Source organism: Psychrobacter sp. JCM 18903 (genome assembly GCF_000586475.1).
GTDB lineage: Bacteria > Pseudomonadota > Gammaproteobacteria > Pseudomonadales > Moraxellaceae > Psychrobacter.
This window is the reverse complement of record NZ_BAWJ01000008.1, coordinates 115,344-162,339: the sequence shown is the minus strand read 5'-3', so window position 1 is coordinate 162,339 and position 46,996 is coordinate 115,344. Positions and strand designations below refer to the sequence as shown.

At 42.3% G+C, this 46,996-nt stretch carries 39 protein-coding genes, 1 tRNA gene and 8 pseudogenes; 21 read left to right on the top strand and 27 right to left on the bottom strand.

Features of this window, described 5'->3' with window-relative positions; all coding sequences use genetic code 11:
- Positions 1-100 precede the first annotated feature (100 nt).
- Positions 101-460: a hypothetical protein gene (locus TT12_RS07620; protein WP_045444104.1), complete on the bottom strand. Its 360-nt coding sequence runs from the start codon at positions 458-460 to the stop codon at positions 101-103.
- Positions 461-890: 430 nt separating this feature from the next.
- On the opposite strand from TT12_RS07620, the gene TT12_RS07615 reads away from it, so the two are divergent.
- A complete protein-coding gene (locus TT12_RS07615) occupies positions 891-2,126 on the top strand; it encodes an amidohydrolase family protein (protein WP_045453554.1) in 1,236 nt (411 codons plus the stop codon).
- A 214-nt stretch (positions 2,127-2,340) separates the two neighbouring features.
- On the opposite strand, the gene TT12_RS07610 is transcribed toward TT12_RS07615, so the two are convergent.
- Together TT12_RS07610 and TT12_RS07605 are read right to left on the bottom strand one after the other, a co-directional pair.
- On the bottom strand, positions 2,341-3,132 hold the full coding sequence (locus tag TT12_RS07610) for a glucose 1-dehydrogenase (protein ID WP_045453552.1): 792 nt from the start codon (positions 3,130-3,132) through the stop codon (positions 2,341-2,343).
- A 288-nt stretch (positions 3,133-3,420) separates the two neighbouring features.
- Positions 3,421-3,495, bottom strand: a tRNA-Gly gene (locus TT12_RS07605).
- Between the two features lie 653 nt (positions 3,496-4,148).
- On the opposite strand from TT12_RS07605, the gene TT12_RS07600 reads away from it, so the two are divergent.
- From TT12_RS07600 to TT12_RS07585, 5 genes and pseudogenes are all read left to right on the top strand, one after another.
- Positions 4,149-4,961 carry a M48 family metallopeptidase gene (locus tag TT12_RS07600; RefSeq protein ID WP_045453551.1) on the top strand — a complete coding sequence of 271 codons (813 nt, stop codon included), beginning with the start codon at positions 4,149-4,151 and terminating at the stop codon, positions 4,959-4,961.
- Positions 4,962-5,312: 351 nt separating this feature from the next.
- Positions 5,313-5,635: pseudogene (locus TT12_RS07595) on the top strand (BolA family protein).
- Between the two features lie 92 nt (positions 5,636-5,727).
- On the top strand, positions 5,728-5,937 hold the full coding sequence (locus TT12_RS17040; RefSeq protein ID WP_243443490.1) for a SirB2 family protein: 210 nt from the start codon (positions 5,728-5,730) through the stop codon (positions 5,935-5,937).
- Positions 5,919-6,086, top strand: coding sequence for a hypothetical protein (locus TT12_RS17035; RefSeq protein ID WP_243443489.1), 168 nt, complete (start codon positions 5,919-5,921; stop codon positions 6,084-6,086). Before TT12_RS17040 ends, TT12_RS17035 begins: the two co-directional genes overlap by 19 nt.
- Before the next feature lie 147 nt (positions 6,087-6,233).
- A complete protein-coding gene (locus tag TT12_RS07585; protein WP_502685170.1) occupies positions 6,234-6,641 on the top strand; it encodes a hypothetical protein in 408 nt (135 codons plus the stop codon).
- A gap of 153 nt (positions 6,642-6,794) precedes the next feature.
- Here TT12_RS07585 and trxC read toward each other — a convergent pair whose 3' ends face one another.
- The 3 genes and pseudogenes from trxC to TT12_RS07570 all read right to left on the bottom strand — a co-directional run bounded on the left by trxC (position 6,795) and on the right by TT12_RS07570 (position 8,533).
- Positions 6,795-7,232, bottom strand: coding sequence for a thioredoxin TrxC (gene trxC / locus TT12_RS07580; protein ID WP_045453548.1), 438 nt, complete (start codon positions 7,230-7,232; stop codon positions 6,795-6,797).
- A 97-nt stretch (positions 7,233-7,329) separates the two neighbouring features.
- Positions 7,330-7,512: a YgaP family membrane protein gene (locus TT12_RS07575; protein WP_045444095.1), complete on the bottom strand. Its 183-nt coding sequence runs from the start codon at positions 7,510-7,512 to the stop codon at positions 7,330-7,332.
- A 149-nt stretch (positions 7,513-7,661) separates the two neighbouring features.
- Positions 7,662-8,533: pseudogene (locus TT12_RS07570) on the bottom strand (MBL fold metallo-hydrolase).
- A gap of 279 nt (positions 8,534-8,812) precedes the next feature.
- On the opposite strand from TT12_RS07570, the gene TT12_RS07565 reads away from it, so the two are divergent.
- The 7 genes and pseudogenes from TT12_RS07565 to TT12_RS17015 all read left to right on the top strand — a co-directional run bounded on the left by TT12_RS07565 (position 8,813) and on the right by TT12_RS17015 (position 13,028).
- Positions 8,813-9,193 (top strand): ArsR/SmtB family transcription factor, encoded by a 381-nt coding sequence (locus TT12_RS07565; RefSeq protein ID WP_243443488.1) that lies wholly within the window; start codon positions 8,813-8,815, stop codon positions 9,191-9,193.
- A 224-nt stretch (positions 9,194-9,417) separates the two neighbouring features.
- On the top strand, positions 9,418-11,127 hold the full coding sequence (locus TT12_RS07560) for a SulP family inorganic anion transporter (RefSeq protein WP_045453545.1): 1,710 nt from the start codon (positions 9,418-9,420) through the stop codon (positions 11,125-11,127).
- 217 nt (positions 11,128-11,344) lie between these two features.
- Positions 11,345-11,542: a hypothetical protein gene (locus tag TT12_RS17030; protein WP_243443487.1), complete on the top strand. Its 198-nt coding sequence runs from the start codon at positions 11,345-11,347 to the stop codon at positions 11,540-11,542.
- Positions 11,515-11,670, top strand: a pseudogene (locus TT12_RS17025) (beta-lactamase hydrolase domain-containing protein); the annotation flags it as partial. The gene TT12_RS17030 and the pseudogene TT12_RS17025, both read left to right, overlap by 28 nt.
- 128 nt (positions 11,671-11,798) lie before the next feature.
- Positions 11,799-12,130 (top strand): annotated as a pseudogene (locus TT12_RS07550) (protein tyrosine phosphatase family protein).
- A 150-nt stretch (positions 12,131-12,280) separates the two neighbouring features.
- Positions 12,281-12,661, top strand: coding sequence for a thioredoxin domain-containing protein (locus TT12_RS17020; protein ID WP_243443486.1), 381 nt, complete (start codon positions 12,281-12,283; stop codon positions 12,659-12,661).
- A gap of 10 nt (positions 12,662-12,671) precedes the next feature.
- Complete coding sequence (locus TT12_RS17015) at positions 12,672-13,028, top strand: glutathione S-transferase C-terminal domain-containing protein (RefSeq protein ID WP_243443485.1); 357 nt, start codon at positions 12,672-12,674, stop codon at positions 13,026-13,028.
- Positions 13,029-13,079: 51 nt separating this feature from the next.
- On the opposite strand, the gene TT12_RS07540 is transcribed toward TT12_RS17015, so the two are convergent.
- The 4 genes from TT12_RS07540 to ahpF all read right to left on the bottom strand — a co-directional run bounded on the left by TT12_RS07540 (position 13,080) and on the right by ahpF (position 16,504).
- Positions 13,080-13,553: a hypothetical protein gene (locus TT12_RS07540; protein WP_207804023.1), complete on the bottom strand. Its 474-nt coding sequence runs from the start codon at positions 13,551-13,553 to the stop codon at positions 13,080-13,082.
- Positions 13,499-13,864, bottom strand: coding sequence for a hypothetical protein (locus tag TT12_RS07535; RefSeq protein WP_045453540.1), 366 nt, complete (start codon positions 13,862-13,864; stop codon positions 13,499-13,501). Before TT12_RS07535 ends, TT12_RS07540 begins: the two co-directional genes overlap by 55 nt.
- A 135-nt stretch (positions 13,865-13,999) precedes the next feature.
- Positions 14,000-14,632, bottom strand: a complete 633-nt coding sequence (locus tag TT12_RS07530; RefSeq protein ID WP_207804022.1) for a hypothetical protein — start codon at positions 14,630-14,632, stop codon at positions 14,000-14,002.
- 294 nt (positions 14,633-14,926) lie between these two features.
- Positions 14,927-16,504: an alkyl hydroperoxide reductase subunit F gene (gene ahpF / locus TT12_RS07525; RefSeq protein WP_045453535.1), complete on the bottom strand. Its 1,578-nt coding sequence runs from the start codon at positions 16,502-16,504 to the stop codon at positions 14,927-14,929.
- Positions 16,505-17,006: 502 nt separating this feature from the next.
- Here ahpF and TT12_RS07520 point away from each other — a divergent pair.
- Positions 17,007-17,255, top strand: a complete 249-nt coding sequence (locus TT12_RS07520; RefSeq protein ID WP_045444089.1) for an HP1242/YdcH family protein — start codon at positions 17,007-17,009, stop codon at positions 17,253-17,255.
- 173 nt (positions 17,256-17,428) lie between these two features.
- Here the strand turns inward: TT12_RS07520 and ahpC are convergent, their stop codons facing one another.
- Positions 17,429-17,995, bottom strand: coding sequence for an alkyl hydroperoxide reductase subunit C (ahpC, locus tag TT12_RS07515; protein ID WP_045453533.1), 567 nt, complete (start codon positions 17,993-17,995; stop codon positions 17,429-17,431).
- A gap of 348 nt (positions 17,996-18,343) precedes the next feature.
- On the opposite strand from ahpC, the pseudogene TT12_RS07510 reads away from it, so the two are divergent.
- Both TT12_RS07510 and TT12_RS07505 read left to right on the top strand, forming a co-directional pair.
- Positions 18,344-19,251 (top strand): annotated as a pseudogene (locus TT12_RS07510) (hydrogen peroxide-inducible genes activator).
- A 197-nt stretch (positions 19,252-19,448) separates the two neighbouring features.
- Positions 19,449-19,979, top strand: a complete 531-nt coding sequence (locus TT12_RS07505; protein ID WP_243443484.1) for an HD domain-containing protein — start codon at positions 19,449-19,451, stop codon at positions 19,977-19,979.
- On the opposite strand, the gene TT12_RS07500 is transcribed toward TT12_RS07505, so the two are convergent.
- From TT12_RS07500 to TT12_RS18360, 7 genes and pseudogenes are all read right to left on the bottom strand, one after another.
- Positions 19,957-20,562, bottom strand: a complete 606-nt coding sequence (locus TT12_RS07500) for a methyltransferase domain-containing protein (RefSeq protein WP_045453530.1) — start codon at positions 20,560-20,562, stop codon at positions 19,957-19,959. The genes TT12_RS07505 and TT12_RS07500 overlap by 23 nt on opposite strands.
- Before the next feature lie 154 nt (positions 20,563-20,716).
- The gene (locus TT12_RS07495; protein ID WP_045453527.1) at positions 20,717-21,385 is read right to left on the bottom strand and encodes a M48 family metallopeptidase; all 669 of its coding nucleotides are present in this window, start codon (positions 21,383-21,385) and stop codon (positions 20,717-20,719) included.
- Between the two features lie 124 nt (positions 21,386-21,509).
- Positions 21,510-22,928, bottom strand: coding sequence for a DUF1513 domain-containing protein (locus TT12_RS07490; protein WP_243443483.1), 1,419 nt, complete (start codon positions 22,926-22,928; stop codon positions 21,510-21,512).
- Between the two features lie 3 nt (positions 22,929-22,931).
- Entirely contained in the window at positions 22,932-24,080 is a 1,149-nt protein-coding gene (locus TT12_RS07485; protein ID WP_045453525.1) for an imelysin family protein, read from the bottom strand.
- Positions 24,081-24,227: 147 nt separating this feature from the next.
- Positions 24,228-25,907 carry a di-heme oxidoreductase family protein gene (locus tag TT12_RS07480; protein WP_227678894.1) on the bottom strand — a complete coding sequence of 560 codons (1,680 nt, stop codon included), beginning with the start codon at positions 25,905-25,907 and terminating at the stop codon, positions 24,228-24,230.
- A gap of 301 nt (positions 25,908-26,208) precedes the next feature.
- Positions 26,209-27,668, bottom strand: a pseudogene (locus TT12_RS07475) (imelysin family protein).
- Positions 27,669-28,138: 470 nt separating this feature from the next.
- Positions 28,139-28,792, bottom strand: coding sequence for a YiaD family glycine zipper/OmpA-like lipoprotein (locus tag TT12_RS18360; RefSeq protein WP_045444070.1), 654 nt, complete (start codon positions 28,790-28,792; stop codon positions 28,139-28,141).
- 351 nt (positions 28,793-29,143) lie between these two features.
- On the opposite strand from TT12_RS18360, the gene yihG reads away from it, so the two are divergent.
- From yihG to minE, 5 genes and pseudogenes are all read left to right on the top strand, one after another.
- A complete protein-coding gene (yihG, locus tag TT12_RS07465) occupies positions 29,144-30,106 on the top strand; it encodes a 1-acylglycerol-3-phosphate O-acyltransferase, YihG family (protein WP_045453521.1) in 963 nt (320 codons plus the stop codon).
- A 340-nt stretch (positions 30,107-30,446) separates the two neighbouring features.
- Positions 30,447-31,493, top strand: coding sequence for a hypothetical protein (locus tag TT12_RS07460; protein WP_243443481.1), 1,047 nt, complete (start codon positions 30,447-30,449; stop codon positions 31,491-31,493).
- A gap of 190 nt (positions 31,494-31,683) precedes the next feature.
- Positions 31,684-32,472 (top strand): septum site-determining protein MinC, encoded by a 789-nt coding sequence (gene minC / locus TT12_RS07455; RefSeq protein ID WP_045453515.1) that lies wholly within the window; start codon positions 31,684-31,686, stop codon positions 32,470-32,472.
- A 450-nt stretch (positions 32,473-32,922) separates the two neighbouring features.
- Positions 32,923-33,738, top strand: a complete 816-nt coding sequence (minD, locus tag TT12_RS07450; RefSeq protein WP_045444058.1) for a septum site-determining protein MinD — start codon at positions 32,923-32,925, stop codon at positions 33,736-33,738.
- Positions 33,738-34,027, top strand: a pseudogene (gene minE / locus TT12_RS07445) (cell division topological specificity factor MinE). Before minD ends, minE begins: the two are co-directional and overlap by 1 nt.
- Positions 34,028-34,807: 780 nt before the next feature.
- Here the strand turns inward: minE and TT12_RS07435 are convergent.
- From TT12_RS07435 to TT12_RS07405, 9 genes and pseudogenes are all read right to left on the bottom strand, one after another.
- Complete coding sequence (locus TT12_RS07435) at positions 34,808-35,323, bottom strand: hypothetical protein (protein WP_045453512.1); 516 nt, start codon at positions 35,321-35,323, stop codon at positions 34,808-34,810.
- 17 nt (positions 35,324-35,340) lie between these two features.
- Complete coding sequence (locus TT12_RS07430) at positions 35,341-36,345, bottom strand: chemotaxis protein CheB (protein ID WP_045444048.1); 1,005 nt, start codon at positions 36,343-36,345, stop codon at positions 35,341-35,343.
- Positions 36,335-39,484, bottom strand: coding sequence for a response regulator (locus tag TT12_RS17000; protein ID WP_243443480.1), 3,150 nt, complete (start codon positions 39,482-39,484; stop codon positions 36,335-36,337). The genes TT12_RS07430 and TT12_RS17000 overlap by 11 nt, the downstream gene beginning before the upstream one ends.
- Positions 39,485-39,561: 77 nt before the next feature.
- Positions 39,562-40,758 carry an Hpt domain-containing protein gene (locus tag TT12_RS16995; RefSeq protein WP_243443479.1) on the bottom strand — a complete coding sequence of 399 codons (1,197 nt, stop codon included), beginning with the start codon at positions 40,756-40,758 and terminating at the stop codon, positions 39,562-39,564.
- Positions 40,689-43,241, bottom strand: coding sequence for an Hpt domain-containing protein (locus tag TT12_RS16990; protein WP_243443478.1), 2,553 nt, complete (start codon positions 43,239-43,241; stop codon positions 40,689-40,691). Before TT12_RS16990 ends, TT12_RS16995 begins: the two co-directional genes overlap by 70 nt.
- 30 nt (positions 43,242-43,271) lie before the next feature.
- The gene (locus TT12_RS07420) at positions 43,272-44,246 is read right to left on the bottom strand and encodes a CheR family methyltransferase (protein WP_201605189.1); all 975 of its coding nucleotides are present in this window, start codon (positions 44,244-44,246) and stop codon (positions 43,272-43,274) included.
- A gap of 112 nt (positions 44,247-44,358) precedes the next feature.
- Positions 44,359-45,432, bottom strand: a pseudogene (locus TT12_RS07415) (methyl-accepting chemotaxis protein); the annotation flags it as partial.
- Positions 45,433-45,948: 516 nt separating this feature from the next.
- Positions 45,949-46,479 (bottom strand): chemotaxis protein CheW, encoded by a 531-nt coding sequence (locus TT12_RS07410; protein ID WP_045453507.1) that lies wholly within the window; start codon positions 46,477-46,479, stop codon positions 45,949-45,951.
- A 3-nt stretch (positions 46,480-46,482) separates the two neighbouring features.
- The gene (locus tag TT12_RS07405; RefSeq protein ID WP_045444033.1) at positions 46,483-46,845 is read right to left on the bottom strand and encodes a response regulator; all 363 of its coding nucleotides are present in this window, start codon (positions 46,843-46,845) and stop codon (positions 46,483-46,485) included.
- Positions 46,846-46,996 lie beyond the last annotated feature (151 nt).

Sequence of the window (46,996 nt, the reverse complement as noted above, 5' to 3'; positions counted from 1 at the left end):
AGCGAATTTAACTTTGTTGCCACTCTTGTCTTATTTAAGGCGCGATAAGCAACAAGGAGAGTTTGATAAATCACTCATTTTTTGAACACGACCAACCGAATTATACCTCTAGTTTATTTTCTACGGCTTGTACCTTACGGCGGGCTAATGCAAGATTGGCTTTTGATTTATCAAGCACCAAATAAATAAACAAGTCTTCATGCTTGGCTGTAGGACGAATGATGTGCAGTTGAGACTCCAAGGTGATCAACATATCTTCGATTTCACCTTTGATATCTAATGACTTCATTGTTGCTACCTTCGCCTTTACCACTTGCGAGTTACCTGCTGCTGCAAGTTCTAAGTCAACGCCGCCGCCAGCCATACCAAGTACCATGCCTGACATATAGTCGACGATACAGCCACCCATTGCACCATCAAGATTCATTAATTCTTGTAACGACTCATCAATATTTGACATACTTTTTCCTATTTATCTGATTGTATTTAAATGAAGTCATTCCATCACAGAAATGCCTTCGTAGTTTCAAGGTATGAAGCTAAATCCAGCTTATTATTTACTCTTTTTATTATTAGTATATCTTAACTTACACTCAAAAATTATAAGATAATTATAACAATAAAATATCAATAACTAAGTATGTTTTTTGGTAAAAACCATATAGTCTATTTATAAACAAAGTCTACATACCGTAGCGGTAGTCATTATATTCCATATATTAGACTCGATGACGCTTACCCCTAACCACTCATGAACAAAAAACGACCGTTGAGTAGGAAAAAATAAAAACATCGAATAATCATGCGAGTTTAAAGTTTAAAACCCCACTCTTGACACTAAAATGCCATTGATCGTTGAATCACTCCAAGCAAACAACTAAGGAAAAACGATGCCCGATTTACTTATAAAAAATGCCCAATTACCCAATCATAAAAACTTGGTCAATATCAGTATAAACGGCGCTTATATTGAGAGCATTGACGACATTTCGGAAAAACCTGAACATGATGATGCGCCAAAAGCAATTTACGATGCTAAAGGTTACTTTGTCTGTGCAGGATTCTATGAGAGCCACATTCACCTTGATAAAGCCTGCATCCTTGATCGCTGTACTATAGAGCAAGGTGATTTAAACGAGGCTGTTGAAGAAACAGGTAAGGCTAAAAAGGATTTTACGGAAGTAGATGTGTTCAATCGTGCTTCACGAGTGATTGAGATGGCGATTAAAAAAGGCACCGTTGGTTTGCGCACCTTTGTTGAAACAGATTCAAAAACAGAGATGCGCGCCTTTAATGCCATCAAAAAAGCCCGCGATACCTATGCATTTGCCATCGATATAGAGATTTGCGCCTTTGCGCAATCAGGATTGACCAATGACCTGCATACTTATGAGCTATTAAAACTGGCATTGTCACAAGGCGCTGATTTGGTTGGCGGCTGTCCATACAAAGATGAGTATCCTCACAAGCATATTAAAATGGTGTTTGACTTGGCTGAGCAGTTTGACGTCGATGTTGATTTTCATTTAGATTTTGATCTGGATCCACAAGGCTCGAGCATTCCAAAATTGGTTGAAGAAACCATCAAGCGCCATTATCAAGGTCGCGTGTCTATTGGTCATGTGACTAAATTATCGGCGATGGACAAAGACAAGCGTATAGAAATGGCTGCGTTACTGAAATTCGCTGACATTACCTTGACGGTGTTACCAGCCACCGACATATTTTTGAATGGGCGTGATTATGATGCGCTCATTCCTAGAGGCATGGTCAACGCCAATGAGCTATTAGCAATGGGCATCAATACGACTATTTCTAGCAATAATATTTTAAATGCTTTCACGCCTTACGGTGATGCCTCACTAATTAGAATGGCAAATATGTATGCCAATATCACTCAATTAGCAAAAGATGAGCAGATAGCGGAGGTATTCGATATGATTAGCAAAAATGCAGCGAAGCTTTTGTCACGGCAAACGGAGATTAAAGTAGGAGCACCGGCTACCCTAGTCATATTAGAAGCGAAAGACGCGGTAGAAGCGATTAGAATCAATTCACAAGCCATAGCAGGCTTTAAAAATGGCAAGCAAACCTTTTGCAATGAGGTTGCCCATATTTGCTTTTAATAACTTGAGTAACTTGAATATCATCAATTGAGCATATTCAGTCAGTTGAAAGATGCAGCCTATCAATGCGCCAGCACCTTCATCATGAAACATAGGCTTAAAACGATAAAAGCGTCACCCAACTATACGTTGGACGACGCTTTTCATAACGGCTTTTTTACTATTTACTATAGCTTTAACATCATAGTTTAAATACTTTCATATGCAGATAAACTTAGTCTAAGGTTTGCACACCGCCGCCATTCACAAATATGGTTTGACCACTGACCCACTCAGATAGTGGTGCGGCAAAGTACAGCATAGCACCAGCGATATCATCGGCTTCACCCAAACGTTGAATCGGCGTATGCTCTAGCATTTTCTTTTCGATTTCTGGTGTTAGTACAGTTTTTAACGCATCAGTACGCGTGGCACCAGGTCCAACCGCATTGACACGTACCTCAGGGCCAAAATCATGTGCCAAGTTCGCCACCATATGATTGACAGCCGCTTTCGATCCTGCATAACCACTCATGTTCGGGCTTTTATTGATACTCGACATCGAAGTGGTAAATACAATCGAGCCATAACCCGATGCTTTCATGTGGGGCACGCATAATTGCGACAAGCGCCAGCCACTAAAAACATTCAACTCAAAGTCACGGCGAATATCATCGACCGATGCTGTGGCTGGGTTTTCACGACCGCCGCCACCGCCACCAGCATTATTGATTAAAATATTGACCGTGCCAAATTCAGCGACGACCTTATCTACCATAGCAACCAAATCTTCATCTTTTAAGATATTACATTCGACTGCCAAGCCTTTGACACCATACACTTCGATATCCTTGACCGCAGCCTTTGCATCTTCTAGTTTTAAATCAGCAACAGCGATATTTGCCCCAGCTTGTGCTAGACGTAGCGCCGTTGCTTTACCAATACCATTTGCACCGCCCGTCACAATCGCAGTTTTTCCTGACAGATCAAATAATTCATTAAATGCTCTATGTTTGAATTCTTGCATAATTATTCCTTATTATCATCATTATTTATAGATAGATTATTTGTTGTTATATACGTTTAAACGATCTATATAATTATGCATGATTGAACTGAGGCTAATGTGTCAAATTGACCACCTTTTGTAAATTAGTTTTGGCGCTGCAACTTTTAGTAATCTATGTCGTGAATTCCGTCGATAGTAACTTGGAATGTCATCGAAATGTTCTTAAGAAACAATGACAACCCTTAAAATCAGGACAAAAAAAGCCTCACAATAAAGTGAGGCTTTGATGCTTTTTCAAGCCATATTTGGAGCGGGAAAAGAGATTCGAACTCTCGACCCCAACCTTGGCAAGGTTATGCTCTACCACTGAGCTATTCCCGCTGATTATCGAATTGTAGTGTTGTTAACAACAACTCCGTCTCGATAGGCTGGCTATTCTATCAGATATTCCAATCCTGTCAACCTCATTTTTAACGTTTATTTCCAATATTATGTCTTTAACTCGCTATTTATTGATGTAATTATCATAAATAATTGATTTAGCGATAATTATTTATTTAAAATAATATCAGTTATTTTTCAGAATAATGTTAAAAATCTAAAGCTCTGTCCTTGTAGGTAATATCTCATTACCTATGAGACTATTTTTTGACTGAGATTTATGCCGCCTATCAAGTTTATAGACGTTAGTCACGAAAAATAGATTTGTTGGTGTCAACGTCCCTCTCACTTACAATCCTACGCTGTATTGTTACTTTTCCTGCATTGGTTTTGCCTTAGTAACATTATTATACTTATGCCTAATGACAGTTCGGGTAAAATTTTACTGTTGAGGTCACGTAGCAAACATAGGTAGAACATTAATAAAAAATTGCCTTACTTGCTGCTTCAACTCTCTATGCCACAAAAAATGTAACACGAGTCATTTGAACGATAATTATTTCAACGATAATCACTTTAACGACAACCGCTTTATTATTAATAGCCACTTTGTTCTATTTTACTTTTTATCATTTACAGCGAGGATGTTTATTATGAAAAAATTACTGACCAGCACCGTGATGGCCGCTTCATTGTCGGCACTAGCACTGACAGGTTGTACCAGCACCACCAGTACTGGTGCCGTTGGCGTTGACCGTCAGCAGCTATTACTGGTTTCTAGTGAGCAAGTTTTGCAGTTGTCTGCACAGAGTTATGCCAAAACGTTGCAAGAAGCAAAAGCGCGCGGCGTACTAGATACCAATAAAGCTCAGCTTAATCGCTTAAAGAACATCGCTAATCGTTTGGTCGGTCAGGTCGGCGTCTACCGTCCAGATGCGGCGAAATGGCAATGGGAAGTTCATACGATCAAATCTAATGAGCTGAATGCCTTTGTGGTGCCGGGTGGCAAAATCATGTTTTACTCGGGTATCATTGACCGCCTGAATCTCACCGATGACGAGATTGCGGCTATTATGGGTCATGAGATGTCACATGCGCTACGTGAGCACTCACGTGAGCGCCTATCGCGTCAGTATGCGACGCAGACTGGTATCGGCGTGGCTGCTAGCATCTTTGGACTGTCACAAGGTCAAGCTGAACTAGCAAACGTTGCTGGGGATTTGGGACTGAGCCGTCCACACAGTCGCACACAAGAAGCTGAAGCCGATCAAATTGGTCTAGAGTTAATGGCACGTGCTGGCTATAATCCGCAAGCAGCGGTTACCTTATGGCAAAAAATGCAAAGCGCGAGTCAAGGTGAGCCACCGCAGTTCTTAAGCACTCACCCGACCAGCAGCAACCGTATTGCTCAATTGCAATCTTTAATGCCTAAAGTGATGCCGCTTTATCAAAAAGCGCGTCGCTAACGAGATTGTTAGATTTCATGCTTTGAGTAAATGGCTGTTACTTATAGAAGCAGAGTACAGGTTATCAATTGTGCTCTGCTTTTTTATGCTGATAGCTAACAGATACCGCTACTTGCCATGACTAGCTATTAGCTCTCGTCATTAAGACAGTATGTTAAAAAGAATATCTTTCATTGCTATATTTTTTAGAAACAGGATTGCTCAAAAGTTTAATCGCTTACAGGCACACGCCACTTAATAGCAGGTTTTACCGCTAATAGCGTCTGCTATAATGGGCATTATTTGCAATTCACAAATTGCTAAGTATGATACCGCCAAGTACTATTAGGCAAAATATATGGAAAGATTATTATGAGTAAAACACCGACCACTGATGCTCTCAATGCTGAGCTACAAGCGTTGCAGCCGCAACATATAGAATTGTTGAATGAATCAATGAATCATTCTGGTTATTTTGATGGTAAAGAAAGCCATTTTAAGCTTACGATTGTTAGTGATGCTTTTGAAGGCAAAAGATTGGTCGCACGCCATCAGCTTGTATATGGACTGGCAAACTCCTTATTAACCTCGCAAGGCGGTCAAATCCATGCTTTAGCGATTCATGCTTACACCCCAATAGAATGGCAAGGTCAAAGCCTGATAGTCCGTTATGTGCTGGACAAAACAAGGGCTAATAACGAACTATTGCGAAGATAGTATTTTCCATACCATAATTATATGTAACCAGTAAGCGCTGAAACTGCACCTTTAAAGGAAATAATATCTCATGAAACATCTACACATGCTCATGGCTGTATTGCTCATTGCCCTGTTTTTATATCAGAGCTATTTGGTATTAAGCTCAAACAAGCAAGCACCACGCGTGGTTAAAATCTCTTCGCACATTCTCTATGCCCTCATTATTGTGTCAGGGGCAGTCATGCTAATGCAGCTGATGAGTGCCAATGCACCCATACAATGGTATTTGCAAAAGTAATCTTACTCGTTGCGGCTATCAGTGCCAGTATCAAAACGTTTAATAATAACGCCACATCTAGCCAAAGAAAAACCGGTATTCTTATTGCTGGAGCGGCATATGTGGGCATTGTGGTACTTGCCTTTGCTAAACCCGGCAACTTATTTTAATAAACATATCATATTTTAATTGCACAAATACTTATATTACTAGCATTGAAGATATTTAATAATTGCTATATTTTCAATATCTTAATCTCATTATTTTTGCTATCTTACATAAATACAATCGCCTTAACCTAGCCTAATGGAGCCACTATGAAAACTCTTACTGCAGCGACACTACTGGCGACAGCTGGCATTTTTGGTCTCTCAGGCTGTGCCTCAACGGGCAATGTCACGCCACAATATGTGCCACCAAGTACGTATCAAAGTTATGATTGCCAAGCCCTTAGTCAAGAATATACCCGCGTCAATCGCTATGTCGACGCGGCGCGCAATGAGCAATCAACTTATCCGCCTCAGGTGTCGGGGTTGGGGTTTCTGCAGGACGTTGGGGTATATCCCCTAATATTAGCTTTGGCGTTGGCAAAAGCAACAATACTAAGGCGCGCGATGCAAAATTATCACGGCTCTATGGCGAGCGTGATGCCATCATTCAATCCGCCCGCATTCAGCGTTGTAGCTTTGCCAATGGTGTTAAGATTTATGGCGAGTAATGCGTGATCGGTTATGTTTAATAGATTATATTTAATAAGTTAAGTTTGATAAGTAATATTTAACTGCTCAATTCTTTGATGACTTTAGATAGTATTTGTTATAAAAAAGCCAGCATGCAATAAGCATACTGGCTTTTTTATAATCATAATTCGTTAAAACTCAAGAATGTAAGCTTTGTACCCACTGAACAATTTGATCGCTAGGTAAAGCACCTGACTGCCGTGCTATCTCTCTACCATTTTTAAAAGCCACCATGGTTGGTAAACTGCGAATATTATAAGGTGCCGCCGCTTGCTCATATTTATCGGTTTGTATTTTGGCAAACACTACTTGTGGCAGTTGCGACGCTGCGGCTTTGAACTGCGGTGCCATCATTAGACACGGCTGACACCAACTCGCCCAAAAATCAACGATGGTCAAGACCTCATTTTTTTGAATGGCTTTACGAACCGTTTGGGCGTTTAGTTCATGAGGACTACCCGTTAATAACGGCTGACCACATTTGCCACAATTTGGCGCAGCACTAAGTTTGGCTGCTGGTATGCGATTGGTTGCCTGACAATGTGGGCAGATCAGATGAGAGTTTTGCTCACTCATTATAAGACTCCTATGCAAGTAGCATGGGTATTGGTCAATCAAAGTATCCAATACCCATGCTTGATTATGTATTTATGATAATAAATCTAGCGACCGTTTAACGCTTGCAGGTATTCATCCCAAGCATTTTATACAAAGGACAAAAGCGGAAGAGTCCTGTGAGTAAAGGCACTAAGCCAATCACGCCCCACCAGCTTTGAAAATACAAACCCAAGCCGATAATCACAACACCCGCGATGATACGTAGTAAACGCTCAGTACTGCCGATATTAATTTCCATGGTTCAATCCTTAAGTGTGAAGGCTTAATGTAGAAGAGTAATATAGCCATGTGTTTACGGTAAAGACTAGCATTATGATGGCTTATACTCGTATTGTGCTTACGTAACGTGATGCATGTTTATAATGTTTGCTTCTTCTGATGTCTGTTTTATTGTCCAAGTACATTAATCGGTACTTTGAGATAACGGGTACCATTGTCTTCTGGCTCTGGGAAATGACCTGCATCGATGTTTACTTGTACCGATGGAATAATGAGACGCGGCATGTCAAGAGTGGCATCGCGGCGCTCACGCATTTGCACAAACTCTGCTTCATTGATGCCATCTTTGACATGGATATTGCCCAGTTTTTGTGCAGCGACAGTCGTGGTTGGACAGTGCTGGCGACCCTTGCTTGGATAATCATGGCACAGATATATTATCGTATCTTCAGGGAGCGCAAGGAGCTTCTTGATTGAGTGGTACAGCGTCTTGGCATCCCCACCTGGAAAGTCACAGCGAGCCGTTCCGACATCAGGAGCAAATAAAGTATCACCAACAAAGACCACGGTCTTTTCATCATCAGTCGCAATATAGCCATATCTGCCGGCGTATGACCCGGTACATACATGACCGTAATAGTAATATTGCCAAGCGCCAAAGTATCGCCCTCATCCGTTAGAATATCGAACTGGCTGGCATCGGTGCGAAAACTGGTATCAAAGTTGAATATTTGCTTAAATATTTTTTGCACTTCGGTGATATGTTGACCGATTATCAACTGCCCACCGAGTGTGTCTTTGACATGTATCGCGGCGGATATATGGTCAGCATGCGCATGAGTCTCTATGATGTAAACCAGCTCCCAACCATGCTCGCGGACGAACCCTATCACCTCATCGACGCTAGTAGTACTCGTGCGCCCTGACTTAGCATCAAAATCCAATACAGGATCGATGATGGCACAGACTTGTTGTTGAACGTCCGCGAGTACGTGAGTATAAGTTTCTGTGTCGCTATGTAAGAATGAATGAACTTGCATGGCTACCTCTTTGCTTTTAGATGAATATTTTATTTTTTGATAAATTGTTCAGTATAATATGCACCGGCTTCAGCTTATCGTATTGACCGCCACATATTTATCAACGATGCATACCAATATAGCAACGATTTAACATTTTATCAATTTATATAATGTAAATAATGATAACTTGATATCCGTGGCAATATCATTGATAATTAATCTTATCTTAGCTATTAATCCTAAATTTTTTATTATGTCTTATATAAGGAGCTTGCTCTGACTACTTCTACTTCAGCATTGAGCACCTCGACTACCAGCATTGATGATGCGTCATCTAGCGTAGCAGACTTTGCCCCTAAAGACCTTGCTGAGCAAATGCAGCAAGCGTCCATGCAAGCCAGCCAACTATTAAAGTCGCTTTCACATCCGGATCGCTTATTACTCTTATGTCAGTTGACTCAAGGAGAATATTGCGTCAGCGAGCTCGAAAGCTTAGTCGGTGTTGGTCAGCCAAGCTTGTCACAGCAGCTTGGTATTCTACGCAAAGATGCGCTGGTGACGACCCGCCGCGAAGGCAAGCAAATTTATTATAGTATTGCCAGCGACGATGCTTGGCAGTGTTACATTTGTTGTATGAACGCTTTTGTGCCAAAACTGACGGCTAGTTTGTTGGCTTGATTTTTGAGCATCACTTGTCAACCTAATTTTTCAGCATTACCTTGTGAATTTAGCGCTTAGCTGTAATTAAATTTTCTTCTATTCAATTTTTTCTACTATAGTCGGTTCAATATAGTTTAGATACAAAGAAGGTGAGCGAAAGTACTACAACTAGTAGACTAAGCGAGTCTGACACCGTATCTGATTTATATAGGATTGACTATATATTGTGATGACATATTGCTATGCCTTCTATCGCCGCTCGTCTGATTCCTGCTTGGTTGCGTCAATACCAGCTGTCTGCCTTGCCAACTGACGTTGTTGCTGGGTTGGTGGTTGGGGTGCTCGTCATTCCACAAAGCTTAGGTTATGCGGTATTGGCAGGATTACCACCCGTCTATGGACTCTACGCGGCCATCGTCCCCGTGTTGGTCTATGCATGGATAGGATCGAGTAATGTGCAAGCAGTAGGGCCTGTCGCTATTACAGCGATTATGACAGCCAGCAGCCTGCATCCTTATGCTACAGAGGGTACTCAGCAGTATATATTGATGGCAAGTTTGCTGTCATTGATGGTTGGTACGATGTTATGGTTAGCAGGGCGGCTCAAACTTGGCTGGATTATGCAGTTTATCAGTCGCGGCGTTTCAGCAGGCTTTATCAGTGGTGCCGCCGTATTGATTTTTGTCAGTCAGCTTAAATATCTGACTGCGATTCCGATTGCGGGAAATAACTTAATCGGTTATCTATCAAGCATGCAACTTTATGCACGCCAGCTACATCCGCTAACCTTAGTTATTGGCGTCATTGCTTTTGCACTGTTGGTGGCCAATCGCTACGGTAGCAAATGGCTATGGAAATCCTGGTTATCAGTGTCTTATGCCAAATGGGCTGAGCGACTATTTCCGCTTATTTTGCTCGGTATTGCGATTGTTTTGAGCATCAGCTTACACTGGACCACGAACGGCGTGGCCACGATTGGTAGTATTCCACAAGGCTTACCATCCTTTACCCTGCCCTATGTACCAGACTTCGATGAAGCGCTGAATCTATTACCTAGCGCAGGTTTGATGGCATTGATTATCTTTGTCTCTAGCAGCTCCGTCGCCAGCAACTATGCACGCCTGCGCGGTGAGGCTTTTAACGCCAATACTGAGCTGACTGGACTGGGGCTTGCCAATATGGCAGGTGGCTTTTTTCAAGGCTTTACTGTCGCTGGTGGCTTTTCGCGCACCGCTATCAATGCCGACTCAGGTGCCAAAACACCAGTTGCAAGTTTAGTAACTGTGCTGGTCATGATTGCTGCTTTAATCGCTTTTGGCAATGTACTCGCACCACTGCCCTACGCTTTATTGGGTGCAACCATCATGGCATCGATCATCGGTCTCATTGATATAGCAACCTTGAAATCGGCATGGCAACGCGACCGCCTAGATGCGGCCAGCTTTTTGGCGGCATTCATCGGCGTATTGATATTTGGATTAAATACTGGCTTGGTGATTGGTTTGATGGTGTCGTTTGCTAGCCTCATTTGGCAATCGAGTAAACCGCACGTCGCCGTTGTTGGTCAGCTAGCTGGCACAGGGCATTTTCGCAATATAAACCGTCACGATGTGGTGACCTTTAGCAATTTATTGATGCTGCGTATCGATGAGAGCTTATTTTTTGGCAATAGTGAATCTGTCCATCGTAGGGTCATACAAGCCACTCAGCAATATCCAGAAGCGCATGAGATTATTCTTATTATGTCAGCAGTCAATCACATTGACCTGACCGGACAAGAGATGCTTATCAGTCTTAATCAAGAGCTGTTGAACCAAAATAAACATTTAAACTTTAGCTTTATTAAAGGGCCAGTAATGGACATCATCGAGCATACTCCGGTCATTACCACCCTCTCAGGTCAAGTTTATTTAAGCACGATGGATGCGGTAAATGCGCTAAAAGATATCTAATCGGTCTGTGAGACATATGTTGCTCAATCAAGCATACTTATTATTATGCTGTGACAAAATATAGATATGATAAAAGCTGTGTTATGCTAAATTGGTATAAGCCCTTAAAAAATACAGCCTTTAGAAGAGATACCTAAAGTACAGCCTTTATAAAATGGCGCTTAGCTACAATACGATACCTCCAAACGTCTTTTAATATACGCGACCGAAGCTACTTATGACCGATAATTTAACCATTTATAAGCAAATTTATCCAAGCCAATGCACCAAGATTTCTGAGCTTGGCTACCGCTCCGTGCTCAATATTCGTCCTGATGCCGAGACAGAAACTCAGCCAATAGCTGTGATTTTACCAGTGCGACGGCAAAAGCCAACCTTACTTATCATCATTTACCGTTTGATGATGAGCGCTTGAGCATGGCGACTGTCGAGCAGTTTGCGGCGTTTTATCGCTCTATGCCTAAACCAATATTGATGTTTTGCGGGACAGGTGCACGTGCTAAATTGTTGTATCAAAGCGCATTGATGCAAGGTTTGTTATAACCGTTACTATAAAAAAGCGATAGCGCTTACATACGTTCTCTTTAGAAAGTTGCCTATTAAGATTAGTCTAAGATTCTGTATTTTACGCCACACACTTTATTTAATATGAAAAATAAAAAGGAGCTCTTATGAGCCATCAAATTAGTATTACCGGACAAATCACCCTGATCAAGTACCTATGATTGCTGAAAATGGTTTTAAAACCATTATTAACAACCGTCCAGATGGTGAAGAGCCGAATCAACCGACCAGCGCTGAGATTGAGGCCGCTGCTAAAAAAGCAGGTCTTGCTTATAAAGAAGTGTCTTTCGCTGGTAGTGAGCTTAATCAAAACCATGTCGAAGAATTTGCTGATTTCTTTAATCAAGCTGAACAGCCAATGCTGATCTTTTGCCGTACTGGCAACCGCTCAACAGGTATTTATGAAGCGGCAAAGCGTATGGATTTATTAGACGATTGATAGTGATTTAAATATAATCGCTACTGCTGAAAAAACGCCCGTCCAAATTTTGGATGGGCGTTTTTTATTGAAATTACTGAACTATAGACTGGTTAATTTTTAATATTGAGCACATAATAAAATACTACTTATACAGCTCACTAGGATTTTATGATGCAAAAACCGCTACTCATCATCGGCAATAAAAACTATTCGTCATGGTCATTGCGAGCTTGGCTACTATTCAAAGCTTTTAATATTGACTTCGACGAGCAACTGATTGAGCTGTTTCATCCATCCGCGATACCCATTCTCAATGAGCATGCGCCAACAGGCAAAGTGCCAGTTTTGGCCTATGCTCAAGATGAGGAAAAAGTCACGGTCTGGGATACTTTAGCGATTGCCATTCATGCCAATGATTATTTGACAGAATTAGATCTTTGGACAGGATTGAGGAAGTCTGACGCTGAGACCAATACTAGAAATAGAATAAATAGCGCTTATTGCCAAAGCATCATCGCGGAAATGCACTCAGTTCATAGGCATTCGTAGCGAGATGCCGATGAACATTCGAGCTAAAGCAAAAATACAACCCAGCAATGCCTGCTTAAATGATATCGCGCGTATAGAAACAATATTCGAAGATTGCCTGAAAGAGCGCTCAAAAGACAGTTATCTATTTGGTCATTTCACTGCCGCTGATGCTTTTTTCGCACCAGTTATTCTACGTTTGCAAACGTATGCCGATGCCTCTGGCATAGTATTGAAATCAACGACCAAACAGTATTGTGAGACGATGTTAAACAATCCTCATCTACAGGCTTGGCGAGAGGCAGCACTTGAAGAAACTCGCGTAATTAAAGAAGATGAAGCAGGTGAGATACTTTCGGTGGTTGGGGTGTTGGCTGACCAAAAGTGAATCATTGAAAACGAGCCTAATAATTATCTTTTAAAGGATATTCATTAGGCTCTATATAGCCTTTGTTTTTTGATAATTAATACGATAAGTAGCGTTATGATATTTCTTGCCTTTCACAAATCCATTGAGTGTTATTTCTAAAGGATAAAATCCATTAACCGTTTTACGACTATCAATGGCAAAAGTAGTTTTGGTATTATCGCACTCTGACATGTCCTCTTCACATTTCCCAACGTCTTCGTTGTTATGATCCATGCCTATCCAACTCTCTTTGATACCTCCTCCATCGGGTATTAATATGACTAGGTAATCGTTGTAGTACCCTTGGATTACGTTGCTATGCTTATTTAAAAACCCCCACGCATTCGGTCCGAACTTCTGTAAACGCCATTTAGAAAGACCAAAACCAAAACTTCCAGCGGTCATGGTAGGATTTGCTGACTCTACTTGCCAGCTACTACCTTGTGGTTTCAATACAAGCATACCGACCAAACCACTGTCAAAGCGAGTGTCGGTATACTCCAACGCTTCACCATCCTCATTAAACTAGCGTTACCTTTCACCACTATATATAAACGTTTACCTTTATCAGTCTCTAATACTCGTTGTCTATCGATTTCAATACAATAGCCCGTAAACTCCCGTTCTCCAGTTAAACCATTATAAGGCCCTGAGGGTGCAATGATACCTTGGCACTGTTGAGCCTTATTATAAATAGGATAGTATTCTTTAATAATCTCATTAACGCTTTTTGCCGATGCAACATTTGATAAGCTCATAAGCGTAATCGCACCAACAACGCTTAAAGTTATTTGTGATAGTTTGAAGTTTGTCATACTTTATCTTTTCCTAAACGCTTAACGGTTATTTTTTGCGACAGCTGCAGCGTGATGTACAGTACGATATAAACAATAAAGTCGACACTTAAAAACTGACATCTTTCATTGGATAATCATTAGGTACTTGATACCCTAATCGGGCTGATATTTAATAAGATAGACTTTATTTTTATATACTTTATCATCCTCAAAACCGTTTAACGTAATCTCTAACGGATAAAAACCATTAATTATCGTCTTCTTATCAACGCCTAGCTTAGCCTTTAAAAGTGTACAAGTACTGGCATCAGGATTGCTACAACCTCCTGCTGACCCAGATCCTCCATTAGAATGTTCATACTTGGCTTCTACCCAGCTTCTTCTAATATTACTCTTGTCTGGCGTAAGTAACACAAAAGCCGAGCCTGAATGAACCCAATGCGAGTCACTATGAATATTAATAAATCCCCACTTATCAGGGGCAACTTGTATCAGCTTCCAGTCTTTTAGACCTTTACCAGAAGCACCTGCATTCATCGCTGGATTGGCAGATTCTACTTCCCAGCCTGAACCTTGTGGCTTTAGAACAAACATGCCTACTAGACCAGAAAAGACGTGTGCTCCATACGCTTCGCTACCATCTTCATTAAAACCTATGTCGCCAGTTACCGATACATACAATCTTGTGCCTTGTCTAGTTTCTACCTTCAATTGTCTATCAATTTTAATACAGTAACCGTTTTGATAAAGTGTGCCTTCGCCATCTGATGAACCGTTATTAGCCATAATACCTCGACACTGCTTAGCCTCATTATAGATGGGATAGTATTCATTCAGAATCTCATTGACGGTTTGCCCTGCATAAGCATTGCTTACACTAAATATAAACGATATAAAAAGCAGACATTTAACCCAATGATTATTTTTGCGAATTGCATATTTATTTTTCACTATTAATGTTCTCATAAAATATTAACGAACATAAGTTAATTTATAAATTTTTACAAGTAGTATATCAGCACCCATAAAAAACCACCTCAAAAGAGGTGGCTTGTTAGAATAAATTTAGCGTGAAATAACTTACTGCATAACCAAGTATTCAAACGCTGATAATGCCGCTTTGCTACCTTCACCCATCGCAATATTAATTTGCTTAAATGGCACAGTAGTTACATCACCACAAGCAAAGATACCTTTGCGATCCGTACGGCAGCGTTCATCAATCTCAATCTCGCCAAAGCGATTTAGATCAACAAAGCCTTTAACAAACGCAGAGTTCGGTACTAGACCAATCTGTACAAACACCCCTGCCAAGTCACGCTCATGAGTATCACCTGTGCTGCGATCTTGATAAACGATCGAAGTCACTTTACCATCAGTCGCTTTAATTTCTTGCGTCGCTGCGCCAGTGATAAATTCGATATTGGCTTTTTCTTTGGCTTTGTTAATCAATACCTGATCCGCTTTCAAATCATCCGCGAACTCAAGCACGGTCACATGCTTCACGATACCAGCAAGATCTAATGCCGCTTCGATACCAGAGTTACCACCACCGACGACTGCAATGTCTTTACCCTTAAAGAACGGGCCGTCACAGTGAGCACAGAAAGCCACGCCTTTACCGATGTTTTCTTCTTCACCCGGAACACCAAGCTTACGCCACTGAGCACCCGTCGCTAAGATAATACTGCGTGTCTCAAACGTCTCACCCGTGTTTAGATGAATGCGATAATTTTCATCTTCTGTCTCACTGATTTCTTTGACGCTGACGTGCTCTTTTAAAGTAATATCGTATTCGCGTAAATGCTTTTCAAAGTTCGCTGATAGCTCAGTACCCGTGGTTAAAGGCACAGAAATTAAGTTTTCGATATCCTGCGTGTCTTTCACCTGTCCGCCGATACGATCAGCAACCATCGTCACTTTTAAGCCTTTACGAGCGGTATAAATCGCAGCGGCAACGCCAGCTGGACCTGCACCAATAATCGTCACATCTTGCTGCTCTAACTGCTCAGCATCGTCATCAGCTTCTGCTAACAAGTCAGGAAACTGCTCTTGCAACTTTCCAATCAATTTGGCCGTGTCGATGAGACCATTGGCAAACGGTTTACCATTTAAGAATACCGCTGGTACACCTTGGATGTTATTGGCATCAACCTGCTCTTGGAATAGAGCACCATCAATCATCTCGTTGCTAATACCATCGTTCAATAGTGCAAACTGGTTGAGCGCTTGTACCACTTCTGGGCAACTGTGGCAAGATAGCGACACGTAAGTTTGAAACTGTAGTGGCTTATTAAAACGCTTAATCAGCTTTTGAATACTTTCATCCAATTTTAGCGTATGACCACCGGCTTGCAAAATAGCCAAAATCAGCGAAGTAAACTCATGACCACCGGGGATACCACTAAAAACAATACCCGTATCAGTCAATTCACCATCGACATGACTGACTACTTTAAAGCTAATTGGACTTGGTAAGCTATCATCAGTTGCTGTTGCATCAAAATTGATTTTATCTGTGGTGCCAGCGATTTTAGTCAAAAAATCAATCAACTCAGCACGCTTGCTATGTTCGCCACTACCCAATACAAAGGTAATTGGACGAGTCATTTTTTCGCTATAACTTTTGATGGCATCTAATAAACTTTTATCTATCATGTTTGTTCCTCATCATTACTGGATATGTAACGGCAACTGTCATATTGCTCGTTCAAATATAGACTATTTGGTATTAATAATTTTATCTGAAATATTGTAGGCCATAAGTTTATGCCCTTTGATGTCTCTATTATCATAGGTTCTGAGGGTTTCGGCAAGCTGAGAAACTCAAACCTTATGTTTTATAAAACCAATCATTAATTATCATTTATAATTAAATATTAATCTATATGTGGATTATTCTCATGGTAACAAGGCTATTTTTTCGCTACAATCAAATGAGGCTAATAAGAAAAACTCTTATTTCCCTCGTTGCAGATTGTCTTTTATGCAAGTTTATCAAAGAAGCTTTCTGCTACTATTAGGTCTTATCCATATTGAGCTAAATAGTGTTTTGGCTTAATAAAATCAAGTCTCAAAATCATAGCAATTCATCAAAACAATCTTACGACCATGCGCGGATGCTTACTGCAAACTTGCGCTTCATAACAAGGATGACAACATGAGAAAGACTGATACATGGCAAGATAACAAAGACATTATTGCTGAGCTTAAGCTAAAAGACAGTCATTTTGCGACGATCTTTGATGAGCATACCCAGCTAGATCAGCAGATTAATCAGTTGGATAAAAACTTGGTGACACACACCAGTCGCGATGAAGAAATTGAACTGATGAAACGACGAAAACTGCATTTAAAAGATGAGATTTATAAGATAATTGATAAAAATAAACTACAATCTCATGCTTAGCGCTTCACTTATTATCACGATGCATGAATAAAAACACTTATTGATAAATGACATAAAAAAACCCCATCAACTTATGCTGATGGGGTCTTCATTTATAATGCTGATTTAACTCAAAGTAGGATATACAGCACTACAAATATCTAAAGTATTGAGCAAGTTCGTTAAATCAAGAGTTAGATTTTACCAACAAGATCAAGACTTGGTTTTAATGTTTCTTGACCAGCTTCCCAAGCTGCTGGGCAAACTTCGCCATCGTTTTCACGAACATATTGAGCTGCTTTCACTTTACGTAGCATGTCTTTTGCACTACGGCCAATACCACCAGCATGAATCTCAGCAACTTGAATCAAGCCGTCTGGATCAACTAGGAATGTACCACGTTCAGCCAAACCTGCTTCTTCGATCATGACGTTAAAGCCACGAGTGATACGGCCAGTAGGATCACCGATCATTGGGTACTGTACTTTACCGATCGCTTCTGAAGAGTCATGCCATGCTTTATGCGTGAAATGAGTATCAGTAGATACTGAGTATACTTCTACGCCCAAACCTTTAAGCTCGTCGTAATGAGCCGCCATGTCTTCAAGTTCAGTTGGGCAAACGAAGGTAAAATCAGCTGGGTAGAATAAAAAGATTGCCCAGTTGCCTTTTACATCTTCTGAAGTGATGGTTTTGAATTCACCATTAACGTACGCATCAGCTGAAAATTCTGGGATTTCTTGATTAATAATAGACGCCATGATTGGCTCCTTTATAGTTGATTGATAGTTAAGTTGATTAAAATTTCTTGGTATGATTGTTTCTATTAAGCCTTTACTGCTTTGGGCTACCTGACAAACTATACGCGAATTCTATCGTTAATCCAGTTAAAAGTTTTTAATGTGATGTTTTGTTTTATTAAACTTGTTAAACTATTCTCTCTACTTTTTATCATCAGTGCATTATGCGTAAGCCACTATAGAGCATGCGTCAGTCACTATACAGCCGTTAGGTTACGTTAAGATGACATCGAGTTTGGATATCGAATTGGTACACCAAATGAATCAGCATAATATATCACGTTAAAAACCCATTAATAGAGAGGTTTTATGATTACTTTACGTCAACTTGAGTTTGCTTTAGCAGTGGCCAAGCACCGTCACTTCAAACGTGCAGCAGAAGACTGTAATATCTCGCAATCGGCACTGAGCTTGGGTATTGCCGAGTTAGAAAAGCAACTGGATACGCAGATTTTTGAGCGTAATAATAAGCAAGTATTGATTACCCCTATCGGTGAAGACATTTTAACACGGGCGCAGCGAGTTTTCTCTGAAGTCAATGATTTGACCACACGCGCCCATAGCCATCAATCGCCGCTGGCGTATCCGATGACTGTCGGTATCATTCCAACGATTGCGCCTTATCTGCTGCCAAAAGTCTTACCTGCCCTGCGAGCAAATTATCCAGAATTTCGTATGACCATCGTTGAGCAACAAACGGAGCGGTTGCTAGAGCAAGTGCGTTACGGTCATATTGATACCGCTATTATCGCGCTGCCTTATGCAGTCGATGGTTTGCACAGCTTTGAGTTTTGGAGCGAGGATTTCTTTGCCGTATTCCCAAAAGATGATGTGCATGCCAAGCTTGAAACCATCAACGCGGATGAGCTGGCTACCGCCAATCTTATGCTGCTCGGCGAAGGGCATTGCTTGACCGATCAAACCCTTTCTGTCTGTCATTTTGACCGTGCACAGATGAAATCAAGCTTTTCAGATGCCAGTCTAAATACCCTTATACAGATGGCACTTGCAATATGGGAACGACATTGGTGCCAGAAATGGCATTGGATCAGCTGCATCTGCAGAACCAAAATGCCGTCGCGATACCACTCGCTGAGCAAGGACCACATCGTCATATTGCCTTTGTCACCCGTCTGAACTACGCCCGTGTCGATGACGTCAACTTATTGGGTAAAGTGTTTAAGCAAGCCTTTGAAGATGCTGCTAATAAAGAATAATCTGTTGGTTATAAATTGCCAGCAGTTATCAAACGAAGGTTAACGATGGACGATTTATCGCAACTAAATACTGAGCTTGGTACGATTTTTACGCAGCATTTATCCGCTATGAGTAGCCATATCACGCCAGAGCAAGTGAGCATACTTTGGCAGGATATCACCATGCGTTATAACGAGCGCAGCGTGCTTATCATAGCTTGCAGCATATTCAGCAGTTGTTTGGGCAGTTCGATCAGGTTAAGGATAATTTGCATGAGCCGCATATCATTGCGTTAGCACTGTTGTATCATGATGTGATATATGAGCCGACGCGCTCAGATAACGAGCTTAAAAGTGCAGAGTATGCAGTAGAGTCATTAACTGGTTATTTAAATGCGGAGCAATGCCAACATATCTACGCGTTGATTATGATGACGGCTAGTCATCAAGTTGACAAATGGTCAGACGAAACTAACGAAGGAGAAAAATACAGCGATGCCGCTTATTTACTAGATATGGACTTAAGTATTTTAGGGGTATCTTGGTCGGAGTATGAACACTATGCTCACGCTGTACGCCAAGAGTATGCGCATGTCTCAGATGACGATTATCGCGTCGGACGCATGGCCGTATTAAAAGAATTACTGGCACATCCAACGCTTTATCTGACAGATTATTACTATGCACGGTTAGAGAAGCAGGCTAGAAAAAATATTGAGCACGAAATTACGCTTTTACACGCATCTTAATAAACAGCTCACTGCCCTGCCGTGCAGGATGCGAATTATAGCTTGGCTCCATGATTTCAATATCAAAACGCTGCTCAAAACGCTGCTGATATTCAGCTTTTGTGCCGCCAAACGGTGGTTCTTCTCGTCCAAAGTCTTTATCAAAGAGCAAACCAATCAGCTTACCATTCAGTTTCAGTAACGCTGCCATCTGCTGCACATACTCATCACGGCGTGATGGATTTATCGCACAAAAAAACGTCTGCTCAAGCACCCAATCAAACTGATACTGCTCAGGCGATAACTCAAAAAAGTCGGCACAGATTAAATGCTCAACTGGAAAGTCAGGATAACGCTCAGCAAACGCTGCAATCGGCGCAGGGGCAAAATCAACCAAGGTGACATTGGTAAACCCTTGCTCATGTAAATAACCTACCTCGTAAGCATTGCCCGCACCCGGCACCAGAATCGCTTGCTCTTTGGCAGATTCGGGCAGTTGGTCCATATAGGCTTTGAGCGGTGGTGATACCTGTCCCATATCCCAACCGATACTGTCTTGCTCATAACGCTGCTGCCAAAACTGCGCTTGATTGACGTTTTCCATACGACATCCCTGTAGACAAAATTATTATTTAAACGACACGATTTGTATCGTTATGTCTTATCATATCAGGCTTATTAGAGCGTGTCTCATTTTAAAGATGGTGATGAAAATGAGGACACGCCTTACGATTATGGATATTATTTAGATAAATCGTTTAATCTAATTTTCCAGTCTTCCCTGCCAGCATATTATGCCAGTTCTGATAATCTGGCATCGCATTCGCTACCGTCTGCCAAAACTCCGCACTATGATTGGCATGGTGTAAATGACACAGCTCATGGACGATGACGTATTCTGTGCATTCAATAGGATAAGCAGGCAGATACACAGATAACCAAATTCGGCGCGCACGCGTGTTACAACTACCCCAGCGCGTATGCATTTTTTTTAGGCGTATCTCATTGGCTGTCGCACCGACAATCGGTTGCCACTTTGCAAATAATGCAGGTATCGCTTCAGAAAGATGTTGCCGATAATAGGCAAGTTTTTCATCATGGTTTAAAATGAACGGTTGCTTTGTACCCCACAATAGCAAAGTACTATCAGCAGTTAAAGCTTGCGCTAAAGGAAGTTGTTGCCGTTTATACTGCTCTAATACTTGCGGATGGTTTGCTATCGCCCATGACACACGCTTCATCACAGCCTGCGCAGCTTGGGCTGGGCTAATAAATAGTGGTACAGATACCAGTAACTGATGTGGCTTTAAGCGGAAATTGATATTTTTAACCCGCTTTTTGCTGATATGTAGCTCAATATCTGCTTGCGCCAAACAATGTTTAGCGCTGTCTAATAAAAACGAATGATTTGCTGGCGGTACATTCATGCTCAGAGCGCTTGCAGATGATTATCAAACGACATCATATGGCATTGACTGTCTTTAACGATAGCTTGATTTGTAGTGACGATGTCTGAGTTTGGTATAGATAAATCATTGACCGTTAATCTGGTCAATTGACCTTGACCATCACTAACGATAAAACCTGATCGCTCATAATGATTGGCTGTATTATTAGTACTTTGCCGCAAAAACACTGCTGCCCCTGCACAATCTGGTAGCTAACGTCATTTATTAAGGTGCGAGTGTTTAAATCATAAATCGCTGCACAACCGCCAATAGGTGTGGTCACGCATAGTAGGTTACGCGCACTATCGACCGCTACACTGGCGATATACTGATGAAAGCGCTGCCATTGATCATTGGGCATAATGAGCGCTTTAAAATCAGCATCACCGCGCTTATGGGTCAATACTAACGGTACATTAATATGCTTTTCGCCTTGGAATTGAATACCTATCATCACCATACCATCGTCATGCATGGCTAGGTGACGCACGCTCATTTGATTGTGCTCAGGCATAATCTGCTCAAGTAAAGCGCCAGTATGACGGCTGAGGTAAACCAATGAAGGACGCATACTGTCTAAATTGAGCTCTTCACGCGACGCTTGCTCGGTTTTGATACCGCCGTTAGCGATCACTAACGTCTCGCCATCAGGATGCATAATCAGCTCATGCGGACCGATACCATGCGAGTCATACTCTGCTATTTTTTTATAATTATCGTAAGCATCGTAGATACCGATTTTACCATCCAAATTTATGGTGTCATTCTCGGTCACATACAGCAACTTACCATCTAAGCTATAACAAGCGTGTCCATAAAAATGACGGTTATTTGCAGCGTTAATGGCGAATTTTACTTCTCCAGTTGCTGTGTCTAATACCCAAAATTTTTCGCTCGGACGGCGCCCCATCACCACGACGTCACGACTGCTATGATTCTTCACCGTACTATCTTGATCACTAAGCACAGGCTGAACGACAATATCGTGAACACGTTCAGGCATGGTCGTTTGCCAAACGATTTGTCGCTCAGCGTCAATACCGACCACACCAAAATCATTATCATCACGCTGCTCATCATTTGCTAATGCGCTATTTTTTGGCATAGAGGCGACACCGCTAACCCAACAAATGGGTCGCGTCAGTACGGTGGTGGTATGTGCCGCGCTAAAGTCAGCGACGCTATGATGGTTGGTATTCTTCCTATCATCTAGCGATAAATAACAAGCGTGTTGCCATGCAGTAGCGGCTTGCTGACAAGCGTAACTAAACCGTGCTAACTGGGGTGTTGGTGTAGAGGTTAACGACTGCAACTGCGAACGTATGCCTACGACATAATCCTGCAAGCGGGCATCAGGCTGACGCTGCTTGCGATAACGATGATGAATACAGACAAGCGCTACGGTACCCATTATAGTAGAAAGCATCGTCAATGCTGATGTTGCCAGCAGCTCATTATTAGACTGCTTATCTTCTGGCTGCGGCTGTGATTTATTTGCTGTCTTAGTATCGATAGAGTGCATTTTTTAATCGCCATCAGTACTGTTAAAGCCCACACGGATACCCAGCGTCGGAATCAATTGGCGCTTAATAATACGTGTAATAGTCGTGAGGTGATCATACAGCTCTTGTTGAGTGGCTTTATCGGCAGTCCCTAAGTCTTCTGGCATTTGCGCTAATAGTGTAGTGGCATCAGCAAGCGCGGTCGATAAGTTATCCGCGACTTCATTTTCATTATTGCTGCCCAAAATAGCGGTCAAAACGGGATCTGTCAGTGCTTCATTCAATGTCGCCAATTTAGCATTGATAATGGCACGGCTTTGCTCTGCGGTAGCGGCTGGCAAATGACCTTTTGCCTTTCCTGTTAAGCCTAACGGTTGATCGATGGCATTAGACTTCATGGTCTCAACCAACGAGAGTAAAGAATTAAACCATTGATTCAATCCTTGATCGCTGTCAGCCGTTTTATCAATGGCTAATAGACTAGTGGCATTTTGCTGCCAGTTTTTCTCAATATCTTTTAGGCGCGTGCTCAAAGCACTACTTGCACTCATCACATAAGCACATTGAGCAGCATCCAGACTGTCATTGGCATATAACGCTTCTTCTAATCCTGGCACCCCTTGCACGATGGCACTCTCGTTAGCCAATTGCTCGGCGGTGAGCTTAGGATTGGCAGCAATTAGCTCGGCAACGCCACTGTGTACCAGACCGCGCTCATCAGGATAGTAATTGATATATAAATTACTCATGCTGGCGGTCGCTGGGCCAAAGTTAATCATCTCAGCGCCTGCCCATGCTTGTGCGAGCACTAGCCATTGATCGCGCAGTGCTTGCAACTCGTCACCGCTGACTGGTGCTTGCTGACAATGCTTTTGCGCCAAATCATGCAATAAATCACTCTGTTTTGCGGCATCCGCATAGGCTGGAATGACAATGTCATTTGCCACATGGGTCAAATAGGTCTTTTCAGTCTCGGCACTAATATCGACAGCGGTAATTTTATCTCCACTACTATCTTTTTCTGCAACGCTGGTAGATGCCGCACTGTCTTGCGCAACTTTTTGGCTATCTACTTCTGGCGCTTTATTGTCATCAGCCGGTTTGACACAGCTGATCAGCAAGCCTGCGCTTAAGGCCGATAAGGCCATCGCTAAAGCATGGTTCATTTTCATAAATTTCTCAATATTATTATCAATAATGGTTTAAATTCTACTCTTTACAAGCTCTAGTCTCTAGTGTTTGATTGGGCGGATAACCTTATCAACACTTATTTTCTCAGTTATTACTCAATCATTTAGCATAGATAAATGACATTACCTCTATAATGACTGTAAAAACGCATTCAATTCAGAACGACCTTGTTTGTCGAGTTTGAGTACTTTTTGCTGTTGCTTCTGGGCTTCACCGCCGTGCCATAGCACCGCTTCCATCAACGTACGGGCGCGACCATCATGCAAAAATGTCGCTTGTGGATCGACCGTTTGCGCCAGACCAATGCCCCATAAAGCAGGCGTACGCCATTCATAAGAATTCGCTAAAAACTCAACTTGGATATTTTTTGCGGGTAATTTTCCAGCAATCGTGCGATCGGCAAGATCATCACCCATGTCATGTAATAGCAAATCCGTATAAGGATAAATTACTTGTCCATGCTGCTCAAGATGGTCATCGTCAGTTTTTGGCAACTGATATCTTGGTGTATGGCAACTTTGGCAACCCATATCATAAAAGCGTTTTTTGCCCGCTAGCACTAGCGTATCGTCAGCATCACGCCGATGCGGTACCGCCAAATTGCGCGTATAAAACTCCACAAACTTAGCCACTTCATCATTGACTTCGACGGGCGGCTTACCATTGCCTTGCTCATCAGCCCCAGTCGTCGCATTCATACAAGCCGTCTGTGTCGGCATACAGGATTCATGAGGACGTATATTTGAGGTCAAGCCCATGTCTTCATTAAAAGCACTTTGGTTTTGAGTAATCAGCTTGGTTTGCCCAGCTTTCCAGCCAAAGCGTCCAAGGGCATGCTTGCCAGTCTGTGGATCCATGACCCAATTGAACTTGCCACTGATATCGCCATTCGTACTGTTTTTATTATCAACCGCTTGTTTTTTAATCGCTTCATCCGGTATTTGCTCGAGTAACCCAAGCCCAATCATCGGTAAAGCCACTCGCGGCGACACCATCAAATCATCATCAAATGCCCCATAACCCGGTTTGGTTAAATTAAAGGTGGGCGCACGCAATGTTTCGACATGACCATCCGCAAAAGTAACAGGCTTGTCTGTCCACTGCACCGCAATTCTGGCTTCAGCAGGCACACCTTGGATACCTCGATCTTGTAACTGACCACCATACATAGGATGAACGACTTTTTCGATAAGTGAGTTTTGCAGTTGCTGACGCTGCTCATCGGTGGTCGCTGGCATCGCAAGGCGAATAAGCAAGCTATCGGCATCGTCATCACTAGTCATAGGCGCATGACCGCGACCGTCCTTGACATGGCACGACTGACAGGCAGCAACATTGAACAATGCGCCCAGACCATCGCGGCTGTCAGTGCTGGCAGGGGCAATCACCCACGGTTGCCGAAAGAATGCATTACCAATAAAAAAATGCCCTTTTCGTGATGCCGTCAAGTTTGATGAAGGTTTAGAGTAACTCTCAGCGCTGCTAATACTAATACCAGTATCACCACCTTGCTTGACCTCTTGCGGATCAAAGCTTGCCAATTGCTGCATTGGTACGCCAGCGAGCGTTTCGATGGTTTGGAGGCGTTCAGGTGTTAGCGTTGGGTTGTCAGCATTATTAATGGCAGATTTTTCGTTTTCAGAAACGTCATCAGACACACCGTCCGTTGGCTGACAAGCACTAAGAGATAGCACACATAGAATACCAAGCGTTGGCTTTAACAGGGTGGTTTTGCTGACAAAAGACGCATAAAAAGAGGTAGGGGTTTTGGCTTTGAAAATATTTGTCGTGTTCATCGTGGTGTTCATAAAGAGTACCTTAGTTCTAATCTAGAACCATTAAAATCGCATGCTATAAAGTGTTTCACTTCTAGTCGATAAGGTACAGCAATGTAATGACGTACTGACCTATCAGGCTATTTTAATATGGTAAAAAAACGCGCTGCCAACGGTAGTCGACAACGTGTGTATTATACCTAAATTATTTTTCCATGAAAATAATTCTCATTAGCTTATAACGACTTGTCAGGCATTATCGATTAATACTATGTCGATAATGCTATGTCAATCACTGCTATGCTTGCTGTTAAGCCAGTAGATTAATGAGCAATTAAAACTGCGAACCTGCGTCAGCATCTAAATTGTCAATACCGACCGCTTTTGCCGCATTTTCGATACCAGCAGTCAGCTCTTGTAGGCTAGTGATACTATTTTCAATCCAGCTACGACGGGTATTTTGCTCTTCAGCTGAAATACCTTGTTACTTACTTGACCAGCGGTGGCAATCATTTGATCAACTTTGATACCTTCTTTTTCACCTTTTTCAACAATCACATTAAAGGCGGCTTCTACCTTAGCAAAGTCAGTCGCCAATTTATCAGCCGCTTCTTTGTTGTTCGTATCGACTAGATAGTTTTTAACACCATAACCACCAACGCTCTTACCAGCGACTGTTTTATAGTTGCCGTTAAAGACATTTTGGATACCACGGGCATTGTTGGCATAGCTTAGATGGGTCAAATCACTGAAGCATTCGTGCTCATCTTCGGTAGAGCCCGTTACAAACGCAACCTGTATACGCTCAGAAGCAAGCTCACCCAATGCTAGGCTGCCCATCTGATACATGATTTGGCGTAGACCATTATCGTATTTGCGAGCCATCAGGTCGCTACGTAAGGTATTCTCACTCTCAGGCTGCCACTCAGCTTCCATTGCAGTCAAATCATCAACCAATAATTGAGTCGCTGCTTTTAAGAACGCGCCACGACGCTCACATATACCAGCATCTTCATTGACCGTCTCACCGCTGGTACATTGACCCGCTTCAGTCGCATAATCAGTCACTGGACGATTGCCTGCACCTTCGCCAACACCGTTGTTATCTTGTCCCCATAGCATAAACTCAATCGCATGGTAGCCGGTCGTCACATTGGCTTCACTACCACCAATCTCATTCATTTCTGCTAATAGCTCAGGAGTGATAGTACTGGTATCTTGTTTGATACTACCGACTGTAATGCTATCGCTATTGATGATATTGTCTTGGCTATTGTATTCACCTTCATAACCATCACTAACGTAATCAATCAGCGCCTCATCAAGTGGCCAAGCATTTACCTGTCCTTCCCAACCATCGATACTACCGAGTGCTCGTTTATCATTGGCTGTCACAAAGCCTTCATCAAAACGGAAAATCTCAGTTTGCGAATACGGCTGGCGCGCGGCTTTATACGCCGCTTTTGCCGCATCAAGGTTTGCTTGGGTTGGTGTTGTCACATATGTCTCTACTGCTGTTTGCAGGGCTTTAGCAGTATCTAGAGAATCTTTATAAGCAGCATGCGCCATGTTGGCATAGCTGATCATAAGTCTATCGGTATAAGCTTGATCAACCGCTGATAGTTTCGTCGTACCTGCAGCGGTTGTGTCTTGCACCGCTGTTTGCGTATCGGCGGTAGAGTCCGTGTCTTCCTTGGCTTGCTTGGTACAACCCGACACCATTAACAACCCTGCAAGCGCAGCAGCTAAAGTAGTTGGTAAAATCTTACGGCTCGTTACTGTGGTAATCGTCATACATATCCTCAAAAAGTATCGCAAAAGAAAATGGGCTTTGAATAAAGAGCATTAGGGCATATCCTCATTTTAAATAATGCTGATAAAAATGAGAAAAACAGCGCCCATAATATCAAGATATTGACCAGAATTTGATACTATTAGACAAAATTTAGCTATTTTTGGTCCATTTAGAACAGCCTCAAATGAACTGACAACCTACCCTAGTATCGCCACAATAACAAAGCTTTGTAAATTATAGTGTTATTGATAATCATTATCAATATTTAATTAATATTAATGTAACCATTTAGCTAACGATTGTTTTATAAATAGAAACACCAAAAATATTTTAATATTGATTTAAAGATAACGGAATCCTGATACCTAAAATCATTTTGAATTTGAAATCTAAATATCAGGCATAAAAAAAGGCCAGTTTATCACTGACCTTTTTTAACGCTATAATGACAGCTAGACCATCGTATGAATTAACGTACGTTGTTTGGTGCATTGATGGTTAATTCAACACGGCGGTTTTGTTGACGACCATACTCGCTGCTGTTATCAGCAACTGGACGAGACTCACCATAAGCGACGACATTGATACGGCTAGAAGCCACACCGCGTGCGCTTAAATAGTTGGCTACTGCATAAGCACGATCGCGTGACAGTTTCATGTTATAAGCATCAGAACCTTTGCTATCAGTATGACCAGCAACCGTTATCGTGTTTTGGTTATATTCATTTAGCGTCGATGCAAGCTTATCAAGCGTTGGTCTAAATGATGGGTTTAAAGACGCATCATCAAATGAGAACGTGATGTTGCCTGGCATTACTAGGTCAATATTACCATTCGCATTTGGCGTAACGGTTACACCCGTACCAGCCATTTGCTGCTCAAGCTGCTTGGCTTGACGCTCCATGTAGTAACCAACACCAGCACCCAAAGCTGCGCCAATCGCGGCATCACGACCTGTGTTATCACCACCTGTTGCTTTTGAAATTGCACCGCCGCCTAAAGCACCTGCCAATGTACCAATAGCAGTTTTGTTTAAGCGTTGTTGTCCAGTGTTTGGATCAGTAGCACAACCGCTAAGAGCTAGACCTGACGCTACTGCTGCAATCATTAATGTATTACGCATAATATTTCCTCTTAAGTTTAAAAAATTATAGACAAAGTGTGCTTTTTATAAATATTTTCTGTTAATTCCATCTACATGCTTAATATACACTCGTCATTATTATGGCAATTACAATCTAATCATGTGTAATATTTTGTCACACCTGTGTATGAGAAGTGCAGAATGGTTTAATGAGGCTTTCACAATGATTGGATACGTTTGTGTTCTCACTTTTAACTATCCATTAGCGCAAGGTGTTATCACAAGTCACGTTTACACTCGTACACTCTGAACCGTTTCTGCTAAAATTGTGCAATAAAACTGGCAATGAATCATTTATATACTAATAAGACTGACCGAAAAGGATTTAGCATGCGATTGACATCTACTATTCGAAAAATACACGAACGCAACCCTAAATTAGGCAAAGCCGTTTCACTTGCGACAGCGACTGGGGTTATTGCAGCCAACAGCTTCGGTGGTAGTATTCCCTTATGGTTAATGGGTGTCGGCAAAGTCATCACCGGTGCTCCTATCGCAGACAAAGCGGTCATCAAAATCGCGACTTATTGGATCAGTATCAACAGTGCCTTGATCGATGACATGTTGCCACGTAAAGATTGGCGCATCAGCTTACCCGATGACGTTCACATCAATGGCAAATATTTGCTGGTCAGCAATCATCAGTCTTGGGTCGATACCAGTATCGTGCAGTACATTAGTGAAAAACGCTTGCCATTGACACGGTTTTTTACCAAATTTGAACTGATTTATATTCCGATTGTGGGTCAAGCCTTTTACTTTTTAGACTTCCCAATGATGCGTCGGCATTCTAAAGAAGCCGTCGCTAAAAACCCTGCTCTACAAGGCAAAGACATCGAAGAAGCCAAACGCGCCTGTGCCCTGTTAAAAGACAAACCTTTTACTTTGTTAAATTACTTAGAAGGCACGCGTTTCACCAAAGCCAAACATGCAAAGCAACAGTCTCCTTATACTCATTTATTGAAGCCACGGGCAGGCGGCCTATCTTTAGCCATTAACGCGCTAGGCGAAGACATCGATGGCATGCTAGATATGACTATCGTTTATCCTGATGGTGTGCCAAGTTATAGTGATTTGTGGAAAGGCAACATCAAGCGTTTGGGCGTCGATGTGCGTTATATTGAGATGCCTGATGCATTATTTAACGGTATTAAAAATGGTGGTTACGAAAATGATAACGCGGTAAAATCACAAATGTTTGATTGGGTAGAGCAAATTTGGCAGCAAAAAGATCAGCGTATTACCGATATGTTGGCTGAGTTTGAAACAAACCCTAAAGCTCCGAATGCTTAGAGACATCGTTAACAGAGCAACGGCATACAACAGTGAATTACTTTAATTTGTTTTAAAACTACGATTGAGCGCTGTTGTTTTAAACTTGAATGCTAAATGCCGATTCGTAAATGCTGACTGTAAATCCCAACTCGTAAATGATAATGCGTAATTATAATGAAAGATGGGTTGTTTTTTGGCTCTATTCATTGATAATGTGAATAGTCATGAGCCCATGACTTTTTGACCGTTAGTGACTTGATAGCCCTGTACTATTTGAGCCGCTTATTTTTCGTGCTATTTATCATTTATAAGGTTTGACTGTGCCGCTTCCTCTTCTACTAGCCTGCCTCTAGACTCAGTGCCTGTATCCAATCAGCCGCCTGATAATACGCTGCCACCGCCAAACCGACCAACGCCAAATCGCTTAAAACTCACTTACGATATCCTGATGATTATTGCCATCAGTATCGATCTATTATTGATTAGTATTGATGCTATCTTGATGAGTAGCTTTAGTAGCAATGCCGCAGGATGGCTCAGTATTAGCGATGCTCTCAATTGGTATCAAAATACCTTACATGAGCCTTTACGTACCGCTGGTGGATTTTTTACCCTATTTTTGATCTTTGAGCTACTGCTACGTTGGGCGATTGCGATTAAACAAAACGTCTACTATCGCTGGTTCTTTTTTCCTTTTGTCCATTGGTATGAGGTATTGGGGTGCTTTCCGCAGCTGCGTGCATTACGTTTATTCCGAGCAGTCATCATTGGGCGACGCTTATACCAACTTGGTTACCAAGTGCTGCCGCAGCCATGGATCAATCGGATTAGGTTCTATATCGACTTATTATTAGAAGAGCTGTCAGACCGCGTCATATTGACGACTATTCAAAACTTTCGGCAGCAACTGACCGATCCTAAAACGCATAAATCTTTTATTGAATCAACGATAACTCGTAATCGTAACGAGATTGAGGCAGCAGTGCTGTCGATACTGCGCACAGAGCTAGCACCAAAACTACAGGAGTTGACGGCAGCATCAGGTGGCGGCAGTATATTAGCCAGCGAGATGGGCAATGCTATTGAAGAGGGTTTGGCCAATACGCCTGAGCTGCGTCGCTACCTACGCATGATACCGATTGCCGGTAGCTTGATTGAATCACAGCTGCAACACGTCGGTCACAATATAGGTGAAAACGTCGTTTACGCACTGAATAAACGCCTTCTAGACCCTGAACGCCTCGATTCATTGATGGTAGCAATTGCCAACGGCATTGCCAGTATCGATACGGATAATACTGCGTTAGATACCTTGATTTCGAGTATCATTGATGACAGTTTGACAGAATTTGAAGCGCAGGTAAAAGTGCAGCAGTGGAAGCATCAAGAGATGCTTCATCTATAATCCATACTGCTAATAGCACGCCCTGCCTAAAAAACATTAGGCTTGGCAAGAAAATGAATGGTATGACTCGATAATAAAAACAATACCGTGAATACAGCGACAGAATTATCTCTTGAGGATTTATATATGACAGTTTCAGACAACGACAGCAAGCTCGAGCGCCGCGCCAGCATTGGCATTTTATGGCAAAATGCTGACTTTTTCACGTTTGCAATTTAGCACAGATGATTTAAGCGAGATAGACGCCCAGCTTGCCGCAACGCTTAGTAATAAATCTAGCAATATCCCTATCCTTATCGATAGCGAGGTTGAACAAGATCTCTCAGCATTGGTAGAGCTTTTATGGTCGTGGGGCTTACAGCCTATTGGCGTCGTGACTGGCACACTAGATGCGCAAGCCCGTGAGCAGCGATTGGCCATCTTCCCTGCTGATGGCAAACGTATTGAGCGTATATTACCTAGCAAGAAAGCTGCAACTCAAGTGAGTAAAGCTCCCGATGATAAACATACAGAATCAGCCAGCACCAATTCAACCAGTACCAATTCAGACAGTAACAATGATACTGCAGCCATCAACGAGTCAAATACAGAAACAACGATAGCAACCACCACAGCAGAGACATTGGTGAGCGCTGAGCATATTACTAGCCTAATTTACGATCAAATGCTACGCTCAGGACAAAGCCTGAATCACGTGGGCGGTGATTTGATTTTGACCAATAGTGTCAATAGCGGGGCGGAAGCGATTACCGATAATAGCTTGCACGTTTACGGTCGTGCCCAAGGTCGCTTGGTTGCTGGCGCTACCGGTGACAAAGATGCCCGTATTTTTTGTCAAGTTTTTAATCCTTCTTTGGTGTCAGTGGCGGGAACTTATTGCTTACGAGACAACTTACCTGAGCACGTGATTGACAAATCTGTACAAGTAAGATTTGTAGAAGGTGAAGGCTTAGTATTTACGGTAATGGATGACGCTTAAATCTTTTACCGTTAAGAGCAATAGATGCGTCCGTGATTTTTATAAATGTAGACAGGCTAAGCCGATTTTCATCATACATGACGCTTAGCAAAAAACGTTTATTAGAAAATCTCAATAGTAGACGTTTAGACAGCGCACTTAATATTATAGTAAGTTTATTTAACAAAACTGTTCTATGATGAATCGCTAGCTCTGCCACTATCTACACTACTCGTCAGCGTCTATTTTATTATTCACAATAGGCAATATTGACCAGAAAATTCTAGGTAGCACCGCTTTGTGATCCATATATAAGCTGTTTTTCTGCTTTACTATGGACGTGCTATAAATTTTTGTTTATTTATGCTAGGCTACCTTCGCAGGTAGTGTATATATAGCATGTGAATAATGTGCAATTGCGCTATTTTTTTATATAAAAGATATCCCATTGATTCATAGGAGTGTGCCATTGTGGCGAAGATAGTTGTAATCACTTCAGGTAAAGGCGGTGTGGGCAAAACCACGACAAGTGCCTCTTTTGCCGCAGGTTTAGCATTGCGTGGCTATAAGACAGTCGTTATCGATTTTGATGTGGGTCTACGTAATCTAGACTTAATCATGGGTTGTGAAAACCGAATTGTTTATGATTTTGTTGATGTCATCACTGGTAGCGCACGCTTGTCGCAAGCACTGGTCAAAGACAAACAGCTTGAAAACTTGTATATCCTACCCGCCAGTCAAACGCGTGATAAAGACGCCCTGACAGACGAAGGGGTGGCAGAGGTCATGTCTGAGCTGTCTAAACAGTTCGACTATATTATCTGTGATTCACCAGCTGGTATTGAGCGCGGTGCACAACTCGCCATGTATCATGCTGATGAAGCGATCATCGTCACTAACCCTGAGATTTCTTCAGTGCGTGACTCAGACCGTATTATCGGTATCTTGCAAAGCCAGACCAAAAAGGTTGAAGAAAACCAAGGCTCTGTACGTGAGCATTTGATTATTACTCGTTATAATGCTGAGCGCGCAGCAGCCAACGAGATGATGGACATTGATACCATCTCAAATGATATCCTAAAAGTTCCGTTACTTGGGGTTGTTCCTGAAAGTCACTCAGTGCTTGAAGCATCTAACCACGGTGAGCCTGTCATTCATTATACCGATTCAGTTGCTGGTCAATGTTATGATGACATCGTCGCCCGCTTCTTAGGTGAAGAACGCCCACTACGTCATATTGACGTGAAGAAAAAGAGTCTATTACAGCGCTGGTTTGGAGGTCAATGATGACGAAGAAAAAAGGATTTTGGAGTAGCCTATTTGGTACTGACGACAGTGGTAGCGCAGGTAGCGCTAATATGGCTACTGAGCGTCTTAAGGTTATCGTTGCGAGCGAAAATCGCTTAAACAACCGCTTAACAGCTGATCGTATCGAAAAAATGAAACGTGAGATTTTAGAAGTGGTCAACAAATATGTCAATGGCGTACAGATTGATGATGTGAATATCAATCATCGTTCTGAGGACAGCTAGACGTATTAGAGATGAATATCAGTCTACCTGAACACAAAAAATAAGCGCTGTCTTAGAAAAACAAAAAAGCCCTAAGTATCATAACTTAGGGCTTTTTTATATTGCATGAAATAGTAGGTTTACCTATAGCAGCCTACGATTATTTTGATACCATTATTTTATACGCGCTATCAAATTGTCTTTTTTGACAAACTGATGATATAGAGCAGCACCGATATGAATAAGTGTGAAGGCAATAATGGTCGGCCAAATAATATCAGTATGCAGGTCATTATAAAAGCGTGCCAACTCTATCTGGTGTGACAAATACAGGGATTTGAAACAAGCCAAAAATATCGACGGGGCGTCCACCATAAACGGACATCAGCAAACCAGCTATTGGCATTGCAATTAATAAAGCATATAAGCCAAAATGCGACAGTTTAGAGGCTAATAACTGCCACTTTGGCATCGGTACAGGTGGCGGCGCTTAATAAATACACGATTAAGCACCCGTGCTATCATCCAACATAACAAACTAATACCAAACGCTTTATGCAACCCAATATAAAGATTGTTATCCAAATTATCGTACAACAGAATCATTATCCACGTAACCAACAGTAAAACTGCACTGATCCAGTGAAATATCCGGCTGCTGACTGGCCACTTTGACACATTTGAATTGCTACTATTCATGAGCTGTCCTATTACCCTCATCACTAATTATCTATCATCAATGTTGTAGACAAAACAACCACTCATTCAACGATTAGCAATCATCAAAGTAATTGGGTAACCCTATTTCTCTGATAGTAGAAATAAACCCTGATATAAGCGAGAAGCTAACTGTCTAAATCGACCAATTGATGCGCAATTTTGTCTAAGTCGGGCACCAAATAAGCCTTATCATCAATCATAACCGTTTGGAAAAGATAGGATAGCATAACGTTTTCATCAAAAGGTAGGGCTGTTTTGTCGCTGTCTATATTATCGGCATGCTTAGGGCTGTTAAATTGCTCAGGAACGTCGATATCTTTGACCTCAGAAATACGCACTTGTCGCTGGTGCAGCTCGCCTGCCGTTTGTAAAGCTAAGCGATGATCGGTAGTATTGCCCTCTAATACAATCATGGTATTTGGCATTTTATCTTGTGGTAGCAGATGACATACCACTACCTTTTGCTGCTGCCATTCATAGGTTGCCGTGCGCTCATTATAATCATCCACACTCAAAATCAGGCTGCTTGGAATAAGCCAGTCAGGTTGGTCGAATGCTGGCACAATAGTGACATCAAGCATACCGTTATTCGTGGTCAGTAAACTCACTGCCTCAAACGAATGTTTCAAAATTTGTTTCATACATCGCTCACAATCAGTTAATGCAAAGAGGCTACTACTAATCTTTCATCAATATAGTCTGTTAGTTTTTGTGCTAAATCGGCTGGACTGCCAATAAAACCACAATACCCTGAATCAATAATCGCCTGAGGTTGACTTGGGCAAGCGCTTAAGCTGGGATCTTGCACCCACAATTGACTGTTGTTTTCTTGAATGAGATCCAGATACTGCGAACCATCATTACCCATGCCAGAAAATATAATATTGATAAGCTCGCTACCATAAACGTCGCTGGTGTTTTTGAGAATCTGACCAATCGCGGGCTTATACTCACCCTCCCAAGCTTGCTCTAGCAATATGACTCGACCGGTAGAGTCACAAACAATTTGCTTATCAATAGGAGCTATAAGACACTGTCCTGCTCTTAAACGCTGCGAAGAAGTAATTACCTGACAATGCCAGTCATTATGGCGATTCAGGATGCGTGGCAGTGTGCCAATCATCGTTTTATTAAAATGGTGCGCCAGCAAAATACACACTGGTAGCGTCGCCGACAAGTTATCCAAAAATTCTTTTATAGCACTCGGCCCGCCCATAGAAGCACCCAAAAATACTACGTAGCGCCAGTCTGCATCAGCATTATCAGGTTTGTGCACGGGTGCATCCATTAAAACGGGTAATGCCAGCATATGTGCCAGCTTACGCTTTAATTTGCGCTGCCATTTGGCATATTGCGGCGCTTCATTTAGGTAAGGTGCTTGACTAAAACCCACCAACACCGCAGCAGGTTTAGATGCCGTGGTCGCGGCTACCACACTGTCGTCGTAATCACTATCTATTAGCCAGATGTCAATCGAGGTATCAGAGCGCCCCTGTTTTTCTTGCAGTTGCGCCCGTGACATACAGCCAACAAGGCTAAAACCACAACTGCGTACAGTATCTGAAAAGGCCATACGCTGATGATGGTCTTCTGCCACTACCATCACCTTAATATCATCCTTGTTTTTTCCTCTTAGCGCCAAAACACGTGCATTATCCTTCATAAGTTAAGCTGACCTTTTGACCCAGTATGTGCTGGATTTTATTAAGTAGCTCTTGTTCTTGGAATGGCTTACCCATGTAATCGTTCACGCCAATCTCTAGTGCACGCTCACGATGCTTTTCACCTGTACGTGATGTGATCATGATGATTGGGATATGTTGTAAGCGCTTGCTGTGTCTCACTTGAGTAGCCACCTCGAAACCATCCATACGTGGCATCTCAATGTCGAGCAATATCATGTCTGGTATCATGTCTTGTAATATCTCAATCGCATCGATACCATCTTTTGCCACCGCCACAGTAAACCCTTGGCGCTCTAAGAAACGTGACGTCACTTTACGTACGGTAACAGAGTCATCAACCACTAAAATAGTAGACTTAAACTCTAAACGACTTCGTTTAGCATCAGCAGATTGTGAGATATTTTTGACCAACTGCGCATTACGCATCAAAGCAATCAAGTCTAAGATAAGCATTACTGAACCATCGCCCATGATAGTCGCTGCTGAAATACCTGGTAGATTCGATAATTGTTGTCCTAGAGGTTTGACCACGACTTCAATACGTGACCCTGCAATCTGATCAACCTGCAATGCAATATTCTGTCCGCTACGATTCTTAATGATAATAAGTGGCAAACTGGTATTGGTATTAACGACCAGTTCATTCAGTTCATTGCCTGACAAAATCTCATTTAAATAACGCACTCGATAATCAACATCTTCAAAGTTCAACGTTGCATCACCTGACTGATAATAGTCATAAAGCTTCTCTGGATTAATCCGTACCACACGCTCAATCTGTACCAAAGGTATCGCATAATAGCGATCCGCGGCACGCACAACCAATGCATCAGATACCGCAACCGTCAGTGGTAAACGCATCGTAAAGCGTGAGCCTTTACCCAGCTCTGAGACAACCGATACAGCACCACCTAATTGACGAATCTCGCTGATGACCACGTCCATGCCCACGCCACGTCCAGAAATCTGCGTTACTTGCTTACTGGTACTCAATCCAGCATGGAAAATATACTGCATGATATCAAGATCAGTTAGGCTATTATCATTTGCATCAATCAAGCCTTGAGAAATGGCTTTGTTACGAACGGCTTCTACATCGATGCCGCGACCGTCATCTATTAACTGAATAACAATCTCACTACCTTCTCGATTTACCTCAAGAGTAATACGCCCACTACGCTCTTTACCTGCTTTTAAACGCGTTGAGGTATTTTCGATGCCATGATCGACGGCGTTACGGAGCATATGTTCAAGCGGTGAAGTGATGCGCTCTAGAATGGTTCTATCCATCTCATCATCGGCATTGATGATCGTTAATTCAACAGATTTATTCAGCTCATTGGCAGTTTGTCGTACGATACGCTCAAGACGTGGCGTTAAGCGCGTAAACGGCACCATACGTGAATTCATAAGCCCATCTTGTAACTCGGTCTGTGTACGAGACAGCTGTAATAAAAGGCTTTCACTGTCTCGTGTTTTTTCTAATAGAGTATGATTAATATCAATCAAATCTGAGGCTGACTCTGTCAAAGATTTGGATAACTGATTTAAAGAAGAATATTGATCCATCTCTAGAGGGTCAAACCCTTCATGATTAATCAGCTCATCGTCTATCTGCGACAAGATCTGCGCCTCAAGCTCGATTTCCATTCGGCGTAACTGATCAGCTAAGCGCTGTACCGTAATACCCATATCTTCGATACTATTGGTCAAGCTACTCATGCCCATATCGATACGAGCACGGTTGATGGCTGACTCACCAGACAGGTTAATCATATGCTCGATCAAACCACCTGAGATACGAATCATCTCATTATTATTGGCACTCTGATCTTCCTCACCCGTACTGCTGAGCATAGAGGGCATCTCGCTAATATCTTTTGCCAGATACTGTGAGTCTTGCTGTTCTCTAGCAATAAAGAGCGCTTCATGCTGCGATTGTAGGGATTCTTTAGGGATTTGCTTTAAGCTGTCAGGATTTTTACTAAATTGCTGCAATGCCTCAATCAATAGCGCAGGCGTCGGTGGATTGACATGTTGTCTAAGGATAGATATTGCATCAGCAAGCCAGTCATGACTGGCAACCAGCAACTCCAATACTTTTTTGGTAGCAGGACGACGATTATCTACAAAATCTGTATAAACCGATTCCATTTCATGTGCCAGATCAGCGATACCAGCTGCGGTGACCATTCGTGCGCCACCTTTGATGGTATGCAAATCACGCTGCAATGCCTGTAATGCTGTCGTATTATTGGTATCTGTTAAGAACAGTTGCAGATACTTATTACGATTGGTGAGCTCTTCAGCTTCTTCTAAAAACACCGACAATATATCAGGATCTGGCAAACCATTCGCCCATGACTGTTTAATCATCATGTCTAGGCTCAAGGTATCAAATACGTCAGCGCTGAGGTGAGCGTTGTTAGCCACCCTATTTTGTGCTTCAGGTTCGAAGTGGGTTTTCGGAATAGGTATGATTAGCTCTACCGTTTCTGGCAAGGCTTGGGCTTTTACAAACTGTTGTAGTTGCTCAATCAGCGCTGAGGCAAAAAATGATTTTTTATGATTTACGATATGCAGTACTTGCAACGACATTGTGTCTTGCACTATTTGCATTATTTCAAGCCATTGTGCTGTCGGTATTCTTCTATTCTCTACAAATGCTTCATAGACACTTTCAGCTTCATGGGTCAGATCACCAATACTACGAATACCTGCCATTCGCGCACCACCTTTGATAGTGTGCAGATGGCGCTGTAAAACTTTTAGCGCATTTATATTGCTGATATCAGTACGCCACTTATTAAAACTCTCATCCAGCGCGGCATCAAGCTCTTGAGCTTCTTCTAAAAATATCTCTAATAGCTCAGCATCAGTATCAATAGATTCAAGCTGTAGCTCAGGTGCTGCAACGGCTCTCACGACAAAGACACTCTCATCACCATTGCTATCATCGTCTTGGTAAATACGTTGTAGATCTTCAATAACTTGTTGGTCAATCTTCAATGACGTACTACCAGCCAATGCATCGAACAAACCAACCAATTGAGCATGACCAGCGTGTAAAACCGCTTGGGTATCGATCTTTCTTGCTGTATCAATATTATCATTCAAATAGGCATAAGCGTGACCCAACTCATTGAGAATAGAGGTGAATTTTGGAAACGCTGCTGCTTTATTGGCTAAGTAAGCTATTTGCGATATTTGCTGCGATATATAGCCTGAACATGTGCTGTCTCAGAGTGATTAAGTGCGTCATCTAATTCCCACTCAGCATCCAATAGTTCATCAATATTATTGTCTAACAACTGCTCTATCGTTGGTTTGTTATCAGCCGTGACCTTATCATCGCTAATGACGTATTGATCACCAAGCATGGCTTGCAATGAGGCTATATCTTGCTGACTTTGTGCATCTTCGATCGATATATTTTGCGGCTGAACGTTTTGCTTGTAGTTGTTTAAATAACCGTCCATTAGCGTAGCAGACTTCGCCAATGCTTCTAGATGTTGAGCATTCATCGCAGTATCTTGCTGCTGTAGTAGCTCTAAGCTATGCTCTATCGTTGCGCTAACCTCGCTGATCGCTGCTAAAGCGCTAGAACCTGAAGCCCCTCGCAAGGTATGAAATGCGCGTACAATCTCATCCGTTACTTCAATATAAGACTGATCTTGATGCTCGTCAACGAATTGGTCAATATCTTGCAACAGTCCTTCTGCTTCGTCGATAAAAATCTCACAAAACATTTTTTCTTCTTCGCTTTGCGGTGCTAAATAAATAGGCGCTTCTGCTATCATTTCATTGACAGAATTAATCGTCTGCAGCGTGGTATCTATCTCTGTATTAAGATTATCTTGGGTCGGGCTATGCTCATCAATAGCAGGCGACAGTACTGACGCTTGGATGTTCTCATCCTCAGAACTATTTGATGCTTGCTCATACAAGGCAGAATAGCTAAATGCATCCCCTTGCTGTTTACTATAAGCATTGGCGCATGCGATCCATAAAGGCACCATCGCTGGATAATTTTGGCTGTCATTTTCAAATACTGTTAGCATCGCAGGATAGGCAGCTAGCACATCGGCAATAAGCTGACGCATATCTGCTGAGACAGTCACACTATGATCCAAAATGCGATTAAGCATATTTTCTATAGCCCAAGCCAGCTCAGCCGTATAATTTGCACCAACCATACGACCGGAACCTTTTAAGGTATGGAACCCACGACGAATATCCACCAATCCGCTTAAGTCGGCTGGCAATAATCGCCAATCTTCATATAAAGGTACAATCTCAGCCAATACTTCATCAGCTTCTTCTAAAAATATCTCTTTAATATCAGGATCGGCATCATGAGCATCTGCCGATAGCTGCTCGGTTTCTTGCATAAAGGGTTTGAGTATCGCTGGAATATCAATAGCAGATAAGGAAGCAACAGCAGTGCCTTTGTACTATCAGCAGTTGTCTCGTTTGACTCATTACTCATGTCGAGAGCACTTAGCAGTTCAGCATCATCATCGAATGGAGGCGATAGTTCTAATGCTGAGTCTGAATCAGCAGTGACAGCATCTATTATAGTCAGCCCAGCATTGATAGGTTGCTGTGTCATGAGGTTATGGCTTTGTAGAATAGTGACAGCAGGATCAAAGCTTGGAGATTGTTGTGCTTCAAAATCTACCACTAATGCTGGTAGACGTTTTGCCGTATTCATCACCAGACTTATAACTTCATCTGTGACAGGCAGCGTTTTATCTAACAGGCGATTGAGCAGATTTTCGATCGACCATGCCATCTCGCTGATGCTAAAAGCCCCAACCATACGTCCTGAGCCTTTTAAAGTATGGAACCCTCTACGCACTTCAGTGAGTGGGGTTAAATCCTTTGAGTCTTGCTGCCAGATAGGTAAAAAGTCTTCTAAATCAGCAATGACTTCCGTCACCTCTTCGATAAAGATGTCACGAATCTCTGCGTCCATCTCAAAATTATCAGGCTTAACTTGCTCACGAGCAAGCGTTAATGGTTCACTCTCGGTACTATCATCATCAGCCGTATCTTGCCCTACCACACGCTCATTATCTACATCAGTCAAAGCTTGGTTGGCAACATCATTTTGACTATTAGCAGGAGCAATCTCGCCACTATCATCGTAACGCAATACGTTGGTCGCTACGGATTTTCGGGTAAGGAAAGTGTCGCTAATCGTCTCTGGCGATGCAATATAATGAGTCAGAAGTTGGGCGGCAGTCGCAGTATACTCATTTGCCCGCATTAATAGCTGCTGGTCAAAAACCTGCTGTGCAAGGTAGTCAAGCAACAATTCAATAGACGTTAGCCCTTCAGCCAATGCCTGAGTCACATCCCAACTGAGTACGTCAATCTCATGAATGGTCAATTGTGTAAATATGCTTGCCATATCATTCATGGTTTGACGAATTGATGGCAATCCCATATCGGCAAAAGCATCACCAATATCGGTAAAATCAGCAGCAATGGGCAGTAAGTCAATGTCTTGACGCTGTACATATTCATGGAAGCTTTGTTTGACATCTTCTACCGCGATGCGCAGCTCACGTAAACTTCCACCAACGGAAGCCGTCGCAGGACTTTCTTCCGACTGCGTCTCAATAGCTTCAAACGTTGCAGACAATGTCGTAAAAGAAGCGGCGTCCCCTATTTTGAGAGATATCGTCTGTTCGGTATGATAGATAGCGTTATATAGCTCTTGAAGCTGACGCTCAATCTGCCATTGTTCTTGTGCAAATCCTGTTTCTGATGATAGAGCCTGCTCTATGTCTGTAACAATTGCATGTATTTGCGACACGTAATAAGTCCAACCTCGACCTTCGAGTTGACTTTGTATTTTCTGTAAAGGAACGAGAAGCGTGTCTGGCTTATCCAAAGTAAAGATAAGTGTCTCAAGCTCACTGAGTATACGTGGTAAAAAACGTGATCCCGTTGACGACGTTTGCGACAAATTATTTAGAAGTGACTGAGTGCGCTTGCTACTTTGAGCAAGGCTATTTAGTTCGATATACACCTTTATGATTAAGCTTCGAATAACGCTTGATGATAACTCAGCTTGCTGAGTGCGAGACTCTATTACTTGATCCAGCTGACTTAGCAATGACGCATAATGCTCAGGTAATGGGGTATCATTATGAGCAAGGTCATTTAGCCACAGTTCCGTTAAGTACCAAAGGCGTTGTAAGTCATCATGTTGAGTGGTCTGCCATAAGTATTGGCTGACTCTTTCTAGTGTAGTCAATAAGGACGGTTGATTGGTATTGGCACTCAATAACGCTTGTACTTGCTGTCGCCAAACCAGTAATAATTGTTGATAGTGATAATCAGCTAAATGCGTCGCCGTTCTATTCGCCGGCATCATCACTTCGATGCTATTGATACCATCGATAATATGATCATCGATAGCATGATTATTTAGATTCTTATGCTGAGTATTCGCCAAGCTGACCGAGATATCTGGCGCTATCCCCAGTTTCGATAGTGCTTGAGTAAGCTCCTCAGCAGCATTATCAATTAAAACGGTGTTGTGATTACCCATACCTGCGTATTGATTCAACTCACGCTGTAGTAAGCGATGAGAAAACTGGCCAATGCGGCGGTCGTTAGCAGAAATACGCTCGCGACTGCTCACATCTGCCAGCAAGCTCAGTTTATTGGCAAGATCTGCTAACAAATTAAGGCGAATCATCGTTAGCGCGCCGCCAACCTGATGATAATGTTGCACCATCTGCTCATAATCAGCGCTATCAGCGTCTAACTGCCAGCCATCAGATATCTGTGATAATTGCTGATTAAACAGTGGTAATAACCACTCAAGCGTCACTATGTCATTGGGCTGGTTTTTCATAGGGTTATCCTAACTTGTCTAGGCACTAATCTAGGCATTAATTTTTTGCCACACATTAACCTGTGGGTGCGCAATACGGCGCATATTTGAAGGACGCCAAAACAACGCCTCACCTGGAGCCAATATAATATATCCACCTAACGCACACTGCTCTGATAGCCTTGCCAAAATATCACGCTGATCAAACTTGCGAAAATATAGCAGCATATTTTGACAGATAATGACATGCTGAAGGTGCGAAGTAGGTGGTTTTTGCTCAATAATATTGTGTAAAGCGAAGCTAACATAGCGTCGTAACATTGGCGCAATCTGCCAGTCGGTCTGAGTGCCAGTCATCGCCTTTTTTGCGGTAGATACCTTATAAAAGTGCGATTGGCTGATATCACACTTAGCTCGCAATGGCTGAACGAACTGCTGGCACAGGTCTGGAATTAACGACTGCTGCCGCTTATCATACTGCCCTAGTCGTGCTTTTGTAATGGCTTGTTGGCTAACATCTGTACCCAATATCGTATAAGTAATTAATTGTTCAGAAGCCAAGCTCATCGCCAATGACCATGTTTCTTGCCCACTGGCACAACCAACACTCCAAATGCGAAATAAATCATTAGCATCATTGTTGTGACCACGATCAGTACTAGTGGCAGTAAGCTGCTGGCGCTGATGCTGTAATGCACACTTTGTGACAAAATCGATAGAAGGCATATGGCGAAAAAAACGACTTTCGTGAATCAGTACTTTATCCAATAACTGTTGGCGTATTTCATCATTATTTGGTAGTTGACACCACAGCTTTTCAACTGTCAATCCATGTGATAATGCCGTGTGTTCAATCGCATTTATCAACCATTGCAGCTGGACATTGGGTAGAACAAAACCTATCTCTTGTTCTATATATCGCTGCCACTGCTGCACATCAAAACTGTCTGCCTGCAGCAAACCCTTAATCAACGAGGGTTTGGCTGCTTTGATAGAATTGCTGTCTGGTTGAGTAAAATTATTCACGTCACCTGCTATAGTCACTGCTGCAAATCATCGTATCTGCACAGTATATTATTAACACATTAATTTAAAGACGGTCAGTGGTCTAACACCTACTTGACGTTAACACTTGTCATTACACACTTGCTGATAACGCTTCTTCGGTGTCCAACATCTCGTTTTCTAGTAGCTCATCATCGTTCGATACTTTAAAACCAGTGACTGACTCTTGCAATGCTGCAGCCATTTCGCTCAGCTCACCAATAGAGCGCGCGGTTGCCATTGTGCCAGAAGAGGTCTGTGAGGTAATATCTTGAATAATATTCATCGTATGAGAGATGTGACCAGCAGATTCTGCCTGCTGCAAAGCAGCGTTTGAGATGTTTTGAATCAAGTCAGCCAAGGTATTAGAAACGCTCTGCACTTCTTCTAGGGCTTCACCAGCATCTTTTGCCAAGCGTGCACCGCGCACAACTTCAGAGGTCGTCGATTCCATTGACATAACTGCTTCGTTGGTATCTGCCTGAATGGTTTTTACCAAGGTTTCAATCTGCTTGGTAGCGTTAGCTGAACGCTCAGCAAGACGTTGGACTTCATCAGCAACGACCGCAAAGCCTCGACCAGCCTCACCTGCCATCGATGCCTGAATAGCAGCATTCAATGCCAAAACGTTGGTCTGATCAGCAATATCATTAATCAAACCAACGATATCACCAATTTCTTGCGAAGACTCACCAAGACGCTTGATACGTTTTGAGGTCTCTTGAATCTGATCACGAATCACGTTCATACCTTCAATAGAGCGCTGTACAACTTCCGCTCCATTATGAGAGATGGCTACTGAGCGCTGAGCAACAGTCGCCGATTCTGAAGCGTTGTTCGAAACTTGGTCAATCGATACTGTCATCTCATTAATAGCCGCTGATACACCAGCAATTTCTTGTGCTTGGTGCTCAGATGCTTCAGCAAGTTCGACTGCATTCATCTGTGTTTGGTCTGAAGACTGCGAAACGCGGTCAGCCGTGTTGTTAATAACTAAAACCAATTGACGTAATTGGTCAATCGCAAAGTTCACTGAGTCAGCAATTGCTCCAGTAAAATCTTCTGATACGGTGGCATTAACCGTCAAATCGCCTTCTGCTAAATCACCCAATTCATCAAGTAAACGTAGAATAGCAATCTGGTTACGTTCGTTTTCTTCTTGAATTTGACGCGCTCGCTCAGATTCCGCTTCTGCTTCCTGACGACGACGCAAGGTTTCTTTTTCAATGAGTAGACGCTCTGATCCCCCACGCTGCTTCAGTAACTGATACAGAGCAAAGAGGATGCCTAATACCCCTACGACAAATATAATCGCTGGTAAAGTAACGGATTGATTAAAATCAGCCAAGTACTGACTTACTGACGATAACGAATTGACCAGCCAAATCAGGCAGGCCACACTTATTAGCACAAAAAACCCTAACAATAACTTCCACTTGCTATTAGCGTCCTTGCCATCTGTTGTATTGGTCGTACCAGCTACAGGTTTCTTTATAACATCACTCATCGTACGTATTCCTTTCAAACAATCATCAAAGTCTCATCGTGACTGACTTTGACAATCTTATTGTTATAAAAACAACAGTGATTAGCAAAGCCTGTATGAATACTGACACCCAACCGTATCATGTCATTCGCTATTATTTCGTCATCGTTATAGCAGCCAGATAGCTGTTATCGACTGCTATATTGCAGCATCGGTATACTGCAGGTCTTGTGCGAGCAGGCTTGGCATAAAAACATACCAATCTTGCTCATTTTTAAAGAACTTACCGTGATTATAAGGAGCAAAAGGCGAATCAGGCTCTATAGCTTCTGCACGGTATTGATCATGCGTAAATTGTTCAATCCCAATAACTTGATCCACTAACAGTCCTGAAAAGAGATTGTCATGTTCAATGACAATGACTTTGCGTTGGCTCATTTGCGTTAAACGACTAGGAACCTGTAAAAACTGAGACAAATCAGTGATTGGCAATAGGCGTCCGCGGATATTGGCGATGCCTAGCATCCAAGGCTTCACTAGAGGCAAGCTGGTATACTCTGGCATGGCCAATACTTCTGATACTTGACCCATCGGTGCAACTAACCGCTGTCCGCCAATCTCGAATACCACACCTTGCCAGTCATACTCTTGTCCACCGCGGCGACCACTTTTGCGCGCGCGTGCCAAGTCTGCTAAACGCAGAAGCTCAATAAACCCTCTGGAAGCCACAATCTACTCCATTACTTTACGAATAATATTAACCAATCCATTTTCGTCAACAGGCTTTGCCATATACTCTTTAGCGCCTTGGCGTTTTCCCCAAACTCGATCGGTTTCCTGATTTTTGGTACTGATCATAATCACTGGAATATGCGCGGTGGTCTTACCTCGAGTAATTTTGCGAGTGGCCTGAAAACCGTTCATCTCAGGCATAACCACGTCCATTAAAATGACATCTGGTAAGTGATCAATGGCCATCTGGCAACCTTGCTCACCATTTATGGCCTCTAATACTTTAAAATTATGTCTGGCAAGCATGTCGCGAAATTTCGCCATCTCAGATGGTGAGTCGTCAATGACTAAAACTGTAGTCATAGGAATTTCCTTTATTTTCGAAAGTATCCATAAGGATATGTTGTTATATTATTGAGACAATCCGACTGAAAGTAGCACGCCAACCATGAATGGCAGGGCAACTCTCTTAACAGTTTCGATTAAATATTGAGCAGTTATTAGTAATATTTTA

Coding starts and splice junctions, on each gene's coding strand:
- TT12_RS07620 (WP_045444104.1), bottom strand. CDS start 460: ATGTCAAATATTGATGAGTCGTTACAAGAATTAATGAATCTTGATGGT.
- TT12_RS07615 (WP_045453554.1), top strand. CDS start 891: ATGCCCGATTTACTTATAAAAAATGCCCAATTACCCAATCATAAAAAC.
- TT12_RS07610 (WP_045453552.1), bottom strand. CDS start 3,132: ATGCAAGAATTCAAACATAGAGCATTTAATGAATTATTTGATCTGTCA.
- TT12_RS07600 (WP_045453551.1), top strand. CDS start 4,149: ATGAAAAAATTACTGACCAGCACCGTGATGGCCGCTTCATTGTCGGCA.
- TT12_RS17040 (WP_243443490.1), top strand. CDS start 5,728: ATGAAACATCTACACATGCTCATGGCTGTATTGCTCATTGCCCTGTTT.
- TT12_RS17035 (WP_243443489.1), top strand. CDS start 5,919: ATGGTATTTGCAAAAGTAATCTTACTCGTTGCGGCTATCAGTGCCAGT.
- TT12_RS07585 (WP_502685170.1), top strand. CDS start 6,234: ATGAAAACTCTTACTGCAGCGACACTACTGGCGACAGCTGGCATTTTT.
- trxC (WP_045453548.1), bottom strand. CDS start 7,232: ATGAGTGAGCAAAACTCTCATCTGATCTGCCCACATTGTCAGGCAACC.
- TT12_RS07575 (WP_045444095.1), bottom strand. CDS start 7,512: ATGGAAATTAATATCGGCAGTACTGAGCGTTTACTACGTATCATCGCG.
- TT12_RS07560 (WP_045453545.1), top strand. CDS start 9,418: ATGCCTTCTATCGCCGCTCGTCTGATTCCTGCTTGGTTGCGTCAATAC.
- TT12_RS17030 (WP_243443487.1), top strand. CDS start 11,345: ATGACCGATAATTTAACCATTTATAAGCAAATTTATCCAAGCCAATGC.
- TT12_RS17020 (WP_243443486.1), top strand. CDS start 12,281: ATGATGCAAAAACCGCTACTCATCATCGGCAATAAAAACTATTCGTCA.
- TT12_RS17015 (WP_243443485.1), top strand. CDS start 12,672: ATGAACATTCGAGCTAAAGCAAAAATACAACCCAGCAATGCCTGCTTA.
- TT12_RS07535 (WP_045453540.1), bottom strand. CDS start 13,864: ATGACAAACTTCAAACTATCACAAATAACTTTAAGCGTTGTTGGTGCG.
- TT12_RS07530 (WP_207804022.1), bottom strand. CDS start 14,632: ATGGCTAATAACGGTTCATCAGATGGCGAAGGCACACTTTATCAAAAC.
- ahpF (WP_045453535.1), bottom strand. CDS start 16,504: ATGATAGATAAAAGTTTATTAGATGCCATCAAAAGTTATAGCGAAAAA.
- TT12_RS07520 (WP_045444089.1), top strand. CDS start 17,007: ATGAGAAAGACTGATACATGGCAAGATAACAAAGACATTATTGCTGAG.
- ahpC (WP_045453533.1), bottom strand. CDS start 17,995: ATGGCGTCTATTATTAATCAAGAAATCCCAGAATTTTCAGCTGATGCG.
- TT12_RS07500 (WP_045453530.1), bottom strand. CDS start 20,562: ATGGAAAACGTCAATCAAGCGCAGTTTTGGCAGCAGCGTTATGAGCAA.
- TT12_RS07495 (WP_045453527.1), bottom strand. CDS start 21,385: ATGAATGTACCGCCAGCAAATCATTCGTTTTTATTAGACAGCGCTAAA.
- TT12_RS07490 (WP_243443483.1), bottom strand. CDS start 22,928: ATGCACTCTATCGATACTAAGACAGCAAATAAATCACAGCCGCAGCCA.
- TT12_RS07485 (WP_045453525.1), bottom strand. CDS start 24,080: ATGAAAATGAACCATGCTTTAGCGATGGCCTTATCGGCCTTAAGCGCA.
- TT12_RS07480 (WP_227678894.1), bottom strand. CDS start 25,907: ATGAACACCACGATGAACACGACAAATATTTTCAAAGCCAAAACCCCT.
- TT12_RS18360 (WP_045444070.1), bottom strand. CDS start 28,792: ATGCGTAATACATTAATGATTGCAGCAGTAGCGTCAGGTCTAGCTCTT.
- yihG (WP_045453521.1), top strand. CDS start 29,144: ATGCGATTGACATCTACTATTCGAAAAATACACGAACGCAACCCTAAA.
- minC (WP_045453515.1), top strand. CDS start 31,684: ATGCTGACTTTTTCACGTTTGCAATTTAGCACAGATGATTTAAGCGAG.
- TT12_RS07435 (WP_045453512.1), bottom strand. CDS start 35,323: ATGAAACAAATTTTGAAACATTCGTTTGAGGCAGTGAGTTTACTGACC.
- TT12_RS07430 (WP_045444048.1), bottom strand. CDS start 36,345: ATGAAGGATAATGCACGTGTTTTGGCGCTAAGAGGAAAAAACAAGGAT.
- TT12_RS16995 (WP_243443479.1), bottom strand. CDS start 40,758: ATGCAAGAAACCGAGCAGCTATCGGCAGATGCTCATGATGCCGATCCT.
- TT12_RS16990 (WP_243443478.1), bottom strand. CDS start 43,241: ATGAAAAACCAGCCCAATGACATAGTGACGCTTGAGTGGTTATTACCA.
- TT12_RS07405 (WP_045444033.1), bottom strand. CDS start 46,845: ATGACTACAGTTTTAGTCATTGACGACTCACCATCTGAGATGGCGAAA.